The following is a 46597-nucleotide window of genomic DNA, read 5'->3' as shown; positions in this document are numbered from 1 at the left end:
CTGTTGCCTGTAGCAAGATTGCCTATTGCCTGCCTACGCAAATTAGTTCAGAAATCAAAGCGGATTCCTATATCAGGATTAACCCATGCCCAATGCCCAATGCCCAATGCCCAATGCCCCATGCCCAATTACTATGTAACAGACGCTTGTGCCTCACAGTGTAATCCCGTAGCTATGCGGAATAGTTCTTGACCTGTGTGCAAATAACGCTCATCGTAATTCAAAGGAAAGTAACCTAATTCTTCGAGTCCATCTGCTACCTGATCGAGGCTGTAGTATAGGTGAGCCGCTGTTCTTGCTAGACTAGGGGGATTAGGTAGGGAGCGAAAAGTACTTTGTGCCTGTTTAAGGTCATCTCGACAGGCTTGTAAGTATTCCTGAAATTCATCTAACAGCTCATCATCAAACGGATCAGCAGCTAATTGCTCCATTTGTTCTTCTAACGAATAAAGAATGTTACAGAGCAAACGATTAACTGGTTGGTAAACTTGGCGCAGCCATTCCTCAACTTGCTCATCAACATCGCGTCCGGTTTTTCGTCTTGTCTGGTGATGCCTTTGCGCTGATGCTGTACGCTGTTGGCGATCGCTATTTAATTTTTGAGAGTCATCTTGCAGTTCTTGGTCATAATTACGGCGATTTTGGTTATCGCCTAAGACCTCATAAGCTGCATTGATGCGGATAATCTGCTCGTGATCAGCTGTATCCTGATTACTGTCAGGATGAAATAACTTAACCAAGCGGCGATAAGCAAGCTTAATCTCCGCTTGGCTTGCACTTGGACTAACTTTGAGAGTTTCGTAATGGTTAGAAACGTGCTTAGAATTGACCATTAATTCAATGTATCGTTAACTGACGCTAGTGGCTAATCTTGCCTCCAAGTCTTGGAACAACGGTGTACTCAAATACCTCTCACCAAAACTGGGCTGAATCATCACAATTAAACGTCCCTTATTTTCTTGACGTTGGGCGACGCGAATTGCTGCACATAAAGCTGCTCCACTAGAAATGCCAGATAGTAGCCCTTCTTCTTTTGCCAAACGCCGACTGTAAGCGATCGCTTCTTCATCGGTGACAGTAATCACTTCATCAATCAATTTTATCTTTAATACTTGGGGAATAAACCCAGCACCAATTCCCTGGATTTTGTGTGGCCCTGGTCTTCCCCCTGATAAAACAGAGCTATTGGCTGGTTCAACAGCGATCGCTTTAGAATTAGGCTTGCGTGCTTTAATCACCTCCGCTACACCAGTGATCGTACCACCTGTGCCCACCCCTGCCACAATGATATCTACTTGTCCATCAGTATCTTCCCAGATTTCAAGCGCTGTAGTTTTCCGATGCACTTTTGCATTAGCTGGATTGCGGAACTGCTGTAACATATAGGTATTTGGCGTAGTATTAACTATTTGTTGCGCCCGCCCAATTGCTCCACTCATACCTTCCATACCTGGTGTTAGTTCCAGTTCTGCCCCGTATGCCCGCAACATTGCCCGACGCTCCCCACTCATCGTCTCTGGCATTGTCAAAATTAATCGATAACCCTTAGCTGCTGCTGCCATTGCGAGGGCAATTCCTGTGTTTCCAGATGTGGGTTCTACCAATACTGTTTTCCCAGGAGTAATCAGTCCCTCTTCTTCAGCAGCGTTAATCATACTCACCCCAATCCGGTCTTTAACTGATGCCGATGGATTCATACTTTCCAGTTTGACCACAATTTCCGCAACACATCCTTCTGTTTGAGGAATACGGTTCAACTGCACTAGGGGTGTACGACCAACAAGTTCTGTAATGTTACGAGCTATTCGCATAAATTAGTCCTTAATTATTAATTATTTGTTATTAGTCATTAGTCATCAACAAACGACAAATGATTCTTGACTAAATGTAGTACATGATATCCAACTGCCGCCGGGAATCTCTTTTTTCACAAAGATCCTGGAGTGTATATTTTTGTAACACTGAATTTGCCGCAAAACTTGCTTCTTGCCAAATTTCTTCTATAACCGAACTGTCTACCGTTTTGGAATTAACCTTTTCTTCACCAGTCTGCACCTCTAACCCTTCTAAACATTCTAAAATCTCAAAAAGGATGATTTTTCGGGGTTCTCGCGTTAACAGATAGCCACCTTTTGACCCGCGTTGACTCTTGACTATACCCCCACGCCTCAAGGTCGCTAGTAGTTGTTCCAGATAACGATCAGGTATATTTTGTCGTGCTGCAATGTGTCGAATTTGCAGCGGTTCGCCACTTTCGTAATGAGTAGCCATCTCTAATAAGGCGAGAATTGCATATTCCGATTTACAGGATAGTTCCACAAGTAGCAATAAGTTAGGGGTTATAAATTAGGAGTTAGGAATTAAGAGTCATTCAATTTGAGTTTTATATTTTTCCTTCAATATAAAATCCCAAGTTCAAAATCGGCAGAGTTAGGATATTAAGCAATATGTAACTTTATAAAGCCAACTTAAATTAGAAAAGCTCATTCAGAAAAAGTTACTCACGGCGTAAGTCACTTGTAGAATTCACAACTCCTAACTTTTCTAGTATACTCCGGTTAAATACTGGGGTTTATCCATTGCTGCTACTCAAAACAAAAAGCCCCGCCTCATGGCGGGGAGAAATAGAGTTCAAAATTATTAGTGGATAGTTAACACTCTAGAAGGTGAAAGTTGTTCTGAGCGTACCGATAATTGCATCGTCGTTATCGCTGTTTTGACCAGGAGAGGTCAACCAGATTACACCAGGGGTAACAGAGATGTTATCTGACACGCGATACTTGTAGAAACCTTCAAAGTGATAAGGTACATCATTACCACTACCAGCAAAAACTGCTCGGTTACGAGAATAAGGTTCTGCTCCAGCGAAAATACCTAAAACATTACCCTGTTTACCAAAATCAACTAAAGCAACCCCAGCACCGTAGCTCCAAGCTTCATAATCATCATCTGCACCGAAGCCGGTGACATCATGGTAAGAGACGAAGCCACTAATTGATAGCTTGTCGCTGGGTCTAAACGCAGCTGACAGACCGTAGGAATTGCTGGAACCTTCACCTAGTAAAGCATTACCTTGTCCAGTACCTACTGCAACAATATCTGCGTTTGACGTAGAACCGGAGTTGAATAAATTACCAGCTCCGCCATTATATGCGTGGACGTAGGTAGCAGCTAAAGCCAAGCGATCGCCTACACTAAAGTTAAACTGTCCTAAAGCTGCATAGTCGCCGTTGGTAAGACCTTGACCAAGACCAGGATTATTCGCTTCTGATGCCAAGTAACCCGCAGTTATTGAACTATTTCCCAAAATACCGCTGTTTTGACCAAAGGGTATGTTGAGCGCTATACCTGCACCACCACCAATCCGATAAATGGGACTTTCAGAAGCAAAGCTAGACAGGGCGCCATTACCACCGTCAGTTTGATCGAAAAAGTAGGGGTTGTTAACAGCAGCGTAATGGCTGTGTCGTCCGCCACTAGCTGCGAGGTAAACGTTGGCTGGGCCTATGGGAACTTCATAGGTTAAACGGTCTATTTTGACACTGTTGCCACCATCGCCATTACCGACTTGAAAGGTTTGTGTACCTTCATTAGTGACTACAGGAGTATCAAGTAAAAAAGCTTCTGCATTACCAGCAGCAAGACGTGTGTGTAAAACATCTCTACCCGTGAAGCTGGTTTGTAAGTCTAAGCGTACTCTGTTTTGGAAGACAGTGTTGTTGTTGTCACCACTAGTACCGCCAAACACATCACTAACAGCAAAAATGGCTTCACCAACTAGTTTGGTGGTAGTGGAGAACTGATTAGCTTCCAATTCAGCAGTCCGCGCTTCTAGGGAATCAACACGACCGCGTAGAGTTGCCAGTTCTGCGGAAAATTCTTCTTGTAACCGCTGCAAAGTAGCTAAATCTTGTTTGGTTACCAAGTCAGCTGTTGCTGTGGCAATCAATTCGTTAACTCGATCTAAACAGGCATTCAAACCAGCAGCAAATTCATAACGAGTCAAGGCACGGTTACCGCGATAAGTAGCATTTGGGTAACCTGCAATACAACCATAGCGCTCAACCAAAGACTGCAACGCTTGGAATGCCCAGTCGGTGGGTTGTACGTCGGAAAATTGAGAAACCGATGTTACTTGAGACTGAGAGTTACTTTGATTGCCTTCGTTACTGTAGCGATTAACTTGATCTATGGTTGTTTGAGCCAATATTTCTGGCTGTTGGACAACTTCAGTTGCACTTGCTTGTCCGGCTGGCGATACTTCAGTGGTTGTGTTTGGGGCGGCAATTGCTGTTGCCGAAACTAACAATGTTGCTCCCAAAACTGCTGGGCTAACCACTAAGGATTTCCACAAAAGATTAGACATCACTTTACTCCTCACACCTTGTTTAGATAATTGGTTTCGTTGCACCTAATTCTCAAAAATGCGACATCTCATTGAAACCTGTGGATGAGGCATAGTAGCCACTACTACAATTTTAGTTTTTGCAAAGCTAATAAACGATTAACTTGAGGTTAAAAACTTATGTGATTAACTTATGCAAAAACATATCTTTATATCATAACATTATAAAACATCTGATCTAGATGGCAAGATTGGAGCGATCGGCTTAATAACTGTCACACATACTTATCTAAATATCTAAGCAGGGAGTAGGGTTTAGGGCATTTGCTCCTACTTAGCAAAATTGCTGAAAGCTTTAGACACTTAGCGGCTTGTCATCAAAAATAACTTTTTCCAGTTAGAGAAAAAATAAATCAACCTAAGTTACACAATGTAAATTTAGTTAAATTGGTTGTAATAAGCGGCTCCAGCCTTGGAAATAAGGCTAGAGCCGCTTACTACGAACCTTTAATTATTCACGCTTACCTACTTAGTTTGCGTCGCGGTTACTTCCAGTCAGTTGATGCAAGATGTCAAAAGAAATTGCTTAGTGAATTTTGGAAATTGCCTGTGCTACATCAAAGTCTGTCTGCGTCAACCCGCCTGCATCATGTGTTGTGAGTGTAATCTTCACTTTGTTGTAGGAAATCTCTATATCTGGATGATGTCCTGCTGACTCAGCCGGCTCCACCAGCTTATTCACAAATTCAATTGCTTCGATAAAATCTTTGAATGTGCGGGTAATCTGCAACTTAGAGTCTTCAACAGTCCAACCTGACAGAACCTTTGCCTGTTCTTGAATTTCCGCTTCAGTCAGTAATTGTGCCATATCAAAAAATTCCTACTTATATATCTGTTATATTTTGCATCTGACAAAGGCAAATCCCTTTTATTCTCTACACAGAAAGTATTGGAGGATCGACTAAGGCATAATGCGTGTGTGCATATTTAAATCAGATTTGATAGATGCTATTGCTCACATCTAGTCAGACCCCAAGTTTGATCGAACAGAAATCAGGAGTCAGGAGTCAGAATTCAGCAATGTTTTCTGTATGACTGGCGGATAGCGCCGGCGGCAAGCAAGTCCGCGATAGCGTAGCGTTAGCGAGTATTTTCGAGTCGCGTCTGAATAATCGGCGTTTTTGCACCCTCACAAAACAAGAAAATTTAGTGGTCTTCAAGACGCTCGCGGACTCGCTAACGCTGTGCTATCAGTCGGGGATTCAGATCCGCGACTGATTTATTCTGACTTCTGAATTCTGACTTCTGAATTCTTCTTCAAGTAAGATATTTTTCTTTTTAAGAAAACTTAAACGTATTGGTTTTACCCACATTAGGCATCGCCATCTAAGTTTTCAAAAGTAAACATTGATAAAACAAAATTCACCTATAAAAAACTATCCGCCCTGATTTAGATCGGTTGATCTAAGTCAGGGCGGTCTAGCGGGTCTTCAGGTTGCAACCAGACTGCCGGAAGGAACTCCGAGCTTGCCTAGCTACTTGAGCTAACTTAGTATCTCAAAGATGACTAAGGCTAACTTTTAGAGAACAGCCCCGGCACACAGCCGGCTAACTGCAACCTGATGACCCATGCATTTACTACTTTCTATCATGGGCATCACCTCCTTATTGCCTAAGCGGTCTTAGTTTCAAAAGGCAGAGCATTTACTCTGGGTTCATAACCTTCACCTAACATAACATACAAATTTAGAGATATTAACCATGTACAGAAAAAAATCTCCCATCTTTATGATGGGAGATTAGTGGAGAATGGGGAAAATTGACGTTTTATTGACTGATTACAAGGAGATTATTTAATCTGTGGGGTGTCAACTTTCGGCAACCACAATTCTTATTCAGGTCATGGTCGGCTTGTAATATTAGAGAGCGTTACCGCGAGGTAGAACTTCCTCAGGGAATACAAATTGTTCGTGGGGTTGATCTTGAGGAGCCATCCAAGCGCGGATACCCTCGTTCAGCAAAATATTTTTGGTATAGAAGGTTTCAAACTCAGGGTCTTCCGCCGCCCGTAATTCTTGGGAAACGAAATCATAAGCCCGTAGGTTGAGTGCTAAACCGACGATGCCGACGGCACTCATCCACAAACCTGTGACTGGCACGAACAACATAAAGAAGTGCAACCAGCGTTTGTTAGAGAAAGCAATACCGAAAATCTGTGACCAGAAACGGTTTGCTGTCACCATTGAGTAGGTTTCTTCAGACTGGGTGGGATTGAAGGCGCGGAAGGTGTTAGCACCATCACCGTCTTCAAACAGGGTATTTTCAACTGTGGCACCATGAATGGCGCACAATAGAGCACCACCCAATACACCTGCAACACCCATCATGTGGAAGGGGTTGAGTGTCCAGTTGTGGAAACCTTGCAAGAATAGTAGGAACCGGAAAATTGCCGCTACGCCAAAGCTGGGTGCAAAGAACCAGCTAGATTGTCCCAAGGGGTACATCAGGAATACGCTGACGAATACTGCAATGGGAGCTGAGAAGGCGAGGGCGTTATAAGGACGGATACCTACCAGACGGGCAATTTCAAATTGCCGCAACATGAAGCCAATCAAACCAAAGGCTCCGTGCAGGGCTACGAATGGCCACAAACCACCCAATTGAAACCAACGGGTGAGGTTGCCTTGGGCTTCTGGGCCCCACAACAGCAATAGGGAATGTCCCATGCTGTCGGCGGGGGTGGATACTGCCACTGTCAGGAAGTTAGCACCTTCTAGGTATGAGGAGGCTAATCCGTGGGTGTACCAAGACGTAACAAAGGTTGTGCCGGTCAGCCAACCGCCTAGTGCTAGGAAGGCGCAGGGGAACAATAATATCCCTGACCAACCTACGAATACGAAGCGATCGCGCTTGAGCCAGTCGTCTAGAACGTCAAACCACCCTCTACTGGGGGCGCGTCCAACTGCGATGGTCATTAGAGCAAATCTCCAAATGTTTATAAGTACAGGTTGTATCTGTATTATAGATGGCCAGATAAAAGCCTTCCATAAGCAGAAAGTTAACCAGGTTGTTAACCAAGTTTACAATTTTTTACACACCTTTAATCATATTAGGTGTAAATCGTTAATTTTTCTAGGGGTTTTGTCATAAAAATTAATTTTTGATTGAGATTGAGGTGGGAAGACAAGAAGGGAATAGGTTACAGGTAACAGATTATTCCCTATCACCTGTTACCTCTCCCCTAATCCCAATCCCCAATCCCCAATCCCCATTTCCCTAGAATCAGTCAGCTGACGCTAAAATGAGTCCACAGTTAAATTTGATTATTGCTAAATGTTTACCATCGATTTAAGCATCAGAAACACTGCTTTCCCGATCTCAGTACAACGTAAGTCAGCAGAGGATGCTGAGGCTGTCTATCAGCTAATTTTGGCAGCAATCCGTTCTGGGAACCCTGACATTGTAGAACTCAAGTGCGAGGGCAAGACAGAGAAAAAAATTGCTGTCCGCGCTAGTGAAATTTCTGGGGTGCAGATTGTTCAGAAAGATGGTACAACCCCTGGTGGTGGAAGACCACCAGGCTTTTTCGCTGTAGCTGCTGAGTAACCAAGGTTGACAAATGGCTCAAGTGGGCATTGAGGTCAAGGATTTAAATTTCAGTTGGCCTAATGGAGAGAAAGTTATCAAATCTTGCTCTTTAGAAGTACCCAAGGGTGAGTTTTGGATGCTCTTGGGTACAAATGGCAGCGGAAAATCTACGTTACTGAAACTGCTGGCGGGGTTATTAGCTCCTGAATCTGGCGAAATTAGGGTTTTACACCCCGTTGGCTTTGTTTTCCAAAATCCAGATCATCAACTAGTGATGCCAACTGTTGGTGCTGATGTGGCTTTTGGATTGGTGGAAGAAAAGTTGCCACCTGCTGCTACCAGAGCAAGAGTTGAGGAGGCGCTAGGGGCGGTGAATTTGCTTACCCTCCAACGACGCCCTATATATGCACTCTCTGGAGGACAGAAACAGCGAGTAGCGATCGCAGGTGCGATCGCCCGCCGCTGTGAAGTCTTATTATTAGATGAACCCACTGCCTTACTAGATCCAGATAGCCAGTTAGATTTAGTTGCTGGTGTTCGCCGCCTTGTCAAAAGTCGAGGTATTACAGCCCTGTGGGTGACACATCGATTAGATGAGTTAAATTACTGTGACGGCGCTTTTTTGCTAGAAAAAGGCTCTCTGGTGGATAGAGGTGAAGCTGAACGCCTTAAACAACGTCTGATGGAGGTACACAGCGAAGCCTCTTAATTGAGTGCTGAGTAACGAGTGCTGAGTGCTGAGTAAGTAAAATTCATTGTACTTAGCACTCCTGAATACTACTAAAAAAGAACTGCAACGCGCCTTTATTTAAAAGGCGCGTTTTTAAGTTTGTGCGTCTGTCTGAGGTTTGAGTTGTGTGAGGCTGCCGTATTTTTTATTCTGTGTAGCATAGTGTTACAGACAATGCATCAATTATTATAAAACTTATGAATGAATTTTGTTAACTCTAGAAAATTGTGATTAAAAACCATGCCCCGTTCCTTACTCCAAGCCGTTTTGTTAGTGGACGGCTACAATATAATAGGCGCTTGGCCTTGCCTTAAAAAAACGCGTGATAGTGTTGGATTAGAGGCTGCACGGGGCGAACTTGTGGAAGCAATGACCGGTTACAGTGCGTTTCAAGGTTACACAACTCAGATAGTTTTTGATGCCCAATATCAGAACACCTCTAGTAATAAAGAAATTATTACTGAGCTTTTATCTGTTTATTACACTGATTTTGGGCAAACAGCAGATACTTATATTGAAAAATCCTGCGCTTCTTTTCGCCAGCAAATAGCTCAATCTTTGATTTCGCGTGTAATTGTTGCTACATCAGATCGGGCACAGCAGTTGATGATACAAGGGTATGGGGCTGAATGGTTGTCGGCACAACAACTCTGTGGTGAAGTGGAAGCTACCGTCTGCCGGATGCGACAAAAGTATCATACGCGCAAACAATCTAAGAGTAGGTTTTTAGCTAATGCCATTGATGCTAAAGCGCGGCAACGTCTGGCTGAATTACGAATGGGATTACACTGAATATTTAGTATTTAAGAGTCTCTGCTTAAGTTCCTGAATGGATTTTGGCTGCAAAAGTTATATAAATTAAGCATCTAAAAAAAATATTGGCGAAAGTACTTGCCAAATACTATTTTTAGCCCTAAGATTATAAATCGTGAGTGGTCCTCAGTAGCTCAGTGGTAGAGCGATCGACTGTTAATCGATTGGTCGCTGGTTCGAATCCGGCCTGGGGAGTTTATAAATTTTGAATTTTGAATTTTCGATTCTAGGTTATCCATCAGAAGCGTCACTGTCGCTTGGCTCGGCTGTGACGTTTCTGAATATGTCTCTTTTGGTGCTTTTCCTAAACTCGGTATTCAAGGTCATAAATAGTTCTGGATTAATAATCTCATAGCGATTTCTGTGTTCACGAAGTGTCTTGGAATGAGAATCGCTAGCAAATAGCTGTAGGCCAGCAGTCATCCAACGCACTGGAGTTGTTTGCATAGAAACCCCCTAGCCTTTTCCTAAATCATATTTTAAAAATATCGACGACGGGCGGAATGTCGCAAATAGCGATAAATGCCCCAAGCTAAAACTCCAAAAAAGAGATTTAGTAAACAGCGACTAAATATAAACCACAAAATATAAGTGTCAAAAAGCTTTGACGGACTCAAAGGACTAATTTTCCTGGCTAAGAGAAACAGACCAAAAATAGCATTTCCACCCAGCATAAGGGCAAAAAGTACTAAACTCCTCTGCCAATAACGGCGTTGGATTGTACGGTCTGAAATTAGGGTAATTACAGGTTTACCTTGCACTTTTCGCAGTAATTGTTCCAGTCGCCAAAACATCCACAACAGAAATGGAAAGAAACCATAACTCAGGAAACGTAGGGGTAATGAGTAACCCCAAGCAATAGATAGGACATTAACTAGGGCATGACATATTACAGAATTTAGCCAAGCCCGAAAAATGAACTTCTTGTCTCGATTTAACCGAGTGTGGGAAGAAATATAAATTCCTAATGCGTATCCCCAAGGTGCAGAGAACATCGCGTGAACTGGCGTACCGATAGTACGGTCAAGAATTGATGCTGTACCATGAAAAAGGTAAATCCAGTTTTCTTCGGCAGTGAATCCAAGAGTAACGGCTATGGTGAAGAGGAAAACCGTAGATGCAAGTAATCGATACCTGCGTTGCAGATAGTAGGTTGGGACAACAACCGCAGCCAACTTGCAGCCTTCTTCAATTGGGCCTACTTCTATAAGCTGCCGCAACGCCACACCAAAAAGCGTAGACGCGCATCGGCTTGGCGGTAGACATAGATCGATGTGATACCAGTCTGAAACCCAGTTAGCTACAATTTCAAAAATCCATTCGAGGCTAAGGGCTAAAATACCAGATATTGCCCCGATGATAAAGAACATTAGTAACTTTAACAAAGGTGGGGCAAATGGCACCCGCAAGTAGTAGTAGCCTAGCAGCAGCAAGGGTGGTATTGCTGCCCACAACAGTAGAGATGAATCAACCACTCACCTGAGCAATCACTGTGCGGTGACGGTGGGTATTGTTGGTGATAGTGGGAGTTTGGAAACCCGCCTCAACAATAGCTTGCTCAATGTCCAAAGCAAAATATTCATCTAAATACGGTTCAGTACTTTTGAGCAAAGTCAAAATGTAGGCTGGCATTTTCTTGTAAACTTCAGATTTAGGATTCATATCCATGATTGCTAAGTAGCCACCTGGACGCAGCACGCGCCGCATTTCAGCTAAAATCTGTCGGGTTGCCGATTGGGGTAACTCGTGGCACATCAGGAAAATGGAAACTAAATCAAACGAGGCATCAGGTAGCCCAGTAGATTCAGCTTGGGCATGAAGCCAGTTTATTTGAGCTTGGCGTTGCCCAGCGCGGTAATTGGCAACGGCTAAAAAGTAGGGAGATAAGTCCAAGCCTGTAATTTTGGTATGGGGATAAACTGCTTGTAGAGCAAAACTACTCAAGCCCACACTACACCCTACATCTAAGATGTCTTGCGGCTCATTAGGAATTTGACTTTTCAGGATATTGTGGTAGCTTTGGCGCAGCATGGGATCGCCTTGCGCTTCTTCAGCGTCCTGCCAAATCTTAGCGTGGACAGCGTAAGCAGCAGGTTCTACCTCAAAAGCGGCTTGCCAACTCAGATTTCCAGTTTCGTAGGCATGAAATGAGGTGACGTAATAATCGGGATAGGAAAGCTGAGGATTTTCTACTTGAGTTAAATCAGCTTTCCAATCACGCGCCTGTAGTGTTTCGACTTCTTGCGTCCAAGGTACACCAATTCTCTCGGCACGTTTAATCATCATTTGTCTAGCTTGATGCTTGGCTAGGTTAGCTAAAGGCTGGATTGCCAATATGCCATTTACCAAGCGGGAAGCGAAACCAGGATTAGTGTTTACAGCAGCAGTCATAAATCAATTTGCATTTAACAGCCTTTTTTACTTATGACATAGTTGCTGGACAAAATCTATCTCAACAGAGAGGGCACAAAGGCAAATGTCATATAAAAAAAAGACTACAACTAACTTATTCAGTCTCAAGTATGGCAAGAGCAAGAAGAAGTGCAAGTGGCTTTTTAAGAGATTTTCAAGAATTTGCCCTCAAAGGCAGTGTAGTTGACTTAGCGATCGCAGTCATCATCGGTACTGCTTTTGGTCGGGTTATCACCGCCTTTGTTGAGGATGTGATTATGCCATTGATTAACCCCTTAATCAGTGTGACTGGTAAAGACTGGAGAACAATCACTATCGGCCCAGGGATTGCGATCGGTCAGTTTTTCGGCGCAATCCTGGACTTTTTAATCATTGCTTTCATCTTATTTGTGGCAATTCGTGCCTTACAAAAACTCAAGAGACAAGAGGATGTTCCTATTCAATCTCCATTATCAGATCCTAAGCTTGCAGCTCAGGAAAGGCTGACTGGTGCTTTGGATAGGCTCAACCAAACATTAGAATCTCGGAATAATCAAGTTTTGTGAGTGGAGTGGGGAGATGAGGAAGAAGGAGGGGGGCAGGGGGCAAGGGGGCAAGGGGGACAAGGAAATAACCCATTCCCAATGCCCCATGCCCCATGCCCAATACCCTATTTGGCAGTAGGCTTGAGAGCTAACAACATCTCCAATTCACTGGTAGATTTATCCGGGCTAGTAGAGGTAAAACCAATACCACGAACAGAACTCAGAATGGTTATGGTATCGGGGTTAGACGAGATAAAACTATTAATCAGGGGTACAGTTTTAGTTTTATCCATATCTAGGTAAAAATAACCACCATTAGGCTTTTGCAAAGAAGCAGTAACGGCTTTGAAGGCATCGCTATTGTCGAGAGATGGATTCTTGCTATTGGCAACTGCGTCAGCAACAGGGCCACCAACAGCTACAAATACGGTATCTTGATCCAGCCAACCATGTGCCAATAAAGCTCCTTGTTGGGGGATTTGCCATTCAGTTACGTCTTTACCACCGATATTTCTGTTAGCTACGTTAATTTGTTGGGTTTTGGCGAGGGTATCCAATTTTGTTAAGGTGGCTTCGGCAGTTTTGCGATCGCTAGTATCAAATACTAAAGCACCCCCAAAACCAACACTCGCTAATACTCCTTGATTTGATGGAATCGCACCAAAGGCAAATTCCCCATTCATCCAGCCAAAAATATCCTTATCCAGGTCTATATTGACAAATTTCAATTGTCCTCGCACCTGTTCAAGACCTTGCTTCATTTCTGGATAATCTTTTGACTGTTCTACTAGCGTTTCCCAGCCACGGCTAATGCCATTTCCGCTAATTAAAGCAAAGGTATCAGTGGGAAATTTCCCGACTATATTCCCAGGACTTGATTGATACTGAAATTTATTTAGTTGCGGATCTAAATTAGCGATCGCTTTTACCCGCACTCCTGCATCATCGACACCAACACCCGCCACCACAGATTTTATCTGCTTCAGTTGTGTCAAGGTTTGTGGAGGTAACTGCTTTACCTGGGGATTTCCGGCTGCTAATTGCTGTACCATCGCTGCATAGTCTGGTACATAAATTTGGGCAAGGCTATTTTTGACATCCACTCCTTTAAGAATGTTACTTGCACCTTCTTTACTGGCAAAAGAAGACTGTCCCTTAAAGGTGTCAATTGCTTTTTCTACAGCTTGTTTTTCAGGCGCTAATACTAAGTGACTATTATTTAAAACTACGCTATAAGTAGGCTTGCCATTTTCTGTAGTTTCGACAATTTTTTGACCTTGATAGTCAGATTCCTGGAATTTCACCCCTTTTTGTGACTTCAATTTGTTAGCAAAATTCAAGGCACTCAGCTTGTCTTTGATTCCCACCACTATGAGGATATTCTGTTCCTGCTGTAAATTTGTTGGTAGATTAGGTGCCCCAGAGGGGACGTTGAACTGTGCAGGTTTCACAGGATTTGGTGGCAATACAGCAATCATGACACCACCAGCCCAAGGCTTTATGTCTTTTTCATAAGAAACGTTACCGTCACTGAACATTTGCTTATTGAAATTTTCCAGATTTTTTGCCACTAACTTTTGTGCTTCTGGAGTGCCAAACTGCTGTAATTTTGCCCAAGCTTCAGTATCAGTAGTAATATAAGTTGCCATCAATGCTGTTGAAGGTACTACTTTAGCACTACCTAAAGCATCTGAACTACTTCCTGATGGGCCTTTAAAATACGTATAAGTCGCTATACTTCCTGCTACAACAACTACAGCAGCACCAATAGCAGGAATGAGAAACTTTGATTTACTTTCAGGCATTTTATTATCCTCTTTTGCTCAGATTGTCACCGAGATTTATACAAGTGTCATTGTAGAGTTTTCGGATTTATTAATAATTTCCGCTCATTGATCGGTATTTACTGATAAAATTAGTAGTCCTATAAGTTAGCAGTCTAATAATTAACTCTCAAAAATACTTCAAAGGGATGATGAGCAAATCCGCAAATGATATGCTGTTCATCTCAAACAAAATAGCCTGATCAACAGCAGCAAGCTATCCTAAGTTATAAGAAGAATTAGGAGTATTTGTACTTAATGAGAATCTATCGAGGTGCAAGAGACTCTTGACTCAGTGACAAAAAAGTGCAAAACATCAGTAAAAGTAAATGCGGTAGGGATATGGAAAAAAGTCCAAGGTTCGACAGCCGGACTTAGGAAATTCGGGTGAGATTAATTTCAATCCCCCAATCCCCAAGGTGAGTTATCACCTCTATAATGCCCTGTTAATTTGGGAAATACACACACCGCTATTTTGCCTAACAACATCCAGCCAAGCCAGACTTTTCAGGATTACAAGGTCAGTAAGGATCAATGTCGAAGTCTTATTTTGATACAGATAATAACGGACACAAACCTTTTGAGTTACCGGGAGCAAGACCACAGTACAACCCCGATCGCCCCGGACAGGTAGAGCATATTTTTCTCGATCTCAGCTTGGATATTCCCAAGCAAAGCTATCAAGGCAGTTGTAGCATTCGCCTCTTACCAATCCGTAATGGCATTGATCGTTTGACTTTGGATGCTGTAAACCTGAATATCGAGTCTGTGCAGGTGGACGAGGTGCCACAAAGTTTTGACTACGACGGGGAACAGCTTTCCATTCAACTTTCTGAGGCGACTCAAATTGGTAAATGCTTGCTAATTGCGATCGCCTATTCGGTGGCAAAACCGCAACGCGGTATTTATTTTATTCAACCAGACAAGCATTACCCAAACAAGCCTACGCAAGTTTGGACTCAGGGAGAAGACGAAGACTCTCGCTTTTGGTTCCCCTGCTTCGACTATCCAGGACAACTATCTACTTCGGAAATTCGCGTCCGTGTCCCCAACCCTCTCGTGGCTATTTCCAACGGCGAATTAATTGACACTATAGAAGATGGTGATTACAAAATCTACCATTGGTCACAGCAACAAGTTCATCCTACCTACTTAATGGCCTTAGCAGTAGGTGATTTTGCTGAAATTCGGGATGAGTGGAAGGGTAAACCAGTCACCTACTACGTAGAAAAGGGACGGGAGGAAGATGCTAAACGCAGCATGGACAAAACTCCCCGGATGATCGAATTTTTGAGCCAAAAATATGGTTATCCATACCCTTTTCCGAAATACGCCCAAGTTTGCGTCGATGACTTCATCTTTGGCGGCATGGAAAACACCTCCACAACTCTGTTAACAGATAGATGTTTGCTGGATGAACGTGCCGCCTTAGATAACCGCAACACCGAAAGTTTAGTCGTCCACGAACTCGCTCACCAGTGGTTTGGTGATTTGGTGGTGATTAAGCATTGGTCTCATGCTTGGATTAAAGAAGGGATGGCTTCTTACTCTGAGGTGATGTGGACAGAAGAGGAATATAGTTCAGAAGAAGCAGCTTACTATCGTTTATTGGAAGCTCGTCGCTACTTAAGTGAAGATAGTAGCCGTTATCGCCGACCGATGGTAACGCACGTTTACCGAGAAGCTATTGAACTTTACGATCGCCACATCTACGAAAAAGGGTCTTGTGTTTATCACATGATTCGGGCCCAATTGGGAGATGAATTATTTTGGCAAGCTATCCAAACATTTATCCAAGATAATGCTCACAAAACCGTAGAAACAGTAGACTTACTCAGGGCGATTGAAAAATCTACCGGACGTAATCTTTTGTTCCTCTTTGACCAATACGTTTATCGTGGTGGTCATCCCGATTTTAAAGTGGCTTATTCTTGGGATGGGGATGCTAAGTTAGCAAAAATTACAGTAACTCAAACCCAATCTGCTGAAGGTAAAAATGGCAGTAAGGATTTGTTTGATTTAAAAATACCTATTGGTTTTGGCTATACGCAAGAAGAAGTCAAGAGTGAGGTGAAGAGTAATGGAAAACTCAGCACTCAGCACTCAGCACTCAAAACTTTCACTGTGCGGGTGAATGAACGTGAACAAAGCTTCTACTTTCCCCTAGAAAATAAGCCTCAATTTATCAGCTTTGATGTTGGAAATAATTACCTAAAAACAGTAGTTTTGGAGTATCCAATATTAGAGTTAAAAGCACAGTTAGAATTTGATCCTGACCCGATTTCACGTGTTTATGCAGCAACAGCTTTGGCGAAAAAAGGCGGGTTAGAAGCTACCATTGCGCTTTCTGCTTCGCTAAAAAATGACCCATTGTGGGGTGTGCGTGTGGAAGTGGCGAAACAACTGGCCAAAATCAACTTAGATCAAGCCTTTGATGGCTTAGTTCCGGCTTTAAAAGATAAAAATGCTTACGTGCGACGATCTGTAGTGGAAGCACTTGCTCAAATTAAAACAGCTGAAAGCTATAAGATTGTGAGAGGGGTTTTACAAAAAGGCGATCCTAGCTACTATGTGGAAGCAGCAGCTTCTCGTGCGATCGGGGCGATTTCATCGGCAAACTTGGAAGAAAAACCCAAAGAAGACAAAGTATTAAAGTTGCTGAAATCTGTTTTAGAAGAGAAGGCGGGTTGGAATGAAATCGTGCGGAGTGGTGCAGTTGCCGGTTTAGCTGAATTCAAAACCTCGGAAACAGCTTTAAATCTGCTTATCGAATACACCAAACTTGGTGTGCCGCAACCTCTACGTTTAGCCACAATTCGCGCTTTAGGAAAGATTTCTGTCGGTCAAAGTCCAGCTAATTTGGAACGGATTTTAGAAAAATTAACAGAACTAGCCAAAGAAACCTTCTTTTTAACGCAAGTGGCGGTAGCAGCGGCATTAGGACAAATGGAAACGCCTAAAGCAGTCGGGATTTTGCGATCGCTCGCTGAACAAACGGCTGATGGGCGTGTGCGTCGCTATGCTGAAGAAGAAATTTCTAAAGTGCAAAAGAATATTGGTTCCGAAAAAAACCTGCGCCAATTGCGTGAAGATTTCGACCAACTCAAACAACAAAACCAGGAATTGAGAAGCCGTTTAGAAAACTTGGAGGCCAAATCTAAATAGCACTACATGATAATTAAAAGTAGCTAATTGGTAATTAGTAATTGTGACAAAATCACTATAGTAATCCTAAATAATATGTGAGAAAGAATAAAGCCTGTAATGCTTGCAAAAGTAGGATTTTTCTATTCGTAAATTCTCACAGATCAGATGGGATTGCTATACCAATTAGCAAGGTTTTAGTTGATAGTGTAATTTCTTTGTAGATACATAGAATCTTTTATTTTTCACTTAAATCGCAGGGTATAAATAAAGATAAAACCAAGATCCCCGACTTCCGTGAGAAGCCGGGGATCTTGCATAGGTAAATATTTATATTTATATAAAGTAAAGTTAAGAAAAGATAAAATCATCCAAAACGTGGAAAAGTAGTTGTAGTTTTATAAAGTATAATTAAGAAAAAGATAAACATATCTAGGCAGTGGCAATAAGCTAAAATCGCCTCGAACACTATCCCTAAAGGGTAAAGTTCTAGTTGTTTTAGATAAAAGACTACTGGCTATCTTGAACTTGCAACTAACTTGTGAGTCAGGAGAAAAGAATCATTGTAAATTTTTCAGTTGAAGAGGCAAAAAAAGGCGTGGGTCAGTATCAACCTGCTCAACTAAAACTCTATGATCCAGATGCGATCGCTCGCTACTATAGTTACCGTCCTTGGCTAGCCTGGGGGCGAGTGCTGAGAATTATCTCCTCCTTTGCAGGATTTATACTCAATCTGAAGTGGGACGAATGGCAAGATAAAGTTGAGCAGAACAAGGGTAAACGAGCTATCCAGTTGCGAGAACTGCTCACCCGCCTCGGCCCGACTTTTATTAAAGTTGGTCAAGCCCTCTCTACTAGGCCTGACCTGATACGCAAAGATTTTTTAGAAGAACTGATCAAGTTACAAGACCAGTTACCACCTTTCGATAATGCGATCGCTTACCAGATTATCGAAACTGAACTAGGCCGTCCAATCCACGAAAGTTTTAGCGAACTGTCACCTAGCCCAGTAGCGGCTGCTAGCTTGGGTCAAGTATACCGGGGTCGTCTGGTCAGTGGCGAAGAAGTCGCAGTGAAGGTGCAACGCCCCAACTTACACCCGGTAATCACCCGCGACCTATATCTGATGCGTTGGGCAGCAGGTTGGGTAGCTCCTTGGTTGCCTTTAAATCTCGGTCACGACCTAACTTTAATTGTGGACGAGTTTGGCATAAAGTTATTTGAAGAAATTGACTATATTAATGAAGGCCGCAACGCCGAAAAATTTGCTAGCAACTTCCACAACGACCCGCAAGTAAAAGTTCCAGGCATTTACTGGCGCTATACCAATACCCACGTTTTAACCCTGGAATGGATTAACGGCTTCAAGCTGACGGACACTCAACGCATCCGCGAAGCAGGTTTAGACCCAGAAGCGATCATCCAAATTGGTGTTACATCAGGATTGCAACAGCTTTTAGAACACGGCTTTTTCCATGCTGACCCTCATCCTGGCAATTTATTTGCTGTAGCCGATGGTCGTATGGCTTACATTGATTTCGGTATGATGGATCAGTTGGAGGAAAGCACCAAAGAAACACTGGTAGATGCACTAGTGCATTTGGTAAATAAAGACTACACCGACTTAGCCGAAGACTTTGTAAAATTAGGATTTCTGACTCCAGACACGAATATTTGCCCGATCGTGCCAGCATTAGAAGCAGTGCTAGGAAACGCTATTGGCAAAAATGTCAAGGATTTTAACTTCAAAACTATTACCGATGAATTCTCGGAATTGATGTATGAATATCCTTTCCGAGTCCCGGCAAAGTTTGCTTTGATTATTCGTTCTTTGGTGACTCAGGAAGGTATTGCCCTTAGCCTCAACCCGGATTTCAAAATTATTGAAGTGGGTTATCCCTATATAGCACGGCGGTTGCTGACGGGTGAATCGCCGGAATTACGGCGACGATTATTGAATGTGTTATTCAAAGATGGTAAATTTCAGTGGCAGCGGTTAGAAAATTTGATTGCGATCGCTCGTACCGATAGCAACTTTGATGTATTGCCCACAGCCCAGATGGGGTTCCAATATTTAATCTCGGAAGAAGGGAAGTTTCTACGGCGACAGCTGGTGCTTGCTCTCACCGAAGATGACCGCCTCCACACCGAAGATGTTCAACGCCTGTGGAACCTCGTTAAGGATGACTTAAAACCGGATCGTTTATTAAATGTAGCGATCGGGATTTTAACAGATTTATCCAGAGAAGGTGCAGCCGCTATTCTCCCAAAAGCTACATTCCTTGCGCCTTTTACTGGAAACCAGTCAGAGTCAGCAAGTAAAAACTAAAAACCTTTAATATAAATCAGGAGTTTTAATGTACTATTTTCCTCTACAACCACCCTATTTCCTCTTACTTGTTGGCTTTTTGACAGCATTAACATCTGGTTTGGCATTATCTGGCACTTTAAAAGTAATTGTGCAGAAATGGCCAAGCGAACGAGCAGAAAATACTAAACCACGTTCCTCACTGAAACAATTACTTGTGCCATTTATCGGTATAACTGGCGGCACTTGTTTATTTCTGTCTTCAGGCTTAGAAATATTTGGCTTTCCCTCCACCTTGGCTTTAGGAGTCGGTCTACCAATTAGTTTGTTTACTTGTTTATTAGTTTGGTTGCAGTTGGGAAGTATGATGACCTTTATAGAACGTGAAGGTATGCAATCTTTAGATTTAGATTCTTTTTCTTAGATATGTGAAAAGGTTAGATACCCTAATTATTTGATAATTCAGGTATCTAAAAACCACTAACTTTCAGAACCGAATGGCACTAAGAAAATCCCAAAAGCTTGTGTAGTCTCGTTCCCAGCCTCCAGGCTGGGAATGTATTTAAAGAGGCTCTGCCTCAATTAAAGCTACTGGAGGCGGAGCCTCCCAGAATGCTTTCCCAGCCTCCAGGCTGGGAACCAGTTAGAGCAGGGGATGTATCTTTTCTTAGTGCCATTCCTTTCACAAACTGGATAGGATTGCTTCAACTGAATTATATTAGTTAATCAAGAATGAGAAAAACTCTATTTTGACTTATTTTTAACTAGTAATTCTATCCTTAAAATTGCGATAGTTTAACTTAAAATTGTTGATTCTTTGCTGAATAAAACTACTAGTAGACTTTTGCAGAAGCATTAGCTTGCTTGGACGCGTAAAGCTTTGAGGACGTTTTTCAGGTGATTTTAAATAGCGATAATATAAGAAAACATCGCGGTAAGGAATATCAACATCTTCACCCCCACAAAGCCTCACAAAATTTGAAGAAGATATACTCATATAATGTAAATATGTCAACCTCCGCCTTTGGTCGTAGAGGATATTATCTACCACATCAAATTGAGAACCCCAGTGATTACCAGTTGCCTGTTCGCAGTCATGAAAAGCAAAGTTATAATATGAAATTTTGCTTCTCAACACCATGTAGTTAAATAAAGATTGGTCAGGCGCTAAGAAAGCCATGACATCGGCTTCACCTGCTGCTAATTTTTCAAGTATATCGGCTCTCATCGCTGGAGAAAAAATATTTTTCTTAGTAGCAAACCAACCAGCACAAAATACTTTAGACTGCAAGTTCTCTAAGTTGAAAATTTGTTGTATCTGCTCTGGCGAACCATCAAAAATAAATTTTAAATCAGACTTATACTGAAAATCATTGACTACCCAATCGTAGTTATCTAATTTTTCATATACATAATCTATGGGCCCCATTAACAAGGTATCTGCATCAAAATAAATAAATCTATCAAATGGGCCATCGATAGCACAAAATTTGCGGTGCATTGGTAGCTCATAGAGTTCTGGAAAGCCCCACTCTCGCCAAGTTTTTTGTGCTCTGGGGTAATTTTTCCATATCTGAGTAGCAAAGTTATCCCAGTAAGCTATGGAATCAGAATCTTCAAATAAGGTGACATTATCTCTAGATGCAATCTCTGCTCTTACCTTGTCTAATCGCTCATTATATGGAAGTATACAAATAGGAATTTTCCTACCAGCATTAGCTTCTATACTGTTGAGCAACGCAACTAATTGGTCATAGACAACATCATTCGCTAGGATGTAAATGCCATCAATCATTGGGATACTCCTAATATTAAGTACGAGCAGCAACAAAGGGAAATAAACGGCGAGTTAGCTTGGGGATGAAAGCAAATTTACCCTCATGAAGATAGCGATAGTGTTCCCACAATTGCCAATAAGGACTACCAGTTTTCATCCGCGTACCAGCCCAGTGGAGATATTTGAGTCGTTGTCCTCGGTCATAAAGGGCGTAATCTTGCTGTTGAAAATTTTGTGAACCTGCCCAACTACCAGGCCCACCCCCAGGAATTTTGACAAGATTCCCACGTTTGGCAATCAGCTTAAGCACAAGATAATTTAAAACTGGTTGGTCTGTAACTCCTTCAGAAAAATCGAAATATTCGCGATGCGCTGCACACTCGCGCAAAGTTTCATCCATTTGTTGTTCGGTAATAATTCCTTTTCTCGAAGCCCAAAAACCACTGTTGAAAACGTCTTGAAGTTGGACATCGGAAAAAATTTGCTGCTCTTTTACCAATGGTGAAAAAATATTTCGCAGTTTGTCATTGGCATGATGGTAGTCACAACAGAAGAAATCAACTTCTGAAAGTTTGTCTAAATTGTCGGCGATTTTTTCAAAAACGACAATATCCGTATCAATATAAATAAACTCATCTAAAGGGCCAAACCACGCTACTAGCTTACGCATTTTGTTGGGTAAAGCGAGAAAATCTCTATCAAAAATTTCTCCGATGCGTTTGGTAAATTTATCAATAAGTTCTAAATCTGGGAAAATTTGGACATTGTGTAAGGTAGCAAGCTGCTCTGCTACTTTGTGATAATTGTCATTAAAAGGTATGAGATAAATGATTACTTCTGGGTCATAATAACGAATGCTATTGAGTAAAGCGATCGCATTATCGATAACCCGGTCATTGGCAACTATATAAATTCCCCTACTCATAAATTATCCTTGGTTAATTAACTTAAATTTTCGCAAAGCTCTTGTAAGTAAATTTGGTACTGGAGCGTCATTATAATTCTTAGGAGGATTTGTAAATACTGGACGCTTTTCTGGTTCGTGTAGGTAACGATAGTAAAGAAATAAATCTCGATAAGGAAACTCAATATTCTCTCCAGCACAAACTGCTTGATTGATATTAGGAGGAATACCAATGTAATGAAGATAAGTTAGTCGATTATCTTTGTCATAAAGAAGATGTTCCCGTTCCTCAAAGTGCTTAGATGTGGCAGAACATCCTGTTTTTTTATCATCTGGCAGTTGACGAGCAAAGTTATAAATAGAAAGATTAGACCTCATTACCATGTAGTTTATCAATGGTTGTTCGCCAGCACCTTCATACAAAATTTCTGCCTCACCATTTTGTAAATGGGATATCAGCAAATCTCTTTGTTCTGAGTTAAATATTCCCCGCTTTGCGCCATAGAAGCCTGAACAAAATATTTCGGAATCAATGCGTTTTTGCTCGAAAACTTCTAGTAATTTGGGAGAATTAACATTATATATTTTACTAACGTCTTTAAATTGAAAATCGTAGACAACAAAATCATAACTATCTAGCTTTTCAAACACTGTCGCTAGTGAGTTCATCACCAAAGTGTCTGCATCTAAATAGATAAACTTATCGAATGGCCCATCAAAAGCGCAAAAACGACGGTGAGCACCATAAAGACGGGATTTACTGCGATTTAATCGTTCTGGTGCTGCTGTCAGCATAAACTGATCCCAGCGGTTGATTGATTCTAGATCATCGTAAAGAAATACATTAGGGCGTTTAGCTATTTCGTCAGTAATTCGCTGTGTTTGATCATCGAAAGGATAGATACAAACAGGGATTTCTGAACCCAAAATTACATCAATACTGTTAAGCAAAGCCACCAATTGATCGAAAACATAATCATTGCCAAGGGTACAAATACCATTCATAATTTATGAGTGTTGATCAACAAAGTTTGACAACCAGTTAAGTAGGTTTAATTTGTGTAAGATAATTTGACGTGCTTCTGCGATCGCATCTTTGGCAGCATACCAAGCATCAGGTGTAGCTGTGACTTCTTTGATGTAGGCAATGCCTTTTTCATCTAAACTGGGCAACCGCAAAAAACTACCTGGCGGCAATAATTTATCAGCAGCCGGGCCACCATAGTAAATTGGCAAACACCAAGCAAGCAAACTATCCCAAAGTTTCTCACTCACATACCAATTATTATCAGCATAATTTTCAATTGCCAGATTGTAATAGTATGGTGCCATGCCATACCATTTGTTACCTAGTTCTCCCGACTTATTAGCCCATCCTGGTAAGTTACGCCCATACAAATCAAACTTAATGCCACTAGATTGTAGAGACTGCAAAAAGTCTAAACGCTGGCGATGATTAACTGTACGGCTAATTCCTGAAGTAATCCAACTACACGGTGCAACCTTTTGGGGCGGTGGCATTTCATTTAAATCTTGAAATGAATTTGAGTGATACCAAATAGCAGGCATATAGTCAGGGATGGGAGCAAAATCATCGGGCCCAGAAATGTAGCCAGAATATTTCTGGGCGTGTTGGTAATTATGATTAGTGATTTCGACAATTTCATCTAAAGGCGGTTCCCTTAGTAAATAAATAATCCGCTCTTTACTCACACCGCGCAGTAGAGAATCAACATTGACTACTGGTTTTTGCTGCTTTTTGCGAAAATTATCTAACCAAGATTTGTGTGGCGATGCTTGGGGAAAATCAAATTGATACATCAGCAGAAAATCTGGTTTTTCTGCTAGTGCCTGCATTTGCATATTGCCCCAAACTCCAAATTGATTCGGGGTTTGTTGCCATAGCCAATCGGCTCTAGTTTCTAAACCTCGATAGCTGCTAATCATACCTACAGTTTTCATAGTCATTTTAGTTATTAGTTATTTTTATTACACAATCATTTGAGGCAGTAGAGATTCATCAACATAACTAAGGATTTTTGCCGCTCGATTTTCCCAAGAAAACTGCTTGACAAACTCGATGCTATCTGGATAACCCTCTACTTTTCTGGGATGAGTTTCTAAAATCCGCTTTAGACTTTCGGCAAATTTGCTGGGGTTATCTGGTTCACACCAAGCTGCGATCGCTTGAGTATCTTGAAACTCAACTAATGATGGAATTTCCGTAGAGACAATGGGAGTTCCAGATGCGAAGTAGTCAAACAGCTTTAAGGGAGATGTGAAAGTTGCCGCTTTTCCCGAACAATGAGGATGAGCTAAAACATTGGCTGCTTGTAGCAAAGATGCTAACTCATTATGCAAGACATAGCCCAAAAATTTAATATTATGAATCTGTTTTTCTTTGACTAATTGTTGATAATATTCAACTTCTGTGGGCTTACCACCAGCACAGGCAAATTGCACATTAGGCATTTCTTTAGCTACATCAATTAGTACATCAATACCTTTAAATAGCTGTAGTGCCCCCGCATAAACTACCAATTGTTGGCTTTCATCTCGCAATAGTTTTTGACGCCATTCTGCTGCTTTTTCCGGTTGTCTCTCCATAAATAAGCGATTAAACCCATTATGTAACTTAATCACTTTTTCTGGTGGCATCCCATTTTTAATCATGCTTTCGCGGACAGTTTCTACAACGCTGACAGCAATTTGTAACAGAGGATTGTTGACAATTTCTGGTTCAAATGGCTTGTCTTCATGGTGGTGATGTTCGTAAATTGCAGGAACGCCATTTCTGATGGCAGCTTTTACAAAATTCCAGTTGCGACTGTGGACAAGTTTAATAGTTGGAAGTATATGAAATGGTAAATAATATTTGCTGGCAATGGTGTTAGAGTCAGTAAATTTGCTCCGAAAACGGTCAATCGGCCAAGGCATGGGTAAGGGAGCAACTTTTAACTTGTCATGGAGGTTGTAATATTTAACAAGTTCTGTTGGTGTTTGTCTCGGTTGAAAAGGACGAGCTAAATTAGCTAAATTAAAGGCTTTTGCTCCTTTGTCAGGATATACCAAAACTGTTGAGTATCCCAAATTGGCGGCGGCATTTGCTGCATTTGTAGACTGTACTAAGTGAGCCTCTGGCTGTGGCAACTCTTCACCAATAAAAAAAATGTAGTGTTTTTTTACAGCAGTATTTTTCATAAATTTTAGATATTAATACTATTTTCAAACTTTTCTAAATTATCTAGTAGGCTTATCGAATATTCATAACTTTCACTAATTAATTCATTTTGTTCTTCTGTGCTAGATATCAAATTATCAGTTAGAGAACGGAGAGAGCTAAGGATGAGGTTAAGAGAAGTTCGGAACTCAATAGAGATATGATTAAATGCTTCATAATAGGTACTTATAATATCTTGATTTTGCTCAGAGATTAAGATTAATTGTCCTTTTTTTTGCAAGTTAATAACATCGTCAAAAACATCAATGGTGTTGAGAATTCTCCAAGCTGATTTGTAAGAGTCTTCAATTAATTCTTGCCGTTCTTGAGAATTGTCTACCAAATCATCAAGTAATAAGCGCAGTAACCCAATCATCGAGTTCATCTGCGTCCGAATTTCATGAGAGATGCGAAGCCAGCTTTGATTGTGTTTAACAGCTTCCGGATATTCAGCAAATTTTTTGGAGTTTAGGCGCATTGCCTTGATAATTTTTGTCTGAATCAAGTTTTTACTAGGGCGATCGCTAAATTGCATTGAATAAAGGCGTGAATAGTAAGCACCCTTTTTTAAAAGTTCTTCATGGGTTCCTACCTCTACCACCTGTCCTTGATCTAAAACGGCAATTTGATCGGCTTTTTGGACTGTAGAAAGGCGGTGAGCAATTACAAGGGTGGTGCGATCGCGACTCAAATCATCAAGTGCAGCTTGTACTAAACGTTCGGAAACGGTATCTAAAGCGCTGGTGGCTTCATCTAAAATCAGAATTTCGGGATTTTGGACGAGGGCGCGGGCGATCGCTAATCTTTGCCTTTGTCCACCAGATAACATGACACCGCGATCGCCAATTAGGGTGTCAAATCCTTGAGGCAATTTACTAATAAACTCATAAGCATTTGCCCGCTTGGCTGCTGTAATAATTTCATCCTCAGTAGCCTCTGCTCGCCCGTATGCGATGTTATTCAGTACTGAGTCATTGAAAAGAAAGGTATCTTGACTAACGATTCCCATCCGCTTTCGCAGGGATACAAGATCAAACTCCCGCAAATCGGTGCCGTCAATGGTAATACTGCCAGCGATCGGGTCATAAAATCTGGGTAAAAGGTCTGCCAAAGTGGATTTACCAGCACCAGAACCACCTACTAATGCTAAGGTCGTGCCACGTGGTAAATATAAACTCACATCTTTGAGTACCAACTTTTCATGACCAGGGTAGGCAAAGCAAAGAGAATTAAAAGACACTCCCTCTTCTAATTTTGTATAGGGAAGCTTACCTTTGGCCATGAACGGCTTATCGTGCAGGCTTAAAAACTCATTGGTCACATCCACGCTGGCTGCGGTACTGGCAAAGTTGCTGCGAATAGTATTTAACTGAGAAATTAATGGCAGCACTCGCAGCAGCACTAATAAATATGTCAGGAGTACAGTGGAAAGAGAAGAAACCTGGTCAGCAAAAAAGGTTTTGCTCAAAATTACAATCAGCAGTAAAGCTGTAATACCCATCACCTCACTCAGAGGTGTAATCGCTTCCGAATTAACCTGAGATTGGAAATCTGCTAACTCGCGATCGCGAATTAATTTTTTAATCCGTCGATATTCTTTTTCTTCATTTCCCGTCGCCTTTACTAGCCGAATTCCGTTCAGAGTTTCCAGTACAGAAATGGAGTATGCTTTAGACATCTCACTAAGCTGCTTCCCAAAATTTCTAGACCGGGAAATAGCATACTGATTTACTAAAGTCACCAATGACAGCAAAAGCGTAGCAGCAATTGTCAACTGCCAAGAAATTGACAGCAATAAACCAACAAAAACTAGAATTGTGATTCCCAATATAACTATCCTGACTGTACTGCCGATAGCGCTTGCAGCCCGACCAATTTCTCCACCAAGACGGTTGATTAAATCACCAACTTTCGTTTTTGCGTAATAATCTATATCGATTTCTAATAATAGTCTTAACCCGGTTTCGCGCATATCTGATGTCAGCTTTCGGGTTAAAGAACTAGATGATAAAGCGCTGGCATAAGTCGCTAAATTCTTTAAAATAATGGTAAATATAATTGCCCCAGCCATTACTCCTATCCGGTAAGGTTCTGGAGTATTATCAAAGGGAGATATCATCGTTTTGAGAATGGGAGGGGCCGTGCTTAAATCTACTTCTTGCCCCACAATTTTTAAAACCACTGGCACAATTAAAGCTGTGCTAATCCCATTAAATAAAGCTCCAGAAAATCCTAACAATATTGTCAGCAGAATCAAACCTGGATAGGGTTTAGCGAATCTTAGTAGTAGTTTTCTGGTAGACATTGGATATTTTTATGCCACTTTCACTTATTAATATTATTCACAAAATAATTGCCAACTAAAGCTAATCATTAAATAAATATGGGACAGGGTACTGGGTACTGGGAAAGAAAATATGATTAAGATTTGGTTGGGTTCCCAATCCCCAATCCCAAATCAAGATTCACAGCCTAGCAATTACTGACTTGAGTGTAGAAGCCATAGCCTCTATGCTATAGTGTTCCACACATCTTTTTCTAGCCTTGATACCTTGCTGATTTGCCGACTCTAAATTCTGAAAAATCAATTGAATTTGTTCAGCAATCTGTTCAGGACAAGCAGGCTCTACTAAATAACCAGTATCACCTAAAATTTTAGGAATATCTCCAACTCGCGTTGATAATACAGGTTTAGCCATTGCCATTCCATCTGTCAACTTCAGGGGAAATTGAGCACGAGTTTCTGGGGTGTCTCGCTGGGGAACGACTACAATATGAGCCGCTGCTACTAAATCAGGCATAACATCAGCTGGATACTTTGGTAATTTGATAATCCAGCGTCCCCACTTTTGTTGGAGTTGCTGATCATAATCATCATAAGGACTACCACCTACAATCACTAGTCTTAAGTCTGGCTGATTAATTTTATCGAGTGCTATAAGCACATCTTCTAGACCTTTATAAGGTCTTGGCGCACCAGGAAACATTAAAATACGATATTCAGATAAACCATAACGATTTCTGCTGGACTCAGCATCATATCGAGCGGGATCAAATAAAGAAGTATCCTTACCATTAGGAACAAATGTACCGCCAAAGCGCTGCTGCAAAAATTTAGTATGCACCGTCACAGCATCAGCGCTACTTACTAAACCTTCCATCCATTTGACGTACAAAGGATGATAAGGATTCCTGAGTGCGCCGTCTGGTTTCAACAATTCCCTAGCTAATTGTTTAGGTGTGGGACGATAATGCCAGTCATCGCCACCATACCAACTGAGTTCCCAATCATCTATGTCTAAAATTAATGGTTTTCGGCTAAATATTTTATTTAGTAGGGCAACTCCAAAACTCGCTATCTGTGGTTTTATAGCATAAATTATATCTCCATCAATTTTTGAGATAAATTTGCTGACTTCTCCAAAAAAATCTGGGAAATTTTTGCCCGGTAAACTATAAACTTTTAATTCTGATGGTAAATTTCGATATAAGTTATTTCCAAACAAAAACCCCATAATTTCAACTTCATATTCTAAATTTCTTAGGGCTGTTGCTATCAAGTATGCACGCAAAATAGCTGCACTTGATAAATCTGAAACCAATAGCGATATCTTGGAAAACTTTTTCACTATTTTTATACTTATTTTTATTTAGTGCGCCAAGGATTTGTAACTTGATTCGGTAAAAATACTTTAGCGAATCTGTCAAAAATCCGTGTATATAAGGAACGACTAATATTTTTAGCATATTGAGGTCGATAAGGATAGGTGCAGTGTAGAACTTTAATTTGATCCTGAATATTATAAGCATCCTGCCACTTACTGAGATAATTATAGGTGGGTGGTAGAATTTTCATGTGAGGTTGTACAGATGCGATCGCAGATGCAAAAGCCCCTTGATCTTTTAAAAGTAATTTATCTTGGTTGTTTTTGACAATCTCAAAATAACGTTGAAATTCGTCAAAAAATACCTTAATTACTTCTGTTTTTCTAAAAGCTATCAAACCGCTATTATATTGCACACTATCCGCTTCCAAAGGAAACCCGACAGATTGCAGAATTGGCAAAACATTTGGCAAAATATCTTCTTGCTTTCCGCGCAACAAATTTGTAGCTTTAAGAATAGAAGGTTGCACATCTTCAGTTAATAGCAAATCATATTCATCTAAATAGCTAAATACGTCGTTGATATCGGAAAGTAAACAAATATCTGAATCTAGATAAATCGTTTTGTCAAACTCAGAGGCCGCATATAGAGCCAGTTTTGCTTGCCTTGATGCTAAAACAGTATTTTCATTTGCCGGAGCCGGCTTTAAAATTACATTTTTAAAGGCCTTCAAAAAAGGATAGAGTCCTGTGGGAACTTGATCAATTAGAATAATGATTGGCTCTTGATGGAACTTTCTAATTGCTGCCAAAAAATGAATACAATCTTGAAAAGGGTAAAGTCCAGTTAAAATTGTAATAAATCCTCTAGTTTCTGTTGGCATAAATCAAATTAACAATTGTTGTTTAGTTTGGAAATTAGATATGTATTTATTCTTAGAAAATCTTACTCTAGTTTTAGTTATAGCCAAATCTCATAGAGTAGAGATAAGCAAAATATAAACCTGGAAATTTATTATTTTTAAGCAAAAAACAATAAAATAAATCTAACTTTATATTTGTAGCTATTCCAGAGAAATTTTACTGATAATTTCATCTGAAGTTGACTTTATTTAAGTAAAATTACCGTCTAAGCACGGTTGTATAATATCATAGTGAATATTGCATATAGCTATAATAAACAAAGTATAAATACTTGATATAGTTTGTAGAAGTAGCACTATTATTCGCTGGAATGTTGTATTGCTACTCAAGACCAAATATTTATGTTGTAAGGGAGGCAGAGATAATGCAGGTAATCCGTCTGGAAGCACTCTCAGACAACTACATATTCTTGTTACACGACTACAAACAAAATATTGCCGCTGTTGTCGATCCAGCGGAGGCTCAACCAGTTTTAAAGAAACTGGCAGAATTAAAAGCTGAGTTAGTAGCAATTTTCAACACGCACCACCATAACGATCATGTGGGTGGTAATAAGCAATTAATGGAACAATTCCCCCAACTGATAGTTTATGGAGGAGCCGAGGATCGTGGTAGGATTCCGGGGCAGCAGGTGTTTTTGCAACAAGGCGATCGCGTCCAGTTTGCAGACCGGATAGCTGAAGTTATCTTCGTCCCTGGACATACCCGCGCTCACATTGCTTACTACTTTTCCCCAGAAAAAGCTGGTGAAACAGGGGAATTATTTTGCGGCGATACCTTATTTTCTGGCGGTTGCGGTCGCTTGTTTGAAGGAACACCGACCCAAATGGTAGACTCCTTGAGCAAACTACGCTCTCTGCCAGATGATACACGCGTCTGGTGTGCCCACGAATACACCTTAAAAAATCTGCAATTTGCCCTAACTGTGGATGGTGACAACGCCGACTTACAAAGGCGCTTTGATGAAGTAAAAGCTTACCGTAGTCGAGGAGAAGCTACTATTCCCTCTTTGCTGGGAGTAGAGAAGCGAAGCAATCCTTTTTTACGTTGGGATCAGCCATCATTACAATCAACCGTTAAGAGTAGCGATGGGGTGCAAACCTTTGCGCGGATACGGGAAATGAAAAATAACTTTTAGGCATTTGGCATTGGGGATTGGGCGTTGAGGATTGGGCATTTCCCAATCTCCATCAATTTTCTTGGGCTAATAGTTGCGATCGCACCCTTCATTTCGCTACGATCTGTAAGCTTTAGGGTGTAGGCAAAGAAGCTTGGAATACAGCAGTGACATTGTGAGCTATCAAGCCTTACCCAAATTAATCAGATTTTACAGGAAAAACGATGGCGAAACGCGTACAGTTAGTTTTAAATCAGGATATCAGCAAGCTGGGGAAATCTGGCGACTTAGTGGAAGTAGCTCCTGGCTACGCTCGTAATTATCTGATTCCCCAAAAATTGGCAACCAATGCCACTCCTGGTATTCTCAAGCAAGTAGAACGCCGTCGTGAGCAAGAGCGTCAACGGCAATTAGAACTCAGACAACAAGCTCTTGAGCAAAAAGAATCTTTAGAAAAAGTTGGCAGCTTGACAATTGCCAAGCCAGTTGGTGAAAACGAAGCAATTTTCGGTACTATCACCACCCAAGATGTTGTAGATGCAATTAAGGCAGCTACCGGTCAAGAAGTCGATCGGCGTGGCATTACCATTCCCGATATTAACCACCTTGGTACTTATCAAGCCGAAATCAAACTGCATTCTGAAGTAGCGGCACAAGTCGATATTCAAGTCGTCGCTAGTTAACTCAAGAGGGGAACGCAGGGATGAGGAAGCAAGGGAAGTAAAAGTAAATAACCTTTAACTCTTGTACAGACGCGATTAATCGCGTCTCTAGCAAACAGACGCGATTAGTCGCGTCTCTAGCAAAATCTCAAAACTAAAATCGTTTATGGCTGAAGAACTGAGTTTTAAAGGCGATGGTAGCGATGCCTACGGCGGTAAACTACGCCTCCCCCCCCAAAATATTGAGGCGGAAGAAGCGATTTTGGGGGGGATTTTGCTAGATCCAGAAGCGATTAGTCGAGTTAGCGATCGCCTCCTTCCCGAAGCTTTTTACATTAGCGCCCACAAAGACATTTATCAAGCAGCTGTGAGGCTGCACGCTCAAGGTAAACCCACAGATTTACTCTCAGTCACAAGTTGGCTGACTGACCATGAAATTCTTGCCCGCATTGGTGGCAGAAATAAATTAGCAACTCTGGTAGACCGCACAGTGTCAGCCGTTAACATCGACGCCTTAGCAGGGTTGGTGATGGAAAAATACCTGCGGCGACAGTTAATTAAAGCTGGCAATGAAATTGTACATTTGGGTTACGAGACAGAAACCGAGTTACCAACTGTTTTAGATCAGGCAGAACAGAAAGTATTCGGCGTTACTCAAGAACGTCCCCAATCGGGTTTAGTTCATATTTCTGATACTCTAATTAATAATTTCCAGGATATTGAAGATAGAAATCAAGGTATTGCCTTACCTGGGATTCCCTGCGGATTTTACGATTTAGATGCCATGACCAGCGGCTTTCAACGTTCTGATTTGATTATTGTCGCTGGCAGGCCATCAATGGGTAAATGCCTTAGCTATGATTCAGAAATAGTTTTGGCAGATGGAACAATTACCACAATTGAAGAATTATATAAACAACGTCATGGCTCATTATTAACGCTAAACAACGACTGGAAATTTACCTTTACTCAACCCTGTGCATTTGTAGATGATGGCATCAAACCAGTTTTTCGCGTAACAACTCGCTTAGGTAGGTCTATTGAAACTACAATCACTCACCCATATTTGACTATTAAAGGCTGGCAAAAATTAGAAAAGCTGACAGTTGGTGATAAGATTGCTGTTCCGCGAAAAATAAATGTATTTGGTACAGAAACCATCCGTGAGTGCGAAGTAAAGTTATTAGCATACTTAATTGGCGATGGTGGCTTAACTAACTGCACTCCACGATTTACAAATAGTAATCCGTTATTGCAAGCAGAGTTTTCTCAAGCAGTTGCGGATTTTGTTGGTTTAAAAATTCGGTGGGAAAATTCTCAAGGTACACGCACACCAACACTTTGTGTACGTGGGGATTTGGAATTTATTGCTATTCAAAGACAGATTTTTGCCGAAAGTTTTAAACTAGCGATGCAATCACAGTCATTGACAGGAAAAGAAATAAGTCAGTTAGTTGGAGTCAGTCCCACTTTACTTTGCGCTTGGAAGCAAGGAGAGTGTGTACCAAATTTAGAAACTTTTGAGCTATTGTCTGAAGTTTTACAATTAGAGTCAGAAGAGTTTGTATCTCATGGATTTGCCTGCATGAGCAAATCTCGGAAGAATTCGCTAACACTTTGGTTAGAAAAATTAGGTTTGTGGGGCAAAGATGCTCATTCTAAAACTATCCCAAATATCATTTTTAAATTAGAGCGATCGCAAATAGCCTTATTTCTTAATCGTCTCTTTGCTACTGATGGATGGGCTGCACTACTTACTAGCGGTCAATCACAGTTAGGCTATGCAACAGTCAGCGAAAAACTAGCAAGACAAATTCAACATCTTTTATTAAGATTTGGCATTATTGCATCTCTCAAAAAACGGTCTGTTAAGTATAAAAACACCCGCAGACCAGCATGGCAATTAGATATTACCGATGCCTTATCTATCAAAACCTTTATCGCAGAAATAGGTATCTTCAGTAAAGAAGAAGCAATAGAAAAAGTTGCAGTAGCAATATCTCAAAAAAGATATCAAACTAATCGTGACTTGATACCTGTAGAGATTTGGGAACAAATAGCAGCAGCAAAAGGTAATGAAACTTGGAGTAGTTTAGCCAGACGGTCTGGTATTCAAGGCTATACAAATATGCATGTTGGTAAACGTGCTTTAAGGCGGGAAAGACTTTGGATACTAGCCACAGCTTTAGATAATTTACCACTTCAACAGTTAGCAACTAGTGATATTTATTGGGATGAAATAGTTGCAATTGAGCCGATGGGGAACAAGCAAGTTTATGACTTAACAATTCCAGAAACACACAATTTTGTTGCCAATGATATTTGTGTTCACAATACAGCATTTTGCTTAAACCTTGCTCACAATATCGCTGCTTCTTATAAATTACCAGTTGCCGTTTTCAGCTTGGAAATGTCAAAAGAGCAATTGACGCAACGGCTATTAGCTAGCGAAGCACAAATTGAAAGTAGTTATCTGCGAACTGGCCGCCTCAGTCAAACACAATGGGAACCTTTAAGCCGTGCTATTGGTATCCTTTCAGAGATGCCAATTTATATTGATGATACGCCGAATATTACAGTTACACAAATGCGTAGTCAGGCAAGAAGATTACAAGCAGAAGTTGGAACTGAATTAGGATTAATTGTAATAGATTATCTGCAATTGATGGAAGGAGCAGGCGATAATCGAGTTCAAGAATTATCAAAAATTACTCGTCAACTCAAAGGTTTAGCGCGGGAATTATCTGTACCAGTTATTGCTTTGTCTCAGTTGAGTCGAGGGGTTGAAGCACGCACAAACAAGCGCCCAATGTTGTCAGATTTGAGAGAATCAGGTTCGATCGAACAGGACGCGGATTTAGTAATAATGTTATACCGTGATGAATATTACTCTCCCGATACTCCCGATCGCGGCATTGCAGAAGTAATTATAGCTAAACACCGCAACGGGCCTACGGGTACTGCAAAACTTTTGTTCAATCCACAGTTTACAAAGTTTCAAAATTTAAAAATTTGAATTGGGCATTGGGCATTGGGAATGGGAGAGATGAGGGAGATAGTAGAGACAAGGTGAGGAAGAGACGCAGCGAGGCAAATAAACGATCAAATACTATCTCTGTGTCCCCGTGTCCTCTTCCTCATTCCCCATACCCAATTTTTACTTAACTCCTAGCAATTCCACGTCAAACAGCAGAGTTGCGTTGGGAGGAATCACGCCACCAGCACCACGAGCGCCATAACCTAACTCAGAGGGGATGATTAAATTGCGACGACCGCCTACTTTCATAGTGCTAAGTCCTTCATCCCAACCTTTGATTACCTGTCCAATGCCGATTTTAAAGCTGAAGGGTTGGCCGCGATCGCGTGAACTATCAAACTGAGTACCATCTTCTAAAGTGCCAACATAGTGAACTTCAACCGTTTGTCCAGGTTGAGGAGTCGCTCCAGTCCCCTCTTTTAACTCAACATACTTCAATCCAGAAGGAGTGGTTACGGCATTCGCATCAGACATAGTGTTACTCGCAATTAAGATATTGTTTTCAGTTACAGTTGTGGGCGCTGACGGTGTTTGAGTTAATTCGGCAGCAATGGCAGTATTCTGTTTACTGCCTACTTGCCCCACAATCAACAGCACAACACACACCAGCATGAACGCCACGCTGAGGAAAATTGGTTTCAAAATCAGTTCTCCTTACTTAAGTATCCTGGCAAAAAGATTACCAACAGGACACATTTAGTTTAAATCAGAAAGGGCATTTTAACGCCAAAGCTTATTTTCTAAATCGCGCACTTGCCGCTCTAAACGGTCAATTCTACCCCTTAATTCGTCCACCTCTGACTGGCGAGCCACCCCCAAATCCTGCATCATATTTCGCATTTGCCGCTGCATTTGGACATCCCAGTTTCCCTGTTCAGACTTTAACTGCTGGGCAATATCATCCATTACCGCCTTGGCTTGCTCAGGATTGAGTTTACCGTCTTTAACTAAATCATCGCTGACTTGCCGCAGTTTTTCTGCTACTAAAGACGTTGTGCCAAGACCCACCATCATTAGCTGTTGCAACCAATTGTTGTTGTCCATATTCCCTTCCTCTTACTTATTAACCAGCCAACCCTTGCTCCTGAGTTTAGGCAATCAAGCTATGCTTAAAGCGTAGTTACTCTAGCCTACATCTCTATTTTGGCAAATTAAGAAACACAGGGTTCAAAGGACGTGTTTATAGAACTTCTCAAGTTTAAGGTTGCCTCGGATTTACGGGAATATTTTATCCAGAAGGACGCACAAATTTGGACAACAGCGCTGGCTGAGTATCCAGGATTTCTCGGTAAAGAGGTTTGGATCAGCCCCAATGACTACACAGAAGTTATCCTGATCATTCGTTGGGCAACGCTGGAACAGTGGAAAGCTGTACCCCAAGCACATTTGCAGACCATTGAAGACAACTTCATTCAAGCGCTCAGAGAATCATATTCAATTGTGGACTCAGGAGAATATCAAGTACGGAAATTTCCCCATTCATAGGTGAAAGATCACTTCCAACTCGTCGAAGTGCAAAGCTGTATTGTCAAGCCGACACCTATCAAAAGGCAAAAGGCAGGAGGTAGGAGAGAAAAAGTATTAATTAAAACTGAGAACTAAATACTAATACAGTTAAGTTAAACTTTTTCTCTCTTCCCTCTCCTCTACTTACCCTGATCCTCTTTCCCCCTGCCTGCTTCACCAAAAACTTGGGTCTGTTCGCGAAGCGTCTCGTAGAGAAGCCCCGTCCTTTGAGGACGGCTTTTTATCATCGGTGAGAGGACTTTAAATGAGTAATGAGTAATGAGTAATGAGTAACGAGTAATGAGTGGATGAAAAATGGGTATTTACTCATTACTTATTACTTATTACTTACTCCAGAATCACCGACCCTTCTTTCTCGGTGAGTATGTCAACTCTTAGTGTCTTTATTTTTCAAAGTAGGGAGAAGTTAAATCTGTGCCCGCCATTTCTGAAAGGCGATCTCGTAATCCTCTGATTTACTCTGAAAAACACTCCACCAATGAAAAAATAGTCCTAAACCCCATCCTAATGCTGGGAAAATAGCCCAAAAATAACCAGGACTAGTAATTAAATTCAAGAGAATGAGGAATAAATTTACTGCTAGGAAGGAAACCAAGTGTGTCCAAAAGGCTCTGCGTCGGAAAGTATTAAATGTATGTCGCAAACGTTTCTCTTCTTGTTGAGCCAACCACTTTTGTTCAGTTGTTTCCAAAATATCAGAAGAAATACCTAACTCAGATGCCATTTCTAAAAGCTGTTCTCGTGAAAATTCACCTTCCTGTTTACGAGTGAGTGCTTTTTGAAGGATTTGTTCTACATCTTCTGAATCGTAAGTCATTTTAATTACCTTATAAGTTTGTGTGTAAATGCGCCTTTGATTTCACGAATTTATTGATCGGCTTCGTTCAATTCAGTTAGCAAATGCATCCACATTTTGCACCCAATACTTAGTGATATTCACAACCTGATTATTTTCTCACAATTGATTTAGGGCTACTGTATTTGTCAATACCTCTATAATTGCTTTGATGAGAGCGATCGCTATTACACCATTAAGCCAAACATCTGCATTATGGGGTAAAGTAGCCTGGTAGAACGATTTCAGCTAAAGATCCAACTACATATTTCTGCCTCAATCGAGTAAATATCCCTGAAATCACTCTTTTGAATTTCCGAAAATATTAAATTTAATGGAAGATTTAAGATATCAAGAGGGGTGTACGCTACCTAGTAGTCTGTCAAGTTTTATTTGATAGGTTCATAGTTTGCGATTTAGCGCAAACTACGGACAATCCGCGACAGACCAGTAGATGGGAATGCGTCAATAGAGGACTCAATCAATGGGATATGTAATTGCTACTGCAAATATGAAAGGTGGCGTTGGTAAAACCACTCTCACCGTCAATTTAGCTACTTGTTTAGCTAAAAATCATGGCAAACGGGTGCTTGTCCTTGATTTAGACAGCCAAATTAGCGCCACACTCAGCTTGATGTCGCCTTTAGATTTTGCCAAGCGTCGTAAACAAAGCAAGACATTTAGGTATCTGATAGACCAAGTTATCAATCCAGATCCACAAGCAAAACTCACAATTCAAGATATCGTCCAATCCCAAGTTTGTAATCTTCCAGGACTAGATTTATTACCGGGAGATATCGATTTATATGATGAATTCGTTGTTTCAGAAATGCTTCATAAACAAGCAACTGCTTTGGGTGAGCAGGACTTTGAAACGATTTGGAATCGCTTTGAAAGGGTCTTGATTAACAACATCTTAAAACCAGTCCGTCAAGAATATGATTTTATTCTTCTCGATTGTGCGCCGGGCTATAATCTATTGACTCGTAGCGCTTTAGCTGCTAGCGATTTCTACATACTTCCTGCTAAACCAGAACCATTATCTGTAGTAGGTATTCAACTGCTAGAAAGACGGATTGCCCAATTAAAAGACAGTCACGGACATGAAACCAAGATAGATATAAAAATGTTGGGAATTGTATTTAGTATGTCCAGCGCTAATCTTCTCACTGGCAGATACTATAAACAAGTTATGCACCGCGTTGTTGAAGATTTTGGTGTAGAAAAAATTTGTAAAGTACAAATCCCAGTTGATGTCAATGTTGCTAAGGCTGTTGATAGTTTTATGCCTGCCGTTTTAAATGCTCCCCAATCAGCAGGTTCCAAAGCTTTCTTTCAGTTAACTCAGGAGTTGTTGCAAAAACTATAGCCTATAGCCCTACGTAATCATTCATGAACAACACGATTTCCGACCTATTTAATAAGTCGGAAATCTGAACCTTTCGATTTTAATCAAGGTCTGAATAAAGATAATTTATACTGGTTTTGTGAGAAGCAAGCTACATAGGAAAAATCTCAAATCTAAAATTCTTTATTCAAGAAAAAAACTTCAGGCATAGGGTCAATCTCAAATCTCCAATTTAAAATCCCAAATTCAGTAACAACTAAGTTATTTTTTTCTAAAGTTCAGCAGTTATACGGAAGCTATAAGCAGTGAGATTCAGTTATTGAGTGAAAAGGTCAGTAAATCTCACTAAGAAAAAATGGTTAGTAACGATTCTGCACGGGCAGAGAAAAATCAGCACTTGCTAATGCGCCTACCACGGACTCTGAGTTATCTCGAAACCTGGGGCTTTGGGTTAACGGGTCATGTTGGATGGATTGGTACTGCGCCCATTATTCATGCAGCGTTAGGGCCCAAAGCTATCTTAGTTTGGTTTTTTGGCACGATCGTTTCCTTTTTGCTTAACTTGCAGGTACAAAGTCTAGGTAGACATTGGTCAGATGTCTCCGGAGGAACACCAAACTATACCACAAGGCTATTAGAGAACTTTCCTGCTTTAGGCCGTTACGTAGCATTAGGATATTTTTTTAGCTGGGCAGCAGCACCAGCACTATACGCAATTATTCTCACCAACCTAATTAAAGTCAATTTTGAACCATTAGATATTTCTTTCCCAGAAAATTTATTAAAAGTTTTATTTACAGCTATTCCTTTTATTTTGGCATTCAGTGGCACGCGTGCTTTAGCACTCCTGCATTTATTTTTTGTATTCCCAGCAATTTTATTACTGTTATTATTTTGTATTCAAGGTGTACTATGGTTAGCCTTCTCAACTTCTAGTTTTAAATTTCTCCCAATTAGCACACATAGCCTGAGCTTTGAAGAATGGGCAAAGTGGTTTTTTCTAGGTAGCTATTCAATTTTTGCTTGTGAAACCACTTCTTCTTTTGTTGCTGATAGCCGCCACCCATATAAAACTTTAAATTTCTTAACCGTAGCGGCTTGGTTAATTCCTCCAGTCTTTTTAGGTGGTTCTTGGGTATTAATGTGTTCGGCTCCAAATCCAACAATAGGTGATGATGCGTTCTTAAATCTCGTAGAGGCTTCTAAACCTTTTTGGGGTGAATCTGCCTCCTTTCTAGTAACACTTCTAATTACTATATCTTGCCTTCTAAGTTCTGCTACAGCGGTTTCCAATTCTCCTCGGATGTTATACCAGCTTGCCTTAGACAGACAGATTTCTCCCATATTTGCATTAGTTTCGCGTCAAGGTGTCCTTGGCCCTGCTATTTTAGTTACCTTTATACTCAGTTTGCTTTGTCTCAATTTGGGAAATATATCTCAACTTGTCACAGTAGCAGGTACTTGTTATCTCATGTCTATTATGGGACTACATCTGGGATTATGGCTGTGTCGGGGACAACCACACGTGTTATGGCCTTGGTGGTCACTTGCTTTTTTCTTAGTAGAAGCAGTAGTTCTCATAGTGGGAGGTTTAGCTTGGAATTGGAGAGATTTTTTAGTAGGATTATTATTACCCATTATTCTGATAATAGGAGATGTAGCCCTACGTCGCTTAAGATTTGCACCATTACACCCCAAATGGTGGACACAGCGTTACGACACTAGAGCTATTAAAAACAACTCAGACTTTGTGGTACTACAAGTAATTGTTTTAGTATCATTAATTTGTATTACTGCTACAATCAGTTGGGTTATCCGCGATTTATTAGATAGACTTTCTACTAATCCTCAAAACTCTTTACTAGCTATTCTGTTAGTGACACTATCTTTTACAGGGGTAGCGATCGCTTGCTGGACAACTTTACCACAAATTATTGCTATTGATGAGGCACGCAAACAAGCAAGAAACTTATTTATCACTACTCTCGATACTGTTCCAGATACGGTTTTAGTATTAGATGAAAAAGGTATAATTTGTCAAACCAATGCTGCTGCTGAAGAATTATTTGAAACAAGCATTCAACAGTTGCTTGGGAAAAACTTGAATCAACTCCTAATGTGCTATCGCGGTACACCGGAACAATGGTCTATTAGAAGTGAGCAAAGTTTAAGAATAAACCAAGGTTTACGAATTGTTGAATCGACTATTTCACAGCCATTTAATTCCCAGCTACGGGAATATATTGTAATTGTCCGTGATATCACTAAGCGGAAGCTAGCAGAGGAAGAATTAGTTCAGTACCGTTATCAGCTTGAGCAGTTGGTGCTAGAGCGCACCATTGAACTTATTAGAGTTAATCAACAACTTCAACAAGACATTATCAAGCGTCAAGAAGCACAAGAGCAATTACTACACAATAGTCTTCATGATGGACTAACTGGATTGCCTAACCAAAGATTATTTATGGAGCGGGTGCAGCAGGCAATAGAACATAGTAAACAGCAAAATAATTATTTATTTGCTGTCCTCTTCTTAGACCTAGACCGCTTTAAAGTTGTTAATGACAGCCTTGGACATCTACAAGGAAATCAACTTTTGATTGCAATTTCTCACCGACTAAAGTCAGTTCTACGAGTTGGAGATATAGTTGCCCGTTTTGGTGGAGACGAGTTCACAATATTACTTGAGGAAATTGAAGATATCAGCACCGCTATACATGTAGCCGAGCGAATTAAAAAGGTGCTAGCTTCGCCATTTCAATTAAACGAGCATCGGGTGTTTACTAATGTTAGTATTGGCATCGCTTTAAGTAAAAGAGATTATGAGCAAGCAGCACAGATTTTACGCGATGCCGATGTAGCAATGTATTGTGCCAAAGCACTTGGTAAAGCGCGTTATGAGGTTTTTGACCCAAAGATGCACGAGGGTGCAGCTTTGCTCTTGGAGTTAGAAACTGCTTTACGTCATGCGCTGCTCAAGCAAGAAGATTTTCGTCTTGACTACCAGCCAATTGTTTCACTGACAACTGGCAAAGTTATTGGATTTGAAGCACTGATACGTTGGTATCATCCAGAGCGAGGACTTATTTCCCCGCAAGATTTTATTCCCCTGGCTGAGGAAACGGGAATGATTGTTAGTATCGGGGAATGGGTGCTTTATGAAGCCTGTCACCAAATGCACAGATGGCATCAACAATTTCCTACGTCACTACCTTTGACAATTAGCGTCAATTTTTCTGGTAAACAAATCACGCAACCCGATGTATTTAAACAGGTTAAACATATTTTGCAGCAAACTGGACTGGAGCCATGCTGTTTGAAATTGGAGATTACTGAAACTTTGTTGATGGATAATTTTGAATTAGCTACCACTGTGCTTTCCCAGCTAACAGCGCTGAATGTCGAGACGCACATGGATGACTTTGGTACTGGCTATTCATCCTTGAGTTATCTGCACCGCCTACCAATCAAAACCATTAAGATTGACCGCTCTTTTGTCACGAGTATAGGTAGTCGAGGAGAAAATTTAGAAATTATTCGAGCGATTGTGACATTAGCCCATAATTTAAATATGTCTGTAACAGCAGAAGGAATAGAAACTGTAGAGCAATTAGCACAATTGAAGGCTTTACAATGTGATTATGGACAAGGGTATTTTTTCTTACCACCGATGGAACGTGCAGAAGTAGAAAGACTACTTGCAGCTAACTTATGCTCCAAAAACTTTTTAAAGAGATAAAATCTTGGGATTAAAATCTGTTTAGAGAAACATCTTGTAAAGTTGGGTGAGCAATCTCACTTGATAATTTATATTAGTGTAGTACTGACTGTAGCTGAAAATCTTCTGCATTATTAACTAACCCTTCTTCTAATAAGAGTTCGTTCACAAAAGTATCAATTTTCTTTCTATCGATATTCTGCATGACTACAATGTGTACCCAATCTTCAAAAATTGCTAACTGCCACTTTTTAATTAACCTTTGGGAAGGTTTTTGAAAGACTACGGTATTGGAAAAATTATTGAGCATACATGGATATTCTCTGATTTGGAGTTGTTGGAAAAGATATTGAGCATTATCAATACAGGTCTTTGCTTCTCTGGCTAATCCATCATAACCCCTTGTTTGCGTTGCATACCAGAGAATCAGAGGGGTATGACCGTTTCTAGAACCCAGAATTGTTGTATCTGTTGAACCAATATATTCAATTGCGGTTTCAACTTTTTCTACCCATTTCTTTTTAGTTAAAACTACACCGCAAGGTAAGGGAGAACCAATGAATTTAGCAGAAATAGCTACACTATCTATGGGTTTTTGAAAGTTAATTTGCGGAGCGCCATCTAGAAAGGGTAATATTAATCCTGAAAGTGCGGCATCACAATGAATGTAGTAATCTTTAATCTGATTACGCTCTAAAATTTCTAGAACTTTGTCTAAGTTATCAATCGCACCTTTGACAGTAGTGCCAATATTTAAATTGATGATCGCTGGATAACTACGATTGTCACTAATTGATTTTTCAAAATGTTCATAATTCATCTCTCCATTAATTTGTGAATTAACAACATTATGTTGAATGCGGAATAATTTGGCTGCTTTGGGTATGGAGTAATGAGAGTCTTCTGAAGAGTAAAGAATTCCATTAGGGTAGATTTCTCTTGCTAAAAACATTCCATATAAATTACCTTCAGTCCCGCCAGCAGTAATATAACCCCAAAATTGATTTTCTGGAATCTTATAGAGGTGAGCAAAAAAAGATAATACTTCTTGCTCAAATTTACGAGAATGAAGACCAAAATCTGGCTCAATATATGGATCTCCAGCATTATTTAACAGAAAATTAAAAAATTTTGCGATCGCACTGTAGTCACAAGTTAAATTATATGGATAACCTGCATGAAACTGCGATCGCTGTTCTATTTGCAGCAGAAAATCTGCCAACTCTTTAGCAACTTTATCTGACATATCTTTGAATCTCTTGAATTTTAAGTTAAGGGATGTTTTGGTCTAAATTACACGTATCACTCAGTACCTTGAGATTTTCTTAAGAGTACAGACATTTCGTTTTTTCTTTGATAAGAATACTGCGAGAATACATGGCTATCTTCAGTAAAAATACCCAATTTTTTTGTTGACTAGTCTATTGCCCTTAAAAATATAGCACTAGTATTTGATTAAGTAGTCATTGGTCATTGGTGCATACCCCGTCCCTTGTGGGCGGAAAATCGAACTAATTTAAACCGCGTTCAAAAGTAGGCGTCGTATATCAAGGACTAATAGCTAAGTAGTAAGACAAAATTAATTACACAATTTTTGACCTGAAACCCTTATCCAGCCTAAAATCTAATGTATAAATATTTCTGTCTAATTACTTAATGACTAATGACTCTTGCGTTGCGGTTTGATGAACCTAGTTGTTTGAGGACTCACGCAATAACTATATGCACTCTGAGGCAATACCCCGTAGGTTCGCTGAAAGCGTTCTTGTAAGAGTAGCGGCTACTCTTACGAGACACTCCGCGAATGTATCTACATAAAAAACTCCATCCCACTCTTTGCGATGGAGTTTCCCGCCGCTTTCAATGAATTTCCCCTACCTGAAAATCATTCTTTTTGGCTATTGTTTGCGTAGATAATGTGTTTGTGGAATTTACCTATCAATACATGCAGCCCACCAAGCATCCTCTGAATCCCACGCCAGTTGCTTCAATAACGGGAATCTCCGTTGGTACAGACTTTTGTAGAGCAAGGAAGGAGAATAAACCTCTAAATTTTAAAAAGGATTATAGAGTAAACTAAAGTACAGACCGTTTTCTTGTAATGTTCTCTCGTTTGAGTTGACAGATACTAAAGGAATTCCCCAGTCAAGACGAAGGGTAAAGCGATCGCCTTGTGACCAACGCAACCCCAAACCAACAGCAGCTAAAGTATTAGTATCGGGATTCTCTCTACCAGAACTATTCCAGCCAACACCAAAATCCACAAAGGGGACAACCTGTAAGGTGCTATCTATCTGGGGTAAGCGCAGAATCGGTACTTGAACTTCAGCAGAAAGAAAAGTACCATTATCCGTCAGTAAGTAATCTTGACGGTAGCCGCGAATGCTATCCTGCCCACCTAAGCCAAATTGCTCTAAAGGCAAAAGTGTTCTGGATGCGAGTTGCGTATTTAAACGAAGTAAAAATAAGGTTTCAGGAGCTAAAAGGCGGGCCCACTGCGCTTGTCCTTGCCAAGCAAAAAAACGGCTATCGGGAGGATTTTGATTAATTGTGGGGTTCAATACATCTATGCCCAAACTGAATTGAGAACGCAGGGCGATGACTTCACGACTGTTACGACTCGTCCATTCTTGAAAAAATCGCAACGCAGATACCCTGGTACGTCCTTGTTCATCAGCACCTAAACCGGGGAAAGGTAGTCGCTCTCCTTCAATATAAGAAGCTTCACTTTCCCGTCGCGAGGCTGTCAACCCAAGGGCGAATTCTTGTGTAGGAGTTTGAACTATGGGCTGGCGGAATGTTAATTCGTAATAGCGAGAATCTGATTGAATATCTAAAACGTTGAAAGGAGGTTCAATGACATTGCTGGATGTGATGCCATAGTTTAAGGTGAGGGTTCCATTGCGGGGATTGAGTGGTAATGTATAGCTGGCATCAAAGGAGTTGCTACCATCGGTATTAGTGTAAGCTACACCCAGAGAATCTCCCAGTCCCAATAAGTTGGCTTCATTTAATTGTAATCGGCGGCGAAAACTGCCAACACTTGGCGATCGCCCATTATCAAGAACTATTTGGCTACTAAAGGTTTTTGCCTCGGTTACTTTAACTTCTAAGAGACTTGCACCAGTCCGTGATCCTGCGGAGAGTTCCGCAGTCACATTTTGAATCAAAGGATTAAGTTGCAAAAGTTGCAGTGCCTCTAGTAAACGCTGGCGATTGAGAGGCGGTGATGTCGCTATTGCTAGTCGGCTGCGGACATAATTCTGATTCAAGCGTCGAGTTCCAGTTATCTGGATGTCTTCTAATTTACCTTCGACCACCTGAATTTTGACAACACCGGATTGGATTGTTTGGGGTGGGATATATGCACCAGAGGTAATGTAACCATTGTTGAGGTATAACTCAGTAATTTTAGAACGTGCTTGATAAACTTCAGTCAGCGATATCGGTCGTTTGGTAAATTCAGCAGTGGCTTTAGCTAACTCTTCGGGACTGAAGACTGTACTACCAACAACTTCAAACCGTTCCACAACAATAGTTTGAGGAAAGTTGCCGGGGATTGGTTCTTCAGGTGTGGGAGTTGGGACAGAGGGCGGAAATAATTCTGCTGGTGGGGGAAGTGGCTGTGGCAGTTCAGGTGAGGGAGTTGGCAAAGGTGCGGGTGGTTGGACATCCTGCGGTGGTGGGAATTGTTGTGACAGGATGAAATTACTAGTTGGTAATTGTGTAGTATCAACAGCCTGAGCTTGCAGTGGACTAGAAGATATGTTGCTGAGAAATACCAGCATACTCAGCGGTAAGCAGGACACTATAAGATTCTGAGGATATTTATCAATCATCGCACTGGACTATTTTTTGTCAGAAACTATGGGATTATACGGGGACTGCCTCAGATGTGAATCTTACTTCATCTTCTGTCGCTAAAGTTGATATCTTGGGTAAATCTCAATTTAAAAGCGAAATTATCTGGTTATTGCAGACTTAAAAGTATTGACAATGTTCAATCTGCATCAGCAAGCAGATATAGCAGGAGGCAGGAGGCAGGAGGCAGGAGGTAAAAGTATTACTATTCCTAGCCTTGGGGTTTTCAAAATGTCCTAACCTATGTGGCTACGGCTATATGTTGAAATTATCGAGGATGTTGGAGGCAGATAGCGCAGCGTTAGCGAGTCCACGACCCAATGGAGCAAGGGTTTAAGACAAGAACTCCAAAAATTCTAGTTTTGTGGCTCTTTT

Annotated in this window: 36 protein-coding genes and 1 tRNA gene; 14 read left to right on the top strand and 23 right to left on the bottom strand. The window is 40.9% G+C overall.

The genetic code is table 11. The features are described 5' to 3' along the window. Positions 1 to 131: 131 nt before the first annotated feature. The 6 genes from RRG12_RS28580 to psbD all read right to left on the bottom strand — a co-directional run bounded on the left by RRG12_RS28580 (position 132) and on the right by psbD (position 7320). Entirely contained in the window at positions 132 to 833 is a 702-nt protein-coding gene (locus RRG12_RS28580; protein ID WP_069069050.1) for a J domain-containing protein, read from the bottom strand. A 15-nt stretch (positions 834 to 848) separates the two neighbouring features. Beyond that, entirely contained in the window at positions 849 to 1811 is a 963-nt protein-coding gene (gene cysK / locus RRG12_RS28575; protein WP_420761500.1) for a cysteine synthase A, read from the bottom strand. Positions 1812 to 1881: 70 nt separating this feature from the next. Then, positions 1882 to 2319: an Rrf2 family transcriptional regulator gene (locus RRG12_RS28570; RefSeq protein ID WP_420761499.1), complete on the bottom strand. Its 438-nt coding sequence runs from the start codon at positions 2317 to 2319 to the stop codon at positions 1882 to 1884. 340 nt (positions 2320 to 2659) lie between these two features. Beyond that, a complete protein-coding gene (locus RRG12_RS28565; protein WP_420761498.1) occupies positions 2660 to 4366 on the bottom strand; it encodes an iron uptake porin in 1707 nt (568 codons plus the stop codon). Positions 4367 to 4931: 565 nt separating this feature from the next. Further along, positions 4932 to 5213 carry a 4a-hydroxytetrahydrobiopterin dehydratase gene (locus tag RRG12_RS28560; protein ID WP_069069054.1) on the bottom strand — a complete coding sequence of 94 codons (282 nt, stop codon included), beginning with the start codon at positions 5211 to 5213 and terminating at the stop codon, positions 4932 to 4934. 1051 nt (positions 5214 to 6264) lie between these two features. Next, positions 6265 to 7320 (bottom strand): photosystem II D2 protein (photosystem q(a) protein), encoded by a 1056-nt coding sequence (psbD, locus tag RRG12_RS28555; protein WP_179066789.1) that lies wholly within the window; start codon positions 7318 to 7320, stop codon positions 6265 to 6267. Positions 7321 to 7678: 358 nt separating this feature from the next. Between psbD and RRG12_RS28550 the strand changes: the two genes are divergently transcribed. The 4 genes from RRG12_RS28550 (at position 7679) to RRG12_RS28535 (ending at position 9671) form a co-directional block, all read left to right on the top strand. After that, positions 7679 to 7951, top strand: a complete 273-nt coding sequence (locus tag RRG12_RS28550; protein WP_012410874.1) for a hypothetical protein — start codon at positions 7679 to 7681, stop codon at positions 7949 to 7951. A 13-nt stretch (positions 7952 to 7964) separates the two neighbouring features. Beyond that, entirely contained in the window at positions 7965 to 8642 is a 678-nt protein-coding gene (locus tag RRG12_RS28545) for an ABC transporter ATP-binding protein (RefSeq protein WP_069073620.1), read from the top strand. A gap of 261 nt (positions 8643 to 8903) precedes the next feature. Continuing rightward, positions 8904 to 9455 (top strand): NYN domain-containing protein, encoded by a 552-nt coding sequence (locus RRG12_RS28540; RefSeq protein ID WP_420761497.1) that lies wholly within the window; start codon positions 8904 to 8906, stop codon positions 9453 to 9455. Between the two features lie 144 nt (positions 9456 to 9599). After that, positions 9600 to 9671, top strand: a tRNA-Asn gene (locus RRG12_RS28535). Positions 9672 to 9707: 36 nt separating this feature from the next. Here the strand turns inward: RRG12_RS28535 and RRG12_RS28530 are convergent. From RRG12_RS28530 to RRG12_RS28520, 3 genes are read right to left on the bottom strand one after another with little or no spacing between them, the layout of a single operon-like run. Continuing rightward, positions 9708 to 9923, bottom strand: a complete 216-nt coding sequence (locus RRG12_RS28530) for a hypothetical protein (protein WP_069073618.1) — start codon at positions 9921 to 9923, stop codon at positions 9708 to 9710. Between the two features lie 32 nt (positions 9924 to 9955). Next, complete coding sequence (locus RRG12_RS28525) at positions 9956 to 10951, bottom strand: PrsW family intramembrane metalloprotease (protein WP_069073617.1); 996 nt, start codon at positions 10949 to 10951, stop codon at positions 9956 to 9958. Next, entirely contained in the window at positions 10944 to 11867 is a 924-nt protein-coding gene (locus tag RRG12_RS28520) for a class I SAM-dependent methyltransferase (RefSeq protein ID WP_069073616.1), read from the bottom strand. The genes RRG12_RS28525 and RRG12_RS28520 overlap by 8 nt, the downstream gene beginning before the upstream one ends. Before the next feature lie 131 nt (positions 11868 to 11998). Between RRG12_RS28520 and mscL the strand changes: the two genes are divergently transcribed. Beyond that, a complete protein-coding gene (gene mscL, locus RRG12_RS28515) occupies positions 11999 to 12433 on the top strand; it encodes a large conductance mechanosensitive channel protein MscL (protein ID WP_420761496.1) in 435 nt (144 codons plus the stop codon). A 104-nt stretch (positions 12434 to 12537) separates the two neighbouring features. Here mscL and RRG12_RS28510 read toward each other — a convergent pair whose 3' ends face one another. Beyond that, positions 12538 to 14217 carry a DUF3352 domain-containing protein gene (locus tag RRG12_RS28510; protein WP_420761495.1) on the bottom strand — a complete coding sequence of 560 codons (1680 nt, stop codon included), beginning with the start codon at positions 14215 to 14217 and terminating at the stop codon, positions 12538 to 12540. 552 nt (positions 14218 to 14769) lie between these two features. Between RRG12_RS28510 and RRG12_RS28505 the strand changes: the two genes are divergently transcribed. The 3 genes from RRG12_RS28505 to RRG12_RS28495 all read left to right on the top strand — a co-directional run bounded on the left by RRG12_RS28505 (position 14770) and on the right by RRG12_RS28495 (position 20111). Then, positions 14770 to 17400, top strand: a complete 2631-nt coding sequence (locus tag RRG12_RS28505; protein WP_420761494.1) for a M1 family aminopeptidase — start codon at positions 14770 to 14772, stop codon at positions 17398 to 17400. Positions 17401 to 17977: 577 nt separating this feature from the next. Then, positions 17978 to 19708 carry an ABC1 kinase family protein gene (locus tag RRG12_RS28500; RefSeq protein WP_420761493.1) on the top strand — a complete coding sequence of 577 codons (1731 nt, stop codon included), beginning with the start codon at positions 17978 to 17980 and terminating at the stop codon, positions 19706 to 19708. 28 nt (positions 19709 to 19736) lie between these two features. Next, a complete protein-coding gene (locus tag RRG12_RS28495; RefSeq protein ID WP_069073612.1) occupies positions 19737 to 20111 on the top strand; it encodes a hypothetical protein in 375 nt (124 codons plus the stop codon). Positions 20112 to 20447: 336 nt separating this feature from the next. On the opposite strand, the gene RRG12_RS28490 is transcribed toward RRG12_RS28495, so the two are convergent. The 8 genes from RRG12_RS28490 to RRG12_RS28455 form a co-directional block, all read right to left on the bottom strand. Beyond that, a complete protein-coding gene (locus tag RRG12_RS28490) occupies positions 20448 to 21482 on the bottom strand; it encodes an Npun_R2821/Npun_R2822 family protein (protein ID WP_420761492.1) in 1035 nt (344 codons plus the stop codon). Between the two features lie 16 nt (positions 21483 to 21498). Beyond that, complete coding sequence (locus tag RRG12_RS28485) at positions 21499 to 22389, bottom strand: Npun_R2821/Npun_R2822 family protein (RefSeq protein WP_420761491.1); 891 nt, start codon at positions 22387 to 22389, stop codon at positions 21499 to 21501. A 3-nt stretch (positions 22390 to 22392) separates the two neighbouring features. Next, a complete protein-coding gene (locus tag RRG12_RS28480) occupies positions 22393 to 23373 on the bottom strand; it encodes an Npun_R2821/Npun_R2822 family protein (RefSeq protein WP_420761490.1) in 981 nt (326 codons plus the stop codon). 3 nt (positions 23374 to 23376) lie between these two features. Further along, the gene (locus RRG12_RS28475; protein ID WP_420761489.1) at positions 23377 to 24336 is read right to left on the bottom strand and encodes a glycosyltransferase family 10 domain-containing protein; all 960 of its coding nucleotides are present in this window, start codon (positions 24334 to 24336) and stop codon (positions 23377 to 23379) included. A 21-nt stretch (positions 24337 to 24357) separates the two neighbouring features. After that, positions 24358 to 25569 carry a glycosyltransferase family 4 protein gene (locus RRG12_RS28470; protein ID WP_420761488.1) on the bottom strand — a complete coding sequence of 404 codons (1212 nt, stop codon included), beginning with the start codon at positions 25567 to 25569 and terminating at the stop codon, positions 24358 to 24360. Positions 25570 to 25574: 5 nt separating this feature from the next. Continuing rightward, on the bottom strand, positions 25575 to 27893 hold the full coding sequence (locus tag RRG12_RS28465; protein ID WP_420761487.1) for an ABC transporter ATP-binding protein: 2319 nt from the start codon (positions 27891 to 27893) through the stop codon (positions 25575 to 25577). A gap of 160 nt (positions 27894 to 28053) precedes the next feature. Then, the gene (locus tag RRG12_RS28460; RefSeq protein ID WP_084227333.1) at positions 28054 to 29217 is read right to left on the bottom strand and encodes a glycosyltransferase family 4 protein; all 1164 of its coding nucleotides are present in this window, start codon (positions 29215 to 29217) and stop codon (positions 28054 to 28056) included. 17 nt (positions 29218 to 29234) lie between these two features. Further along, positions 29235 to 30077, bottom strand: a complete 843-nt coding sequence (locus RRG12_RS28455; protein WP_069073605.1) for a hypothetical protein — start codon at positions 30075 to 30077, stop codon at positions 29235 to 29237. A 404-nt stretch (positions 30078 to 30481) separates the two neighbouring features. On the opposite strand from RRG12_RS28455, the gene gloB reads away from it, so the two are divergent. The 3 genes from gloB (at position 30482) to dnaB (ending at position 34912) form a co-directional block, all read left to right on the top strand. Then, positions 30482 to 31255, top strand: a complete 774-nt coding sequence (gene gloB / locus RRG12_RS28450; RefSeq protein WP_069073604.1) for a hydroxyacylglutathione hydrolase — start codon at positions 30482 to 30484, stop codon at positions 31253 to 31255. 203 nt (positions 31256 to 31458) lie between these two features. Next, a complete protein-coding gene (rplI, locus tag RRG12_RS28445) occupies positions 31459 to 31917 on the top strand; it encodes a 50S ribosomal protein L9 (RefSeq protein ID WP_069073603.1) in 459 nt (152 codons plus the stop codon). Positions 31918 to 32062: 145 nt separating this feature from the next. After that, a complete protein-coding gene (dnaB, locus tag RRG12_RS28440) occupies positions 32063 to 34912 on the top strand; it encodes a replicative DNA helicase (protein WP_420761486.1) in 2850 nt (949 codons plus the stop codon). A 141-nt stretch (positions 34913 to 35053) separates the two neighbouring features. Here the strand turns inward: dnaB and RRG12_RS28435 are convergent, their stop codons facing one another. After that, the gene (locus RRG12_RS28435) at positions 35054 to 35575 is read right to left on the bottom strand and encodes an FKBP-type peptidyl-prolyl cis-trans isomerase (protein ID WP_084227332.1); all 522 of its coding nucleotides are present in this window, start codon (positions 35573 to 35575) and stop codon (positions 35054 to 35056) included. Positions 35576 to 35653: 78 nt separating this feature from the next. Next, on the bottom strand, positions 35654 to 35977 hold the full coding sequence (locus tag RRG12_RS28430; RefSeq protein WP_069073600.1) for a phasin family protein: 324 nt from the start codon (positions 35975 to 35977) through the stop codon (positions 35654 to 35656). Positions 35978 to 36109: 132 nt separating this feature from the next. Between RRG12_RS28430 and RRG12_RS28425 the strand changes: the two genes are divergently transcribed. Next, positions 36110 to 36418, top strand: a complete 309-nt coding sequence (locus RRG12_RS28425) for a TIGR03792 family protein (protein WP_069073599.1) — start codon at positions 36110 to 36112, stop codon at positions 36416 to 36418. 448 nt (positions 36419 to 36866) lie between these two features. Here the strand turns inward: RRG12_RS28425 and RRG12_RS28420 are convergent, their stop codons facing one another. Continuing rightward, on the bottom strand, positions 36867 to 37277 hold the full coding sequence (locus RRG12_RS28420) for a 2TM domain-containing protein (RefSeq protein ID WP_069073598.1): 411 nt from the start codon (positions 37275 to 37277) through the stop codon (positions 36867 to 36869). A gap of 502 nt (positions 37278 to 37779) precedes the next feature. Here RRG12_RS28420 and RRG12_RS28415 point away from each other — a divergent pair. Both RRG12_RS28415 and RRG12_RS28410 read left to right on the top strand, forming a co-directional pair. Further along, the gene (locus RRG12_RS28415) at positions 37780 to 38664 is read left to right on the top strand and encodes a ParA family protein (protein WP_069073597.1); all 885 of its coding nucleotides are present in this window, start codon (positions 37780 to 37782) and stop codon (positions 38662 to 38664) included. A gap of 334 nt (positions 38665 to 38998) precedes the next feature. After that, positions 38999 to 42382 carry an EAL domain-containing protein gene (locus tag RRG12_RS28410; RefSeq protein ID WP_420761485.1) on the top strand — a complete coding sequence of 1128 codons (3384 nt, stop codon included), beginning with the start codon at positions 38999 to 39001 and terminating at the stop codon, positions 42380 to 42382. Positions 42383 to 42455: 73 nt separating this feature from the next. On the opposite strand, the gene RRG12_RS28405 is transcribed toward RRG12_RS28410, so the two are convergent. Both RRG12_RS28405 and RRG12_RS28400 read right to left on the bottom strand, forming a co-directional pair. Further along, on the bottom strand, positions 42456 to 43607 hold the full coding sequence (locus tag RRG12_RS28405; RefSeq protein WP_420761484.1) for a histidine decarboxylase: 1152 nt from the start codon (positions 43605 to 43607) through the stop codon (positions 42456 to 42458). Positions 43608 to 44415: 808 nt separating this feature from the next. Then, a complete protein-coding gene (locus RRG12_RS28400) occupies positions 44416 to 46200 on the bottom strand; it encodes a ShlB/FhaC/HecB family hemolysin secretion/activation protein (RefSeq protein WP_176727161.1) in 1785 nt (594 codons plus the stop codon). Between the last annotated feature and the right edge of the window lie 397 nt (positions 46201 to 46597).

This window comes from Nostoc sp. CALU 546, from assembly GCF_048836525.1.
Note: the sequence above shows the minus strand (reverse complement) of the source record. Positions and strands in the feature narration are given on the sequence as shown.

Excerpts from the sequence above, each read along its gene's own strand:
- RRG12_RS28540 (WP_420761497.1), top strand. The coding sequence starts at position 8,904 with ATGCCCCGTTCCTTACTCCAAGCCGTTTTGTTAGTGGACGGCTACAAT.
- RRG12_RS28405 (WP_420761484.1), bottom strand. The coding sequence starts at position 43,607 with ATGTCAGATAAAGTTGCTAAAGAGTTGGCAGATTTTCTGCTGCAAATA.
- RRG12_RS28510 (WP_420761495.1), bottom strand. The coding sequence starts at position 14,217 with ATGCCTGAAAGTAAATCAAAGTTTCTCATTCCTGCTATTGGTGCTGCT.
- RRG12_RS28565 (WP_420761498.1), bottom strand. The coding sequence starts at position 4,366 with ATGTCTAATCTTTTGTGGAAATCCTTAGTGGTTAGCCCAGCAGTTTTG.
- RRG12_RS28415 (WP_069073597.1), top strand. The coding sequence starts at position 37,780 with ATGGGATATGTAATTGCTACTGCAAATATGAAAGGTGGCGTTGGTAAA.
- RRG12_RS28530 (WP_069073618.1), bottom strand. The coding sequence starts at position 9,923 with ATGCAAACAACTCCAGTGCGTTGGATGACTGCTGGCCTACAGCTATTT.
- RRG12_RS28550 (WP_012410874.1), top strand. The coding sequence starts at position 7,679 with ATGTTTACCATCGATTTAAGCATCAGAAACACTGCTTTCCCGATCTCA.
- RRG12_RS28490 (WP_420761492.1), bottom strand. The coding sequence starts at position 21,482 with ATGATTGATGGCATTTACATCCTAGCGAATGATGTTGTCTATGACCAA.
- RRG12_RS28545 (WP_069073620.1), top strand. The coding sequence starts at position 7,965 with ATGGCTCAAGTGGGCATTGAGGTCAAGGATTTAAATTTCAGTTGGCCT.
- RRG12_RS28400 (WP_176727161.1), bottom strand. The coding sequence starts at position 46,200 with ATGATTGATAAATATCCTCAGAATCTTATAGTGTCCTGCTTACCGCTG.
- RRG12_RS28455 (WP_069073605.1), bottom strand. The coding sequence starts at position 30,077 with ATGCCAACAGAAACTAGAGGATTTATTACAATTTTAACTGGACTTTAC.
- gloB (WP_069073604.1), top strand. The coding sequence starts at position 30,482 with ATGCAGGTAATCCGTCTGGAAGCACTCTCAGACAACTACATATTCTTG.
- cysK (WP_420761500.1), bottom strand. The coding sequence starts at position 1,811 with ATGCGAATAGCTCGTAACATTACAGAACTTGTTGGTCGTACACCCCTA.
- rplI (WP_069073603.1), top strand. The coding sequence starts at position 31,459 with ATGGCGAAACGCGTACAGTTAGTTTTAAATCAGGATATCAGCAAGCTG.
- RRG12_RS28475 (WP_420761489.1), bottom strand. The coding sequence starts at position 24,336 with ATGACTATGAAAACTGTAGGTATGATTAGCAGCTATCGAGGTTTAGAA.
- mscL (WP_420761496.1), top strand. The coding sequence starts at position 11,999 with ATGGCAAGAGCAAGAAGAAGTGCAAGTGGCTTTTTAAGAGATTTTCAA.
- RRG12_RS28470 (WP_420761488.1), bottom strand. The coding sequence starts at position 25,569 with ATGAAAAATACTGCTGTAAAAAAACACTACATTTTTTTTATTGGTGAA.
- RRG12_RS28485 (WP_420761491.1), bottom strand. The coding sequence starts at position 22,389 with ATGAGTAGGGGAATTTATATAGTTGCCAATGACCGGGTTATCGATAAT.
- RRG12_RS28505 (WP_420761494.1), top strand. The coding sequence starts at position 14,770 with ATGTCGAAGTCTTATTTTGATACAGATAATAACGGACACAAACCTTTT.
- RRG12_RS28420 (WP_069073598.1), bottom strand. The coding sequence starts at position 37,277 with ATGACTTACGATTCAGAAGATGTAGAACAAATCCTTCAAAAAGCACTC.
- RRG12_RS28410 (WP_420761485.1), top strand. The coding sequence starts at position 38,999 with ATGGTTAGTAACGATTCTGCACGGGCAGAGAAAAATCAGCACTTGCTA.
- RRG12_RS28560 (WP_069069054.1), bottom strand. The coding sequence starts at position 5,213 with ATGGCACAATTACTGACTGAAGCGGAAATTCAAGAACAGGCAAAGGTT.
- RRG12_RS28480 (WP_420761490.1), bottom strand. The coding sequence starts at position 23,373 with ATGAATGGTATTTGTACCCTTGGCAATGATTATGTTTTCGATCAATTG.
- RRG12_RS28580 (WP_069069050.1), bottom strand. The coding sequence starts at position 833 with ATGGTCAATTCTAAGCACGTTTCTAACCATTACGAAACTCTCAAAGTT.
- psbD (WP_179066789.1), bottom strand. The coding sequence starts at position 7,320 with ATGACCATCGCAGTTGGACGCGCCCCCAGTAGAGGGTGGTTTGACGTT.
- RRG12_RS28430 (WP_069073600.1), bottom strand. The coding sequence starts at position 35,977 with ATGGACAACAACAATTGGTTGCAACAGCTAATGATGGTGGGTCTTGGC.
- RRG12_RS28495 (WP_069073612.1), top strand. The coding sequence starts at position 19,737 with ATGTACTATTTTCCTCTACAACCACCCTATTTCCTCTTACTTGTTGGC.
- dnaB (WP_420761486.1), top strand. The coding sequence starts at position 32,063 with ATGGCTGAAGAACTGAGTTTTAAAGGCGATGGTAGCGATGCCTACGGC.
- RRG12_RS28520 (WP_069073616.1), bottom strand. The coding sequence starts at position 11,867 with ATGACTGCTGCTGTAAACACTAATCCTGGTTTCGCTTCCCGCTTGGTA.
- RRG12_RS28465 (WP_420761487.1), bottom strand. The coding sequence starts at position 27,893 with ATGTCTACCAGAAAACTACTACTAAGATTCGCTAAACCCTATCCAGGT.